Origin of the sequence: Rhodococcus sp. DK176 (assembly GCF_038447315.2) — a bacterium.
GTDB classification, from domain to species: domain Bacteria; phylum Actinomycetota; class Actinomycetes; order Mycobacteriales; family Mycobacteriaceae; genus Rhodococcus_F; species Rhodococcus_F jostii_A.
In genome coordinates this window covers 4,913,187-4,969,196 of record NZ_CP118321.2, presented here as the reverse complement: position 1 = coordinate 4,969,196, position 56,010 = coordinate 4,913,187, and the positions used below count along the sequence as shown (strand labels likewise).

Annotated in this window: 58 protein-coding genes (2 of these 58 running past the window's edge); 27 read left to right on the top strand and 31 right to left on the bottom strand. The window is 67.5% G+C overall.

Annotated features, from left to right (window positions below):
* The 4 genes from PSR88_RS23525 to PSR88_RS23510 form a co-directional block, all read left to right on the top strand.
* Window positions 1-270, top strand: partial view of a DUF6390 family protein gene (locus PSR88_RS23525; protein WP_037197687.1) — the final stretch only. It extends 522 nt beyond the left edge of the window; 270 of the gene's 792 nt are visible here — the last part of the coding sequence; the start codon falls outside the window, past its left edge; its stop codon occupies window positions 268-270.
* A 36-nt stretch (window positions 271-306) separates the two neighbouring features.
* Entirely contained in the window at window positions 307-807 is a 501-nt protein-coding gene (locus PSR88_RS23520) for a hypothetical protein (RefSeq protein ID WP_016884045.1), read from the top strand.
* Between the two features lie 27 nt (window positions 808-834).
* Window positions 835-1,407, top strand: a complete 573-nt coding sequence (locus PSR88_RS23515) for a hemerythrin domain-containing protein (protein ID WP_029539618.1) — start codon at window positions 835-837, stop codon at window positions 1,405-1,407.
* A 96-nt stretch (window positions 1,408-1,503) separates the two neighbouring features.
* Window positions 1,504-2,451 carry a ScbA/BarX family gamma-butyrolactone biosynthesis protein gene (locus PSR88_RS23510; protein WP_016884047.1) on the top strand — a complete coding sequence of 316 codons (948 nt, stop codon included), beginning with the start codon at window positions 1,504-1,506 and terminating at the stop codon, window positions 2,449-2,451.
* Here the strand turns inward: PSR88_RS23510 and PSR88_RS23505 are convergent.
* Window positions 2,448-3,095 (bottom strand): ScbR family autoregulator-binding transcription factor, encoded by a 648-nt coding sequence (locus PSR88_RS23505; RefSeq protein ID WP_029539619.1) that lies wholly within the window; start codon window positions 3,093-3,095, stop codon window positions 2,448-2,450. The genes PSR88_RS23510 and PSR88_RS23505 overlap by 4 nt on opposite strands.
* 35 nt (window positions 3,096-3,130) lie before the next feature.
* Between PSR88_RS23505 and PSR88_RS23500 the strand changes: the two genes are divergently transcribed.
* The gene (locus PSR88_RS23500; RefSeq protein ID WP_016884049.1) at window positions 3,131-4,108 is read left to right on the top strand and encodes an NAD-dependent epimerase/dehydratase family protein; all 978 of its coding nucleotides are present in this window, start codon (window positions 3,131-3,133) and stop codon (window positions 4,106-4,108) included.
* 136 nt (window positions 4,109-4,244) lie between these two features.
* Window positions 4,245-5,036: a hypothetical protein gene (locus tag PSR88_RS23495; RefSeq protein ID WP_016884050.1), complete on the top strand. Its 792-nt coding sequence runs from the start codon at window positions 4,245-4,247 to the stop codon at window positions 5,034-5,036.
* 9 nt (window positions 5,037-5,045) lie between these two features.
* On the opposite strand, the gene PSR88_RS23490 is transcribed toward PSR88_RS23495, so the two are convergent.
* The 11 genes from PSR88_RS23490 to PSR88_RS23440 form a co-directional block, all read right to left on the bottom strand.
* The gene (locus PSR88_RS23490; protein WP_007300869.1) at window positions 5,046-5,300 is read right to left on the bottom strand and encodes a HypC/HybG/HupF family hydrogenase formation chaperone; all 255 of its coding nucleotides are present in this window, start codon (window positions 5,298-5,300) and stop codon (window positions 5,046-5,048) included.
* Window positions 5,301-5,303: 3 nt separating this feature from the next.
* A complete protein-coding gene (locus tag PSR88_RS23485) occupies window positions 5,304-5,816 on the bottom strand; it encodes a hydrogenase maturation protease (RefSeq protein WP_011596973.1) in 513 nt (170 codons plus the stop codon).
* A gap of 7 nt (window positions 5,817-5,823) precedes the next feature.
* Window positions 5,824-5,943, bottom strand: coding sequence for a DUF6893 family small protein (locus PSR88_RS23480; RefSeq protein WP_016884051.1), 120 nt, complete (start codon window positions 5,941-5,943; stop codon window positions 5,824-5,826).
* Window positions 5,940-7,367 carry a hypothetical protein gene (locus tag PSR88_RS23475; protein WP_016884052.1) on the bottom strand — a complete coding sequence of 476 codons (1,428 nt, stop codon included), beginning with the start codon at window positions 7,365-7,367 and terminating at the stop codon, window positions 5,940-5,942. The genes PSR88_RS23480 and PSR88_RS23475 overlap by 4 nt, the downstream gene beginning before the upstream one ends.
* Window positions 7,364-8,011, bottom strand: coding sequence for a DUF6084 family protein (locus PSR88_RS23470; RefSeq protein ID WP_016884053.1), 648 nt, complete (start codon window positions 8,009-8,011; stop codon window positions 7,364-7,366). The genes PSR88_RS23475 and PSR88_RS23470 overlap by 4 nt, the downstream gene beginning before the upstream one ends.
* Window positions 8,008-8,646 carry a DUF5947 family protein gene (locus tag PSR88_RS23465; protein ID WP_011596970.1) on the bottom strand — a complete coding sequence of 213 codons (639 nt, stop codon included), beginning with the start codon at window positions 8,644-8,646 and terminating at the stop codon, window positions 8,008-8,010. Before PSR88_RS23465 ends, PSR88_RS23470 begins: the two co-directional genes overlap by 4 nt.
* Window positions 8,646-9,602 carry a NifU family protein gene (locus PSR88_RS23460; protein WP_011596969.1) on the bottom strand — a complete coding sequence of 319 codons (957 nt, stop codon included), beginning with the start codon at window positions 9,600-9,602 and terminating at the stop codon, window positions 8,646-8,648. The genes PSR88_RS23465 and PSR88_RS23460 overlap by 1 nt, the downstream gene beginning before the upstream one ends.
* A 10-nt stretch (window positions 9,603-9,612) precedes the next feature.
* Complete coding sequence (locus tag PSR88_RS23455; protein ID WP_009477678.1) at window positions 9,613-11,406, bottom strand: nickel-dependent hydrogenase large subunit; 1,794 nt, start codon at window positions 11,404-11,406, stop codon at window positions 9,613-9,615.
* 57 nt (window positions 11,407-11,463) lie between these two features.
* Window positions 11,464-12,519: a hydrogenase expression protein HypE gene (locus tag PSR88_RS23450; RefSeq protein WP_005258614.1), complete on the bottom strand. Its 1,056-nt coding sequence runs from the start codon at window positions 12,517-12,519 to the stop codon at window positions 11,464-11,466.
* Between the two features lie 160 nt (window positions 12,520-12,679).
* A complete protein-coding gene (gene hypB, locus PSR88_RS23445; protein ID WP_016884054.1) occupies window positions 12,680-13,477 on the bottom strand; it encodes a hydrogenase nickel incorporation protein HypB in 798 nt (265 codons plus the stop codon).
* Window positions 13,478-13,483: 6 nt separating this feature from the next.
* Window positions 13,484-13,813 carry a hydrogenase maturation nickel metallochaperone HypA gene (locus PSR88_RS23440; RefSeq protein ID WP_007300861.1) on the bottom strand — a complete coding sequence of 110 codons (330 nt, stop codon included), beginning with the start codon at window positions 13,811-13,813 and terminating at the stop codon, window positions 13,484-13,486.
* Between the two features lie 140 nt (window positions 13,814-13,953).
* Here PSR88_RS23440 and PSR88_RS23435 point away from each other — a divergent pair, with 140 nt between their 5' ends.
* Complete coding sequence (locus tag PSR88_RS23435; protein ID WP_011596966.1) at window positions 13,954-15,216, top strand: ATP-binding protein; 1,263 nt, start codon at window positions 13,954-13,956, stop codon at window positions 15,214-15,216.
* A gap of 39 nt (window positions 15,217-15,255) precedes the next feature.
* Here PSR88_RS23435 and PSR88_RS23430 read toward each other — a convergent pair whose 3' ends face one another.
* The 4 genes from PSR88_RS23430 to PSR88_RS23415 form a co-directional block, all read right to left on the bottom strand.
* Window positions 15,256-16,404: an acetyl-CoA C-acetyltransferase gene (locus PSR88_RS23430; RefSeq protein ID WP_011596965.1), complete on the bottom strand. Its 1,149-nt coding sequence runs from the start codon at window positions 16,402-16,404 to the stop codon at window positions 15,256-15,258.
* 13 nt (window positions 16,405-16,417) lie between these two features.
* The gene (locus tag PSR88_RS23425) at window positions 16,418-17,032 is read right to left on the bottom strand and encodes a TetR/AcrR family transcriptional regulator (RefSeq protein ID WP_009477673.1); all 615 of its coding nucleotides are present in this window, start codon (window positions 17,030-17,032) and stop codon (window positions 16,418-16,420) included.
* A gap of 91 nt (window positions 17,033-17,123) precedes the next feature.
* Window positions 17,124-17,927, bottom strand: coding sequence for an SDR family oxidoreductase (locus PSR88_RS23420; RefSeq protein ID WP_342338479.1), 804 nt, complete (start codon window positions 17,925-17,927; stop codon window positions 17,124-17,126).
* Window positions 17,924-19,144 (bottom strand): acyl-CoA dehydrogenase family protein, encoded by a 1,221-nt coding sequence (locus PSR88_RS23415; RefSeq protein ID WP_009477671.1) that lies wholly within the window; start codon window positions 19,142-19,144, stop codon window positions 17,924-17,926. Before PSR88_RS23415 ends, PSR88_RS23420 begins: the two co-directional genes overlap by 4 nt.
* A 48-nt stretch (window positions 19,145-19,192) precedes the next feature.
* Here PSR88_RS23415 and fadD3 point away from each other — a divergent pair, with 48 nt between their 5' ends.
* From fadD3 to PSR88_RS23390, 5 genes are read left to right on the top strand one after another with little or no spacing between them, the layout of a single operon-like run.
* On the top strand, window positions 19,193-20,740 hold the full coding sequence (gene fadD3 / locus PSR88_RS23410) for a 3-[(3aS,4S,7aS)-7a-methyl-1,5-dioxo-octahydro-1H-inden-4-yl]propanoyl:CoA ligase (RefSeq protein WP_011596962.1): 1,548 nt from the start codon (window positions 19,193-19,195) through the stop codon (window positions 20,738-20,740).
* Window positions 20,737-21,609, top strand: coding sequence for an enoyl-CoA hydratase (locus tag PSR88_RS23405; RefSeq protein ID WP_005254492.1), 873 nt, complete (start codon window positions 20,737-20,739; stop codon window positions 21,607-21,609). Before fadD3 ends, PSR88_RS23405 begins: the two co-directional genes overlap by 4 nt.
* Window positions 21,610-22,770 (top strand): acyl-CoA dehydrogenase family protein, encoded by a 1,161-nt coding sequence (locus PSR88_RS23400; protein ID WP_342338478.1) that lies wholly within the window; start codon window positions 21,610-21,612, stop codon window positions 22,768-22,770.
* Window positions 22,767-23,735 (top strand): acyl-CoA dehydrogenase, encoded by a 969-nt coding sequence (locus PSR88_RS23395; protein ID WP_342338476.1) that lies wholly within the window; start codon window positions 22,767-22,769, stop codon window positions 23,733-23,735. Before PSR88_RS23400 ends, PSR88_RS23395 begins: the two co-directional genes overlap by 4 nt.
* Window positions 23,732-24,781, top strand: coding sequence for an acyl-CoA dehydrogenase family protein (locus PSR88_RS23390; RefSeq protein ID WP_342338474.1), 1,050 nt, complete (start codon window positions 23,732-23,734; stop codon window positions 24,779-24,781). Before PSR88_RS23395 ends, PSR88_RS23390 begins: the two co-directional genes overlap by 4 nt.
* A 51-nt stretch (window positions 24,782-24,832) precedes the next feature.
* Here the strand turns inward: PSR88_RS23390 and PSR88_RS23385 are convergent, their stop codons facing one another.
* The gene (locus PSR88_RS23385; RefSeq protein WP_342338473.1) at window positions 24,833-25,648 is read right to left on the bottom strand and encodes an HAD family hydrolase; all 816 of its coding nucleotides are present in this window, start codon (window positions 25,646-25,648) and stop codon (window positions 24,833-24,835) included.
* Window positions 25,649-25,712: 64 nt separating this feature from the next.
* On the opposite strand from PSR88_RS23385, the gene PSR88_RS23380 reads away from it, so the two are divergent.
* Window positions 25,713-26,594: an aldo/keto reductase gene (locus PSR88_RS23380; protein ID WP_011596957.1), complete on the top strand. Its 882-nt coding sequence runs from the start codon at window positions 25,713-25,715 to the stop codon at window positions 26,592-26,594.
* 68 nt (window positions 26,595-26,662) lie between these two features.
* Here the strand turns inward: PSR88_RS23380 and PSR88_RS23375 are convergent, their stop codons facing one another.
* The gene (locus PSR88_RS23375) at window positions 26,663-27,838 is read right to left on the bottom strand and encodes a cytochrome P450 (RefSeq protein ID WP_342338472.1); all 1,176 of its coding nucleotides are present in this window, start codon (window positions 27,836-27,838) and stop codon (window positions 26,663-26,665) included.
* 141 nt (window positions 27,839-27,979) lie between these two features.
* Here PSR88_RS23375 and PSR88_RS23370 point away from each other — a divergent pair, with 141 nt between their 5' ends.
* The 5 genes from PSR88_RS23370 to PSR88_RS23350 all read left to right on the top strand — a co-directional run bounded on the left by PSR88_RS23370 (window position 27,980) and on the right by PSR88_RS23350 (window position 33,765).
* Window positions 27,980-28,831, top strand: coding sequence for an SDR family oxidoreductase (locus PSR88_RS23370; RefSeq protein WP_050787511.1), 852 nt, complete (start codon window positions 27,980-27,982; stop codon window positions 28,829-28,831).
* On the top strand, window positions 28,828-29,556 hold the full coding sequence (locus tag PSR88_RS23365) for an acetoacetate decarboxylase family protein (RefSeq protein WP_342338471.1): 729 nt from the start codon (window positions 28,828-28,830) through the stop codon (window positions 29,554-29,556). The genes PSR88_RS23370 and PSR88_RS23365 overlap by 4 nt, the downstream gene beginning before the upstream one ends.
* A 158-nt stretch (window positions 29,557-29,714) precedes the next feature.
* Window positions 29,715-31,745 carry a neutral/alkaline ceramidase gene (locus PSR88_RS23360; protein WP_016884056.1) on the top strand — a complete coding sequence of 677 codons (2,031 nt, stop codon included), beginning with the start codon at window positions 29,715-29,717 and terminating at the stop codon, window positions 31,743-31,745.
* A 147-nt stretch (window positions 31,746-31,892) separates the two neighbouring features.
* Window positions 31,893-32,741 carry an amino acid-binding protein gene (locus PSR88_RS23355; protein ID WP_016884057.1) on the top strand — a complete coding sequence of 283 codons (849 nt, stop codon included), beginning with the start codon at window positions 31,893-31,895 and terminating at the stop codon, window positions 32,739-32,741.
* A gap of 52 nt (window positions 32,742-32,793) precedes the next feature.
* Window positions 32,794-33,765, top strand: coding sequence for a beta-propeller fold lactonase family protein (locus tag PSR88_RS23350; protein ID WP_016884058.1), 972 nt, complete (start codon window positions 32,794-32,796; stop codon window positions 33,763-33,765).
* 2 nt (window positions 33,766-33,767) lie between these two features.
* Here the strand turns inward: PSR88_RS23350 and PSR88_RS23345 are convergent, their stop codons facing one another.
* Window positions 33,768-34,967 carry an MFS transporter gene (locus tag PSR88_RS23345; protein WP_011596950.1) on the bottom strand — a complete coding sequence of 400 codons (1,200 nt, stop codon included), beginning with the start codon at window positions 34,965-34,967 and terminating at the stop codon, window positions 33,768-33,770.
* Between the two features lie 155 nt (window positions 34,968-35,122).
* On the opposite strand from PSR88_RS23345, the gene PSR88_RS23340 reads away from it, so the two are divergent.
* Complete coding sequence (locus PSR88_RS23340) at window positions 35,123-35,566, top strand: MarR family winged helix-turn-helix transcriptional regulator (protein WP_009477657.1); 444 nt, start codon at window positions 35,123-35,125, stop codon at window positions 35,564-35,566.
* A gap of 41 nt (window positions 35,567-35,607) precedes the next feature.
* Here the strand turns inward: PSR88_RS23340 and thpD are convergent, their stop codons facing one another.
* The 4 genes from thpD to PSR88_RS23320 are packed head-to-tail and all read right to left on the bottom strand — an operon-like array spanning window position 35,608 to window position 38,741.
* Window positions 35,608-36,522, bottom strand: coding sequence for an ectoine hydroxylase (thpD, locus tag PSR88_RS23335; protein ID WP_011596949.1), 915 nt, complete (start codon window positions 36,520-36,522; stop codon window positions 35,608-35,610).
* Between the two features lie 36 nt (window positions 36,523-36,558).
* Window positions 36,559-37,236, bottom strand: coding sequence for a GntR family transcriptional regulator (locus PSR88_RS23330; RefSeq protein WP_016884059.1), 678 nt, complete (start codon window positions 37,234-37,236; stop codon window positions 36,559-36,561).
* Window positions 37,223-37,963, bottom strand: a complete 741-nt coding sequence (locus PSR88_RS23325) for a maleate cis-trans isomerase (RefSeq protein WP_011596947.1) — start codon at window positions 37,961-37,963, stop codon at window positions 37,223-37,225. The genes PSR88_RS23330 and PSR88_RS23325 overlap by 14 nt, the downstream gene beginning before the upstream one ends.
* 34 nt (window positions 37,964-37,997) lie before the next feature.
* A complete protein-coding gene (locus PSR88_RS23320) occupies window positions 37,998-38,741 on the bottom strand; it encodes a hypothetical protein (RefSeq protein WP_005254469.1) in 744 nt (247 codons plus the stop codon).
* A gap of 80 nt (window positions 38,742-38,821) precedes the next feature.
* Here PSR88_RS23320 and PSR88_RS23315 point away from each other — a divergent pair, with 80 nt between their 5' ends.
* The 4 genes from PSR88_RS23315 (at window position 38,822) to PSR88_RS23300 (ending at window position 43,178) form a co-directional block, all read left to right on the top strand.
* The gene (locus PSR88_RS23315; RefSeq protein ID WP_009477653.1) at window positions 38,822-39,796 is read left to right on the top strand and encodes a D-2-hydroxyacid dehydrogenase; all 975 of its coding nucleotides are present in this window, start codon (window positions 38,822-38,824) and stop codon (window positions 39,794-39,796) included.
* Between the two features lie 36 nt (window positions 39,797-39,832).
* Complete coding sequence (locus PSR88_RS23310; protein WP_009477652.1) at window positions 39,833-41,203, top strand: amidase; 1,371 nt, start codon at window positions 39,833-39,835, stop codon at window positions 41,201-41,203.
* 140 nt (window positions 41,204-41,343) lie between these two features.
* The gene (locus PSR88_RS23305; RefSeq protein WP_016884060.1) at window positions 41,344-42,834 is read left to right on the top strand and encodes a protein kinase family protein; all 1,491 of its coding nucleotides are present in this window, start codon (window positions 41,344-41,346) and stop codon (window positions 42,832-42,834) included.
* Complete coding sequence (locus tag PSR88_RS23300; RefSeq protein ID WP_016884061.1) at window positions 42,831-43,178, top strand: YidH family protein; 348 nt, start codon at window positions 42,831-42,833, stop codon at window positions 43,176-43,178. The genes PSR88_RS23305 and PSR88_RS23300 overlap by 4 nt, the downstream gene beginning before the upstream one ends.
* Here PSR88_RS23300 and PSR88_RS23295 read toward each other — a convergent pair.
* The 6 genes from PSR88_RS23295 to PSR88_RS23270 all read right to left on the bottom strand — a co-directional run bounded on the left by PSR88_RS23295 (window position 43,170) and on the right by PSR88_RS23270 (window position 50,033).
* Complete coding sequence (locus PSR88_RS23295; protein WP_237724168.1) at window positions 43,170-44,054, bottom strand: formylglycine-generating enzyme family protein; 885 nt, start codon at window positions 44,052-44,054, stop codon at window positions 43,170-43,172. The two genes, PSR88_RS23300 and PSR88_RS23295, sit on opposite strands and share 9 nt — an antisense overlap.
* 74 nt (window positions 44,055-44,128) lie before the next feature.
* Window positions 44,129-45,073: an HAD family hydrolase gene (locus PSR88_RS23290; RefSeq protein WP_016884063.1), complete on the bottom strand. Its 945-nt coding sequence runs from the start codon at window positions 45,071-45,073 to the stop codon at window positions 44,129-44,131.
* A gap of 5 nt (window positions 45,074-45,078) precedes the next feature.
* Window positions 45,079-46,617 (bottom strand): arylsulfatase, encoded by a 1,539-nt coding sequence (locus PSR88_RS23285; protein ID WP_009477647.1) that lies wholly within the window; start codon window positions 46,615-46,617, stop codon window positions 45,079-45,081.
* A gap of 107 nt (window positions 46,618-46,724) precedes the next feature.
* Complete coding sequence (locus tag PSR88_RS23280) at window positions 46,725-47,378, bottom strand: hypothetical protein (RefSeq protein ID WP_009477646.1); 654 nt, start codon at window positions 47,376-47,378, stop codon at window positions 46,725-46,727.
* A gap of 60 nt (window positions 47,379-47,438) precedes the next feature.
* On the bottom strand, window positions 47,439-49,640 hold the full coding sequence (gene treS / locus PSR88_RS23275; RefSeq protein WP_029539621.1) for a maltose alpha-D-glucosyltransferase: 2,202 nt from the start codon (window positions 49,638-49,640) through the stop codon (window positions 47,439-47,441).
* A 96-nt stretch (window positions 49,641-49,736) separates the two neighbouring features.
* Complete coding sequence (locus PSR88_RS23270) at window positions 49,737-50,033, bottom strand: DUF1937 family protein (protein ID WP_237724167.1); 297 nt, start codon at window positions 50,031-50,033, stop codon at window positions 49,737-49,739.
* A gap of 4 nt (window positions 50,034-50,037) precedes the next feature.
* Here PSR88_RS23270 and PSR88_RS23265 point away from each other — a divergent pair, with 4 nt between their 5' ends.
* Window positions 50,038-50,352: a dihydrodipicolinate synthase family protein gene (locus tag PSR88_RS23265; RefSeq protein WP_016884066.1), complete on the top strand. Its 315-nt coding sequence runs from the start codon at window positions 50,038-50,040 to the stop codon at window positions 50,350-50,352.
* Between the two features lie 181 nt (window positions 50,353-50,533).
* Window positions 50,534-51,568 (top strand): proline racemase family protein, encoded by a 1,035-nt coding sequence (locus PSR88_RS23260; RefSeq protein ID WP_016884067.1) that lies wholly within the window; start codon window positions 50,534-50,536, stop codon window positions 51,566-51,568.
* Between the two features lie 43 nt (window positions 51,569-51,611).
* Here the strand turns inward: PSR88_RS23260 and PSR88_RS23255 are convergent, their stop codons facing one another.
* Window positions 51,612-52,496 carry an LLM class flavin-dependent oxidoreductase gene (locus PSR88_RS23255; RefSeq protein WP_016884068.1) on the bottom strand — a complete coding sequence of 295 codons (885 nt, stop codon included), beginning with the start codon at window positions 52,494-52,496 and terminating at the stop codon, window positions 51,612-51,614.
* Window positions 52,497-52,542: 46 nt separating this feature from the next.
* Window positions 52,543-53,649, bottom strand: coding sequence for a substrate-binding domain-containing protein (locus PSR88_RS23250; protein WP_016884069.1), 1,107 nt, complete (start codon window positions 53,647-53,649; stop codon window positions 52,543-52,545).
* A gap of 209 nt (window positions 53,650-53,858) precedes the next feature.
* Between PSR88_RS23250 and PSR88_RS23245 the strand changes: the two genes are divergently transcribed.
* Entirely contained in the window at window positions 53,859-54,524 is a 666-nt protein-coding gene (locus tag PSR88_RS23245) for a ThuA domain-containing protein (protein ID WP_009477624.1), read from the top strand.
* Window positions 54,525-54,544: 20 nt separating this feature from the next.
* Window positions 54,545-56,010, top strand: partial view of a thiamine pyrophosphate-binding protein gene (locus PSR88_RS23240; protein ID WP_016884070.1) — the 5' portion only. Its footprint extends 322 nt past the window's final position; 1,466 of the gene's 1,788 nt are visible here — the first part of the coding sequence; its start codon is at window positions 54,545-54,547; its stop codon lies off the right edge, out of view.

Genomic DNA, 56,010 nt, shown 5'->3' with positions numbered 1-56,010 from the left:
TGGGACGGCACCCGGTTGTCCCTCGGCCCCGAGCAGGACGACCCGGCCGACTACCGCGTGCCCGAGGGGGCTTTCGTGAACGACCTCACCGTGGGCGACCGGGTGGCCGTGCACTGGGATTTCGTGTGCGACCGTCTCGATCCGGATCGGGTGGACCGGTTGCGCGAGCAGACGGAATGGCAACTTGCACAGACCAATCAGCGCCTGCTTCGGCAAGCGGTCCCGGCCTCACGGAAACGGACCGGCGACAACGTTTCCCAGTTACCATGACTACAACTCACGGCCTGTGGCCGGATCGGAGCAGACATGAAGAAGATCCTGAACTCACTGTCCGAAGACGAGTTCGTGCTGATCCGCGAGACCAAGAAGGCTCAGATGGCCGACTTGGACGAGGACAAGCTGATCAAACTGCACACCCGCGTTCGCCGTGCCCGCAACAAGCACGTCAAGCTCTATCGCCAGGAAGGCGCAGCGAAGGTCGCGGACAAGGGCGCGCGCGGAGCCGGTAAGGCGGCCAACACACGCAACGCCGACAAGGTGGAAGTCTTCGAGGCAGCGCTGAGCAGGGTGAGCGGCCAATTGGCGACGGCTGCCCGCGCAAGCGCACGCGACCTGAAGGACGCGCGACTCGCCCGCGCCCGGAGCGACGCCCCGTCCTTCAGCGAGCTCGGCGACAGCGACGGCAAGGTCGGGTCGTCCGGCAAGGCGCGCGTCGACGCCACCCGGAAATCCTCCGGCCGCAAGAAGTTCGAAGCATCCACCATCGCCGCAGGTGCACGGCGGCAAGCGAAGAAGGACAAGCGATAAGTCCGATGTGCGACGATGGATCGCATCATGCCTGACATCATCGAGTTGATCTTCGCCGACCATGAGTGGTTCCGACGACAGTTCGCCGCACTGGACGAATTGAAGGCGCACCGCCGGGTGGATATCACTGCCGTCGAGGCGGTGTGGACGCCGTTGGCGAAACGCCTGGATCTGCATGCGGCAGCCGAAGAGGAAATCTTCTATCCCCAGCTTCTTCGCGTCGGCGAGGAGGACGCCGAGGCGGAAACCCTCGACGCGATCGGGGACCACAACGACATCCGCGACGGCGTCCGAGCCGCGGCGGGATACCCCATCCTCTCCGAGGAGTGGTGGGCGGAAGTCGACCGAACGCGCCGGGCCAACGACGAGCACATGGCCGAGGAGGAACGCGAGGGCCTCGCTGACTTCCGGGGCGCATCGGGGGATCTTCGCGAGTCGCTCGGGCGGCGCTTCGCCGAATACTTCCTCGTTCACCGTTCCACCAGGGATGTGGACACCTCGGACAAAGATCCGCAGGAGTACGTCCGGGAGGTCGAGGAGGAACTCGACGAGGGCAGCAGCGCGGGGTCACTTCGGATCGGAAGCTTGAAGGGCCGGTAGCGACGCACTCCCCACATCACAGACCGCGCGGTCTGTGTTCTATAGTTCGGCGGGTCCGCGGCATCGGGCCGACCGGTTCTGTGGGGAGATGGGGTTGTGGCGCGAGTTTCCCGTCCGATGCCCGATGCGCTTCCCCCGATGTCGTTCGAGCGGACCGTGCCGCGCAGGTACGTCCATCGCCAATCCGTGGCCGAGGTCTTCCTCACCGACTGTGTGTCGCTACCGGGGCCGGATCGGTTCGTGGTCGCCGCGCAGTGGCCCCGCCTGCACGGCTTCTACCGCGCCCGGGATGGGCGCTACGACACGATGCTGCTGGCGGAAACGCTCCGGCAGACCGCGATCTACCTGGGACACACCCGCTTCTCCGTCCCGCTGCCGAACCGGTTCGTCATGCAGCATCTCCGGGTGCAGGCGGTGCCCGGCGCGCTCGCAGTGGGCACGGCGGCCGCCGACGTGATCGTCGAGGTCGCCGTGTCCGAGCATGTGTACCGCGGCGGGGCGCTGTCCGCCTTCCGCGTGGACCTGCGGTTCCGGCTCGGCGGACAGAACGTGGGCACCGCGACGGGTCATGCGTCAGTGTTTCCGCCGGCCGCGTACTCGCGGGCCCGGTGGGGTGAGCGCGGGCCGCGGTCGATCGGGGCGCCGTGGTGTCCCGCACCCGGCCCGGCGGGGCTGGTCGGTCACGTCGACGACGCACACGTCGTCCTGGGTCCCCGGTGTTCCGAGAACGAGTGGGAGTTGCGAATCGACGACGCGCACCCCGTGCTGTTCGACCACCCGTGTGATCACATTCCCGGGATGCTGATGCTGGAGGCATTCCGGCAGGCCGCCTACGCCCGGCTCGGCGTGCCGGAAGCGCACCTCGTTTCCCTGGGCGCCACGTTCCACCGTTTCGCCGAAGTCGACGAGCGAGCCACGATCCGGCTGGACGTCGTCGACGACGGCGCGCTGTCGATCCGCGGATCGTTGGTGCAGGGCGGACTGGCGGTCGTGCGAGGGACCGCGGCGCTGGCCCCTACCGCGGTGAGCGCATGCGCTCGCTAGTCGGCGTCGTCGGGTGTCCAGCGGGCCCGGCGGATCCGGGTGATGTCCTGATGCCGGGCCGCGGGCATGATCCCGGGGAGCAGGAACCCCCACATGTCGTCGACACGTTGCTCGAGGTCGGTGCGCTGCGTCAGCACCTGGGAGACGGTCTGGACACCGGTGAAGGCGCCGATGACGAACCGCGCCAGCCTCGGCGGGTCGATGTCCGCGAGGAGATCCCCCTGGTCGACGGCCCGCGTGGCGAGCATCTCGCAACTGTTGATCCAGTCGAGATAGGGGTCGGCGGGGCCCTGGTCGTCGGCGCTGAGTTCGAGGGTGATCCGGATACCGGCCCGCACGATCGGGTCGTTCACGATCTGCCGGGCCATCTCGTGACAGAGCATCACGATCTGCTCGATCGCCGAAACCTGCTCGCGGCCGATCGCCTCGACCGACGCGATGGAGATCCGGTGTTGCTCACCGATGATGAACCGCGCCAGGTCCTCTTTCGAGCGGAAATGGAAGTACAAGGCCCCCTTCGTGATTCCGGCGTTCTCGACGATGTTGCCGAGTCTGGCTCCTTCGAACCCCGACTTCTCGAACATCTCCGCCGCCCCGCGGACGATCTGCTGTCGTGTCGCCGCAGCACGCGCCTGCTGAACCACGTTCACACCTTTCCCTGCCGCACGAGAGAAGAACGATGACGATGAAAGCACGGACTACGCGCCCATTGCCCGGAGAGACGGTACCAGCGTCGACCGCGACCGACGATGGTCGAACACCCTCCACGCCGGTCCGTGTCGCGGTGGTGGGAGCCACCGGCTTCGTCGGATCGGCCACCGTGACGGCACTGGCGTCGGCCGGAATCCACTGCACCGCGGTGGCGCGCACACCTTCACAGTCCGAGATTCCGGGCGTCGTGTCGGCCCGGGCGGATCTCACCGATCCGGCGAGCCTCGAAACGGCGCTCACCGGCGCCGATGTCGTGATCCATGCCGCCTCCCACACCGGGAACGACCCGGCGCACTGCGTCACCGTCAACGTCGCGGGCACCGAGAATCTGCTTGCCGCGGCGGCCCGGAACGGCATGAACCGGGTGATCTATGTCAGCACCATCGGCGTGTACGGGTCCGGGCCGCACACCGGAATCGGTGAGTTCGAGGCCACGCCCGCACCCGTCTCGGCGCTGAGCGCGAGCAGGCTGACCGCCGAACACCGCGTCCTCGAACGGGGTGGTTGCGTCGTCCGGCCCGGCTTCGTCCACGGCCCCGGCGACCGCTGGTTCGTCCCCGGCTTCATCCAGATAATCGAGGCGTTGGGGGCCTGGGTCGACGAGGGACGATCCCGGATCTCGATCATCGCGGTGAACGATCTCGCCCGGCTCCTCGCCGCCCTCGCCGCGCAGTTCCCCGCACGCCCCGGCGACGTGTTCCACGCCTGCCACCCCGACTCGGTGACCGTCCGCGAACTCGGGCACGCACTCGCGGACTCGGGCCGCCTCCGGTTGCCTGCCACGAGCCTCACCTTCGACGACGCGTTGACCGCCGGCGCCCGGCACGGCCTCACCGAACGACACCTCGACCTGATCGGCCGCGACCACTGGTACGACCCCAGCCGCCTGTGGACCGTCACGGGTGCGAGCGTCGACCACGGTCCCCTGGACCGCTTCCGGGCGTGACGTCCGTCGACGAGCCCGGGGACGGCCACGGGCTCGGACTCTCCGTCGAGCGGAACATCCCGTCTTCGTCCGCCGTCCGCGAGCGGGGTGTATACCCGGATAGAGGATGATTTCCCCCACCTGACGGAGTGTCGAGATGGCCCTTCTCGCCGAGATCGTCGTGGACACCGAAGGCGACAGCCGGGTAGTGGTCCTGTTTCCCATGATGTGGTTGTTCTTCGCTGTCCTGGTCACTTTCGTCGTCACCCGGACCATCACCCGCCGTATCCGGTCGCGGTCGGGAGCGGCGCCAACGGACGACGGCGCGGAGCCGGGGGGCGGTCTGATCAACGACATCACCGTCGGCGGCGTGCACCTGCACCATCAGGTTTTCGGGATCCTGTTCATGACGCTGGCCGGGCTGGCGCTGATCGCGACCACCCCGGAGGGCACCGCACTCAACGTGTTCGCCGCCCTCTTCGGAGTGGGCCTCGCGCTCACCTTCGACGAGTTCGCGCTGTGGGTGCACCTCGACGACGTGTATTGGAGCACGTCCGGCCGGAAGTCGGTGGACGCGATCTTCTGCGCGCTCATGATCACCGGTCTGATGATCGGCGGCGCCGAACTCGTGACCGGCCGGATCGGCACCCCGGAGTGGTGGTCGTCGATCGGCTATCTGGCCATCTCCCTCGCCATCTCGGTGATCTGCATGCTCAAGGGCAAGTTTGTCACCGGGATCGTGGGGATCGTGTTCCAGCCGGTGGCGATCATCGGCGCCATCCGCCTCGCCAAACCCGACTCCTGGTGGGCGATGCGCCGCTACCCGAACAAACCGCGCCGGATGGCCCGTGCCCGGTCACGATTCGGCGAGCGCTACCACGCCCGCTGGAACCGGGCACGCGACTTCGTCGCCGGACCACCCGACGTCCGTGAGGCCGGGATGCGGTGATCTGCGCCGTCAGTCGTCGTCGGCCGTCCGCGACCGCCCCATCATCTCCAGCCCGGCCATCGCCTTCTCGGCGCCCGCCTCGTCCACCTTCTCCATGGCGAAACCCATGTGGATGACGATCCAGTCGCCCGGTTCCAGGCTGACGTCCTCGGGCAGCATACCGACGTTCACCTTGCGCTGTTCGCCGACGACGTCGACGAGCGCGAGTTGGTTGCCGTAGCCTTCCAACATGCGCACCACCTGACCGGGAATACCGAGACACATGATTCAGCCCTCCGTCCCGTCCGGTTGCAGCGTTGCCGCGGAGTCGGACTCCAGCAGTTGATCCACGATGTCGAACACCAAGTCGACGGCCTGTCCGACGGCGGCCTCGACCCGCGGTGAGAGCCCGATTCCCTCGCCGGTGTTCGCCACCTGGCAGCCGAGGACCACGGTCCGCGGCAGGGTTCCGCCGAGCGCGCGCAGACTCCCGAACACCGCCCCCGGATCCATGCTGTGCGCGTCCAGCGGCGCCGCCGGGACGGAATCGGGCCCCACCTCGAATGCCCTCAGCGCGCCGGGCTCACCACGGCCGGGCACCGCGTCCACCAGCAGCAGGGCGCCCCAACCGTCGAGCAGCTCGTAGGCCAGATGCGTTCCACGAATGCCGAAATCGACGGCGCGGACTCCCGGCGGCAGCGTCCTCGTCGCGACCCCGCGCAGCACCTCGGGTCCGAAACCGTCGTCGCCGAAGAAGATGTTGCCCACACCGGCAACCAGAACCCGCCTGCCCACCGTCACGTGCGTCTCACATTTTCCGGATACGCAGATATCGCCTGATGTCGGGGATCGCGATGACGGCGACCGCTACGCCCGCGACCGCAACCAACGCCAGAGCCGCGGTGGTCATCTCTCCGAGAATCTTCATGACTGTCCATCCTTTCCGGTGTCTGCCGAGACCGGCTCCACCTCGTCCGGGGCGAAGTACAGATACCGTCCGTACCACTCGTGCAACTCCGACGCAGGGTCGTCCTCCAGCACGACGCCGACGTGGGTGCCACCGTCGACGTCGGCGTGCACGGTCACCACGCGAGCCAGCTGTCCCGCGAAGAACAGGTCCTGGGCGTCGGCGCGCCGCGACGGGTGGATCCGCACGACAGTGCCCTTCGCCACCCGGACGCCGTTCACGATCACGCCGTCGACGTCGGGGCGAACGGCTGTGTCGGCGTCCGGATCCCACCACGGCGTATCGTCGGTCAGTTCCGGGACGAGCCCCATGTCGGGGAGGCCCGTATCCGGGAGGTGCGGGTCCGGGAAATCCGGGTCCGGGAGGTGCGGATCTCGGAGGATGCCGTGCATCTGGGCGAGCGTCGCGGGCGACATCTGGTCGCACCGGTCGATGATTTGGGCGGCGAGCGGGTCGGTGGCGCGGGCCTGCCGCTTCTCCTCCTCGGTGAGGGTCATGACGCGCAGTGTGAGGATCTCGTCGATCTCGGTGGCGTCGAACAGTGCCCCGTCGCTCTGCTCGGCCACCTCGGGGTGGTCGTACAGGATGATCGGCGACACCAGGACGAGATCCGTCTCCCCCGGCAGCCCGGCCAGTACCGGGTAGCACCGTTCGTGCGCGCACGTTCCCGCGAGTTGCTCCGCCTCCGCGGGAGGTTCGAGGAGTGAGACGAACTCGGTGTTCTCCGCCGCCAGGATCAGATGGGCGCCGATCAGCGACTGCCGGATCGCCGAGTCCTTGTCCCAGCCGGCGGCGTCCTGCGCGGTGGTCGCGTTCTCGACCGACACCCGCACGCGGTTCAGCCTGTCGACGCCGTCGCTGCCCACCGTCACGACCGCGTGCGCGGGCCACCGGGTGCGCACCACCCGGCCGGCGAGGGATCCGTCCTCGTCCCGCAGTTCCTCCACCTCCGTGCCGCCGTCGATGTGGACGTCGAGACGACGTTCGCCCGGCCACTCCGCGGGGCGCAGGATGCCGAGATCGAATTCGCGCTCCACCGCCTCGTCCCAGCTGAGCCAGCTCGCGCCCGCGACCGTCAGTTCGTCGACGGGAACGAACTCCGCCGAGTCTGCGTCCACGCGTTCGATGCTGCGCACCTGAAGCTGCAGGAAGCGGAGGGTGACGTTGACCCCCGCTCCGTCGCCTGCCTGCATCAGGGTCTGACAGGACATGCGCGGTTCCTCGCCGACCCCCGACTCCGCCGCACCCGACGGTCCGAGGACTCCGAACTGCCACCGCGACTGATTCTTCGACGAACTCGCACGATACGGATACAGCAGGTAGCCCTCGTACAGGACCGCGTCAGCCACGGCACGTACTCGCTGCAGGGACGCCGGGGAGATCATGCGATCACCTCCCCGGCTCCCTGCAGCAGGTCCGAAATGGCGACGTCCAGTCCGATCAGACCGTGCGCCGCCTTGTAGCGCGCCAGCGCGGCGAGCGTGTCGTGGTGGAGGCGCACCCACCCCGTGTTCGGGTAGTGCGCCTGAACCAGTTCGCGCCACACGCCGACCGGCAGGTCGTAGGTCGACTCGCGGTCCCACGGGATCCGTTCCACCCCGAAACCGGCGACCCCGCGAGTGAAGACCGTTCCGCTGAACAGGAACACGAGCGGCACCGTCGACCCGGCCTCGTCCAGGGCGTGCAGATACTTCGAGGCCGTCACCTCGAAGTCGTACGTGCACGGCAGCGGCAACTCCACCACACTCGACCCGGTGAACCCCTGGGCCACGGTGCTGGTCTGCATCCATTGGAAGGGTTTGAGAGTGGCCGTCCACCGCTCGCGGGGCCCGAACAGATCGAGGAGGCCCTCCGCCTCGCCGTCCGTGTAGCGGCGGCGTTGCGGGTCGATGCGGACCTGGCAGCGGACGGCCATCGCGTGTACGGTGGCACCGCTGGACTCCGTCACCTCTACTCGCGCAGTGAGATTCGGCGCAACCGCGAACGGCTCCGGGAACACGTCCTCCACGCGGAACGACAATTCGGTCACGTCGGCTCCTTCGCGACGCGACTGCGCGCACGCACCGTCTCGAAGAACGTGTCGATGACCCGGCGGGCGTCCTGGCCGCCGTCGAACCCCCGCCACACCTGCCGCAATTCGCCCACCAGCTGGTAGCAGGCGTCGATGGGGACGAGGTAGCACTCGGGGTCGCCGTGCTCGGGGACCCGCAGGAGCAACGCCTCCGTGTCTGCGGACAGCCGGCCGAGGGCCGGGTTGGCCGCGAGGACGCTGTCCCAGGCGTCGAGCGGCAGCTCCGATTCGGTGGCACCTGCCGGTCCGGGATAGAAGGCGACGGTCTTGGCCAGCAGCGAGTTCCGGAACACGAAGGCGAGCCCGACAGGGATCTCCAGTTCGTCCCAGCGGCCCGGTGCGAGTTCGAAGTCGGGGAACGACAGGTAGCGGTCCGGGACGGCCCGGAAGCGCAGTTCGGCGCTCTCGTCGGTGAACAGCAGGTAGCACCCACGGCACACGCACATCAGTTGCCGGTCCTGAACGTTCACGACGTGCTGATGGGCGTCGGCGATCGGCACGGCGCACATGTCGCACCGTTCCCCGATCACCGGTGCGGGCCGTTCGGACGCGATGCGCTGCAGGATGCGCAGTCCGTTCCCCGACGGGCTCATCACGCCACCTCCGCGGCGGGCACCGCGACGGAGACGACGCCGTCACGGACGAGGACCGGCAGCGGCGACAGCGTGTCGGCATCGGCGTCGCCGTCGAGACGGAGGCCTGCTCGGCGCGGGTCGAAGTGCGCCCGGCACGACGGACAGCGCAGCACCGCGTCACCCACCTGCCCGCCCGCTTTCCGTTGCAGCGTGGCCCCGGCCAGCGAGTTGGTGCAGGCGGCGCAGCGGTCGCGGTAGGCGAACAACTGCTCCCCGATCCGGCACACCAGAATCGGGAGCCCGGCCACGGAGAATCCGGCCACCTCCCCGGGCGTGAGGTCCTCGAGTTCGGGCACCGACACCCACGTCCCGGTACCGCTCGACCCGTCCGATCCGTCCGGATGAACGTGGGAGAACAGCGATTCCGCGGAGATCAGCCCCGAACCGGCCGCGGGGGTGGCACCCACCACCTCGATGTCCACGGTCTCCGGTGCGGCGGCCAGCACGGCGTCCTTGACGGCGAGTTCCAACGTCACCGCCGAGGACGGGCAGCTCTGGCAACTGCCGGTCAGCCGAAGCCGCACCACACCCTCCACCACGCCGAGCAGTTCGACGTCACCGCCGTGTGAGCCCAGGTAGGGGCGCACACTGTCGAGCGCGGTGGCGACCCTCGTCTCGACGTCGTGCGGATGAAGTCCGTTCACCAGCAGCAGGCTGGCCACCAGTTCGTCGGCGGCCAGTCGTTCGACGAGGTCGTCGTCGCGCTCGCCGATGATCTCGAGGACACGCTGCAGCCCGGCGCCGTAGAGTTCGACCACCTCGCGGACCAGTTGCTCGGCGCGCTCACGTGCCACCGAGCCACCTGTCGAACTCGCGTCCAACAGGCTGTCGATCCTCTCGCCGGCTGTCCGCCACCGATCGGGGTCGTCTCCTACTTCGTCACTCCCCCACGTCTCCGATCCGCCACGCTCCATGCGTACCTCGTCACTCGCCGGTCACGGACTGGGTGGGCGAATGCAGCTTCTCCAGCGTCTTTCCCTCACCGAGATACATGTGCACACCGCAGGGCAGGCAGGGATCGAAACTGCGGACGGTCCGCATGATGTCGATGCCCTTGAAGTGCTCCCGATCGTTCTCCTCGAAGATCGGCTGACCCTGCACCGCGTCCTCGTACGGCCCCGGCGTACCGAAGCTGTCGCGGGGATTGGCGTTCCACGGGGTCGGCGGATACGGGTGGTAGTTCGCGATCTTGCCGTCGCGAATCACCATGTGGTGCGACAGAACTCCGCGCACCGCTTCCGTGAAGCCGCAGCCGATGCCCTCGTCGGGGACCTCGAACTTCTCCCACGTCTTCGTGTGCCCGGCCCGGATCTCGGCGAGCGCCTTCTCCGCGAAATGCAGCGCACACGCCGCCGCGTAGGCCTGGAAGTACGTCCGCGCCCGGTCACGCTCGATCGTGTTGCTGCCGTACCGCGGGATCTTCCATTCCAGCTCGACCGGGCCCTTCAGCGCGGTCTTCGGCAGGTTGATCTTCACGCTGTGACCGGTCGACTGCACGTACCCGATGTCGACGAGACCCGCGAGGGCGGTACTCCAGAGCCGGGCCAGCGGCCCGCCGCCGGTGTCCAGCGCGAGATGGTCCGTGCCGTCGAACCACCGCGGCGACATCACCCAGCTGTACTTGTCCTCCATGTCGCGTTTCTGCGGGTGCGGGTTGGTGTGCTGGTTCCACGGATGCCTGCGGTCGACCGGGTTCCCGAGCGGATCGTTCTTCACGAACATTTCCTGGTCGGTCCAGTCGTCGTAATAGGAACTGCCCAGCAGGATTCGGATGCCCAGATTGATGTCGACGAGGGACGTGGTGATCAGTTTGCCGTCGACCACGATGCCGGGCGTGACGAACATGGCCCGTCCCCACTTCTCCATGTCCTTGTAGGAGAAGTTGCACACCGCGGGATCCTGGAAGGATCCCCAGCAGCCGAGGAGCGTCCGGCGCAGGCCGACCTTCTCGTAGCCGGGCATGGCCTCGTAGAAGAAGTCGAACAGGTCGTCGTGCATGGGGACGACCTTCTTCATGAACTCCACGTAGCGCATCAGACGCGTCGTGTAATCGGTCATCAACTGGATCGTCGCGACCGTGCCCACGCCACCCGGATACAGGGTGGACGGATGGACGTGCCGACCTTCCATGAGGCAGAACATCTCTCGCGTCCACCTGCTGACCTGCAACGCCTCCCGATAGAATTCACCGGTGAACGGGTTGAGCGAACGCATGATGTCGGCGATGGTCTTGTAGCCGTGCTCGCCGGCGTGCGGCGCCTCGGTCTTCTCGGCCTGCGCGAGCACCCCCGGATTGGTCTCGGACACCATCTTCTCGCAGAAGTCCACACCGACGAGGTTCTCCTGAAAGATGTTGTGGTCGAACATGTATTCCGCGGCCTCGCCGAGGTTGACGATCCACTCGCCGATGTGCGGGGGCTGCACACCGTAGGCCATGTTCTGGGTGTAGCACGAACACGTCGCATGGTTGTCACCACAGATACCGCAGATGCGGCTGGTGATGAAGTGGGCGTCGCGGGGATCCTTACCCTTCATGAAGATCGAATAGCCGCGGAAGATCGACGAGGTGCTGTGGCACTCCACGACTTCCTTCTGTTTGAAATCGATCTTCGTGTAGATGCCCAGGCTGCCCACGATGCGCGTGATCGGATCCCACGCCATCTCGACCAGGCCGTCGGATTCCGACTTGTGCGAAGGTTCCGGAATGATCGTTGTCATCGACGTACCTCTCAGTGTTCGAGGCCGTCGGACTACCGCCCGAGACCCCGAGCGGGACTACCAGGTGCGTGTGGCGCCCGTGGTCAGTTTCGTACCGCGACTGCGCCAGTGCGGCTCTTTGTCCAAAGTGGTCTTGGTGATCTTGCGGAGGCTCCGAATGGCGGATCCGTACAGTCCGGACGCCGCGGCGGAGATCTTGCCGCCCGGCGGTTCGTCCATGAACGGCATGAACTTGTCCGGGAAGCCCGGCATCGTGCACCCGATGCAGATACCGCCCACATTCGGGCACCCACCGACACCGTTGATCCAGCCCCGCTTCGGGACGTTGCACTTGACGACCGGACCCCAGCACCCCAGCTTCACGATGCACTTGGGCGAGCCGTACTCGGTGGCGAAATCACCCTGCTCGTAGTAGCCGGCGCGGTCGCAGCCCTCATGCACCGTGGCCCCGAACAGCCACTGCGGACGCAGAGCGTCGTCGAGCGGAATCATGGGCGCCTGCTCGGTGGCCATGTAGAGGAGATACGTCAGCGTCTCCGACAGGTTGTCCGGTTGGATCGGGCAGCCGGGAACGCAGACGATCGGGATGCCCGCCTTCGACTTCCAATCCCAGCCGAGATAGTCGGGAACGCCCATCGCACCGGTCGGGTTACCCGCCATCGCGTGGATACCGCCATACGTGGCGCACGTGCCCGCCGCGACGATCGCCGTCGCCTTCGGAGCCAGACGATCGAGCCATTCACTCGTCGTCACCGGCTGGCCCGTCTCGGGATTGTTGCCGAACCCGCACCAGTAACCCTCGTCGTGAAGTTGCTCGTTCGGGATGGAACCCTCCACCACCAGGACGAAGGGTTCGAGCTCGCCGCGATCCGCCTTCCAGAACCACTCCAGGAAGTCGTCGGCGCCGCCCTCGGGGCCGTTCTCGAAGTCGATCAGCGGCCAGTGAACGGCCACTTTGGGTAGGCCCGGCAGGGCTCCCAGAGCAATCTCCTCGACACTGGGCTGCGTCGCAGCCGTCAAGGCCACCGAATCGCCGTCGCAACTGAGTCCCGCATTGATCCACAGCACGTGAATCAGGGTGTCCTCGGCGTTGATTGCTTCCTGTGTCGGCATATCAGGTCGCTTTCCGGAGTGAACACAACTCCTGTCGCCACCGGAGTCGACCGTCGGCCCACCTGTGTGGCGCTGATATTTATTTAGCTCCGCCGTCGAGCGGATGTCAACGGTCCTCGGCGCGTCGCACCGCGCAGTTCGACCCCGTCGTGTATGGGCGTCATTGCTTCGCAATCCAGTCGTACCACTGCGCAATGCCCTGACCCGTCGTCGCCGACAGCGTGATCATCTGCAGGTCGGGGTTCACCGACCGTGCGTACTTCGTGCAGAGATCGACGTCGAAGTCCACGTACGGCAACAGGTCCGCCTTGTTCACGATCACCAGGTTCGCCGCCGCGAACATGTGCGGATACTTGAGCGGCTTGTCCGTCCCCTCGGTCACCGAGATCACCACCACCCTGCTCTTCTCACCGAGATCGAACAGTGCCGGACAGACCAGGTTCCCCACGTTCTCGATGAACAGCAGCGAGTTGGGCTCGGGGTCGAGGGCGGTCAGCGCGTCCCGCATCATCTCGGCGTCGAGGTGACACCCGGCTCCCGTGTTCACCTGCACCACAGCACATCCCGTCGCCTTGATGCGGTTGGCGTCGAGCATCGTCTCCTGGTCACCCTCCACCACCGAGACGCGTCGCTGCCCACCGATGTCGGCGATGGTGCGTTCGAGGAGAGTCGTCTTCCCAGACCCCGGCGAACTCATCACGTTCAGGGCGAGCACCCCGCGCCCCGCCAGCCAGCCCCGGTTGCGCTCCGCGGTGAGGTCGTTCTTCGCCAGCACCTTCTGCTCGAGGGTCACCGTCTCGGTCGCAGGCTCGTGCGGGTGTTCGTGGGTGTGCTCGTGGTCGTGGTCGTGCGGATGCTCGTGATCGTGCGGATGCTCGTGGTCGTGGTCGTGGGGGTGCTCGTGGGGCACCGTGATCCTGGTTCCGGTCTCGTCTCCGCATCCACAGGTGGCACACATTTTGCGTCAGCTCACTTCCATCGAGAGGATTCGTAGTTCCCGACCCGACGTGACCTCAACGTCCGCACTTCCGCACGGGCACAGCAACACCAGGTCCGTGAGCGCGAAGTCCGCGCCGCACTCACGGCAGTGCGCACCGCCCGGGGTGTGGTCGATGTCGAGACGGGCACCGTGCGCGACGGTCCCTTCGGTGACCAGTTCGAAACAGAACTGCATCGAATCGGCGACCACGGCCGTCAACGCCCCCACCTGCACGCGCACACTGTGGACCGTCCGTCCCGCGGCGGTCTCGCAGACGGCGTCGACGACGCTCTGGGTGATTGCCAACTCGTGCATCACGGCCCCGTTCAGGACTCGTCACCTGTGGATTCGAGCGTAGCGCTTCGCGCCCGTGAGTACTTATCAACCGCGGGCGGTTAATAAGTACTCACAGCAGACGTAGTCTGAGGATCCGCCATCCACATCAGGGAGGGCGCATGGACGCCTGGAGCATCCGAGACTTCGAACCGGAGGATCTCGAGTCCGTCGTGCGCATGGACAGCAGTTCCACCACCACAGACCAACCGCCCCTGTTCGCGCTGTCGGACGTGGTCGGAAGTCTGCTGAACCGTCACCCGGCGGTCGTCGCGACGAAGGACGGTCTCATCATCGGGACGGCGGTCGCTCGCGTCGATGAGGACCGCGCCTGGGTCATGCGCCTCTCCCTCGATCCCGAATGGCGTGCCCAAGGGCTCGGCAGCGCCCTGCTGTCGCAGCTCGAGCACCAGCTCCTCGCCAGAGGAGTGCGGCGGGTGAGCGCGCTCCTCCCCGAAGGTGAGACCGGTGCCACCGCGCTGAGCAATTCCGGATTCACCGCCCGCAGCGGAGTCACGTACTACGAGAAGCTCGGGACGGTGTCGCCCCGTACGGCCGGGGTCCTGGCGACGCTCGGCGGCGCGGTACCGCCCGCCGGACTGTGGAAACAGGTCGCCGGCATGTCCCGGGAGAAGTCGCTGATCGAACGCAAGATCGTGCTCCCCCTGTCGCGGCCCGCGCTGGCCGCCGACCACGGCGTGGCACCGCCGCGCGCCGTGGTCCTGTTCGGACCACCGGGAACCGGGAAGACGACGTTCGCGCGTGCCATCGCCAGCCGGCTCGGCTGGCCGTTCGTCGAACTGTTCCCGTCGCGGCTCGCGGCCGGCGAGAACGGTCTCGCTGCCGGTCTCGGAGAGGCGTTCACGTCGATGGGCGAACTCGAGCACGTCGTCGTCTTCATCGACGAGGTGGAGGAGGTGGCGGCGCGGCGCAGGCCCGGATCGCAGTCAGTCGGGGTGGTGAACGAACTGCTGAAATCGATCGTCCACTTCCGTGAACGCGGCGGACGGTTGCTGGTGTGCGCCACCAATTCCGTTCGCGCACTGGATGATGCGTTCCTACGTCACGGACGTTTCGACTATGTGCTGCCGATCGGCGCGCCGGACGCGGAGGCCCGGCACGCACTGTGGGAGCGGTACCTCGGCAACGAGCAGGTCGACGTGTCCGCCCTCGTCGCCGCGACCGAGGGTTACACGCCCGCCGACGTCGCGCACGCGGCACGGACCGTTGCGCAGGCGACGTTCGAGTGCAGCGTCGACTCGGGGGGACGCTGCCATGCCGGTACCCAGGACTACCTGGACGTGATCGGCACGGTGCGTCCCACCCTCACCGCCGAGATGATGCAGGCGTTCACGGAGGACATCGCCGGTCACGCCCGCACCTGACCTGTGAGTACTTGTTAACCGCCCGCGGTTAACAAGTACTCACAGGCGTTCGATGATGGTGGCGTTGGCTGTGCCGCCGCCTTCGCAGATGGTCTGCAGACCGTAGCGGCCGCCGGTGCGCTCGAGCTCGTTGAGGAGGGTGGCCATCAGCTTCGTGCCGGTCGCGCCGAGGGGGTGTCCGAGGGCGATCGCGCCGCCGTTGACGTTGACCTTCGCCGGGTCGGCGCCGATCTCCTTGATCCATGCGAGGACGACCGGCGCGAAGGCCTCGTTGATCTCGATCAGGTCGATGTCGTCGATGCTCAGGCCCGTCTTCTCCAGCGCGTAACGCGTGGCGGGGATCGGGGCGCTGAGCATGAAGATCGGGTCGGCGCCGCGGGCGCTGAGGTGGTGGATGCGGGCACGGGGAGTCAGGCCGTACCTCTCGACCGCTTCCGGTGAGGCCAGCAGCACCGCGCTCGCACCGTCGGAGATCTGGCTCGCGACCGCGGCCGTGAGACGTCCCCCTTCGGTGAGGGTCTTCAGCGCCGCCATCTTCTCGAGGCTGGTCTCGCGCGGACCCTCGTCCGTCGTCACGTCACCGAACGGAACGATCTCGCGGTCGAAGCGCCCCTCGGCGATGGCCGTCCGCGCCCGTTCGTGGCTCTGCAACGCCCAGCGCTCGAGTTCCTCGCGGCTGATGTCCCACTTGTCCGCGATCAGTTCGGCGCCGTTGAACTGCGACACCTCCTGGTCGCCGTAGCGTTCCGTCCAGCCCGTCGATCCGCCGAACGGGGTGTCGAATCCGTACTGCTGACCGACCACCATTGCCGAGGCGATCGGGATCTGGCTCATGTTCTGCACACCGCCGGCGACGATCAGGTCGGCGGTGCCGCTCAGGATCGCCTGCGCACCGAAGTGCACGGCCTGCTGACTCGACCCGCACTGCCGGTCCACCGTGACCCCCGGGACCTCCTCCGGGTAGCCGGCGGCCAGCCACGCGGTGCGGGCGATGTTGCCCGCCTGCCCGCCGATCGCGTCGACGCAACCGAAGACGACGTCGTCGACACCCGCCGGGTCGAAGCCCGTGCGCTCGACGAGGGCCTTGATGACGTGCGCGCCCAGGTCGGCGGGGTGCACGCCGGACAGGCCACCGTTCTTCTTGCCGATCGGTGTGCGAACGGCGTCGACGATGTAGGCCTCGGTCATGTGAAACTCCTAGTCAGTTATGGGGACTCGCAAGTCCGTCGAGGACGATCGAGAGGTATTGCTTGGCGACGGTGTCGACCGTGACCGAGCCGCCGGGCCGGTACCAGCGGACGGCGACCCAGGCAGTGTCGCGGAGGAATCGGAAGGCGAGCTCGACGTCGATGTCGGATCGGAAGCTGCCGTCCTTCACACCCGCCTCGAGCACACCCATCCACAGCTCGCGGAATTCGGTGTTCAGTTCGGACAGGTACGTGAAGCGCTCGTTCGCGACGAGGTGCTTCACCTCGTCCTGATAGATCGCGACCGCGGAATGCGACGCGTCGATCGCCTCGTAGGACGTGGTGACCAGCGCTTCGAGGGTGGCGCGGCTGTCGAGGCCGGACGCGACGATCTCGCGGTACTTGCCGAACAGGTCGTCGAGGAAGCCCCGTAGGATCTCGTCGACCATCGACTCCTTCGAGTCGAAGTGGTGGTACAGGCTGCCCGACAGGATGCCCGCGGCGTCGGCGATGTCGCGCACGGTGGTGGCCCGCAGGCCCCGTTCGGCGAACAGGGTGGCCGCGATGTCGAGGAGTTCGGTCCGGCGTCCGGACTTGCCGGACGTGTCGTCGGCGGGGGGTGGCGTCATCGTCACATCCTATCAACCAAGCGCTTGTTAGGGGCCTCGGCCCCGTGCGTGGTTAAGGAGTCCAGACACTCGTTAACCACGCACGGGGCGGCTACGCCCTCTGCGACGAGATCGACACGACCTCGCCGGTGAGGTACGTGGTGTAGTCGCTGGCGAGCATGGCGATGGTGGCGGCGATTTCCCACACCTCGGCGGCGCGGCCGAACGCCTCGCCGGACGCCAGCTTGTCGAGGAGTTCTTCGCTGGTGACCTTCGCGAGGAACGCGTGCCGCGCGATGGACGGCGCGACGGCGTTGATCCGGACGCCGTACTCGGCGGCCTCGATCGCGCTGCAGCGGGTCAGGGCCATGACGCCGGCCTTCGCGGCCGCGTAGTGCGCCTGCGAGTGCTGGGCCCGCCACCCGAGGACCGACGCATTGTTGACCAGTACACCGTTGTGCGGGACCTCCTTGAAGTAGCGCAGCGCGGCGCGGGTGGCGCGGAACGTTCCGTTGAGCGTGATGTCGAGGACGCGGTCCCACTCCTCGTCCGTCATGTCGACGAGCGGTGTCTCGCCACCGAGTCCGGCGTTGTTGACGAGGACATCGATCCGGCCGAGTCGTTCGGCGGCGCCAGCGATCAGCGCATTCACCTGCTCCGTGCTGGACACGTCACACGTCAGCGCCTCGACCACCTGGCCCGGGAATTCGGCGGCGAGCTTTTCCTGCGTCTCGCCGAGCCGTCGTTCGTGCCAGTCGGACACCAGCACGTCGGCGCCCTCGAGCAGGGCGCGTCGCGCGGACGCGTAGCCGATGCCGGTGCCCGCCGCGGCGGTGACGACGACCTTCTTGCCTGTCAGCAGGTCGTGTCCCGGAGTCTCGGCGGGCGCGGTGGCGAGTGGGGATGTCTGTGTCACGGTCGTGCCTCTCGGGGGAGTCCGAGCACGCGCTCGGAGATGATGTTGCGCTGGATCTCGTTGGATCCGCCGTAGATCGTGTCGGCGCGGGTGAAGAGGAAGAGCCGCTGCCAGTCGCCGAGTTCGAGATGTTCGGGGTCCGTGACGTCGGACGCCGGATCGGCCGGGGCGAGCAGCGACGCCGCGCCCTGCACTTCCATGGCCAGCTGTCCGAGGTCGCGGTGCCAGTTGGCCCAGAGCAGCTTCGCGACGGACGCCTCCGCGCCGGAGGTCCCGGCGTCGACCGCCTCCAGGGTGCGCAGTGCGTGCGCTCGCATCACCCGCAGCCCGACCCACGCGCGGGCGATCTTCTCGCGGATGTTGGGGTCGGTCGCCGCACCGTTGGCTTTCGCGAGGTCGACGACGCCCTGCAGTTCGCGGGCGAATCCGATCTGCTGCCCGAGCGTGGACACGCCGCGCTCGAAGGTGAGCAGACCCATCGCGACGCGCCAGCCGTCACCCGGCTCCCCGACCACCAGATCCGCGTCCGTGACGGCGTCGTCGAAGAACACCTCGTTGAACTCGGACGTGCCGGTCAACTGCTGGATGGGCCGGACCGTGACGCCGGGCTGGTCGAGCGGGACGAGCAGGAAGCTCAGGCCCTGGTGCCGCTTGGATCCCGGTTCGGTGCGGCAGAGGACGAACGCCCACTGGGCGACGTGCGCGAGGGACGTCCACACCTTTTGCCCGTTGATCACCCACTTGTCGCCGTCGAGGCGCGCGGTGGTGGATACGTTCGCGAGGTCGGAACCGGCGCCCGGCTCGGAATAGCCCTGCGCCCACAGTTCGGTCACGGTGTTGATGCCGGGGAGGAAGCGACGCTTCTGTTCCTCGGTGCCGAACGCGATGAGCGTCGGGCCGAGCAGTTCCTCGCCGACGTGGCTGACCCGCGCCGGCGCCCCCGACTTCGCGTACTCCTGATGGAACACCACCTGCTGGGCCAACGTGGCTCCGCGCCCGCCGTGCTCCTTCGGCCAGCCGAGGCAGGTCCATCCCGCCGCGGCGAGATGACGGTCCCACGCGAGCCGTTCCTCGAAGAACTCGTGCTCGCTGCCGGGGCCGCCCTTGCCTTTCAGCCGGGCGAAGTCGCCGGTGAGGTTGTCGTTCAGCCACGTCCTGACGGTCTGCGCAAAGTCGTCGTCGGTGATCAGCCCGTCCGGGCTCTCGCTCTGGTCCACGTCTGTAAGATAACCTACCAAGCACTTGCTAGGTAGGTAGGGAGCCCAGTGACCGAACAACCGACAACCACCCCGTCCGCCCTGAAACGGGCCGCACGCGAATTCGGCGAGCTCACAGCCGTGGCGGACGGCGACGTCCGTCTGACCTTCACACAACTGCACGACCGTGTCCGCGATTTCGCCGCCGCACTCAGCTCACAGGACGTGCGGCCCGGCGATCACGTCGCGGTGTGGTCGCCCAACACGTATCACTGGGTGGTCGCGGCGCTCGGCATCCACTACGCCGGTGCGACTCTCGTCCCGATCAACACCCGGTACACGGCCACGGAGGCCCTCGACATTCTCGAGCGCACCAAGACCACCGCACTGGTGGTCGCGGGCAACTTCCTCGGCACCGACCGGTACGCGTCGCTGCGCGACGAGTCGAGCACCTTCGACCTGCCGACCGTCGTCCGGGTTCCGGTCGACGGCGGCGACGCCGAGTTGCCCGGCGTCTTCGACTTCGACGACTTCCTCGCCCTCGCCGACGAGGACACGCGTGCCGAGGCCGATGCCCGCGCGGCCGCCGTCTCCCCCGACGACGTCTCCGACGTCATGTTCACGTCGGGCACGACGGGCCGCAGCAAGGGCGTGATGAGTGCGCACCGGCAGTCGGTGGGCATCGCGCAGGCGTGGGGTGAGTGCGCCGAGGTGACCTCCGACGACAACTACCTGATCATCAACCCGTTCTTCCACACCTTCGGATACAAGGCGGGGTTCCTGGTGTGCCTGCTGAACGGGGCGACGGTGGTACCGATGGCGGTGTTCGACGTGCCGAAGGTGATGGCGACCGTGCACGACGAGCAGATCACCGTGCTGCCCGGCGCCCCCACGATCTTCCAGTCGATCCTCGACCACCCCGACCGGCCGAAGTACGACCTGTCCAGCCTGCGGGTCGCGATCACGGGCGCGGCCGCGGTGCCGGTCGCCCTGGTGGAACGGATGCAGTCGGAGCTGAGCTTCGACGCCGTCCTCACCGCCTACGGCCAGACGGAGGCGGTGGTGGTCACGATGTGCCGGACCGACGACGACCCGGTGACCGTCTCGACCACGTCGGGTCGCGCCATCCCCGGGATGGAGGTCCGGATCGGCGACCAGGGCGAGATCCTGGTGCGCGGCGAGAACGTGATGCTCGGTTACCTCGACGACCCCGAATCGACTGCCAAGACCATCGATGCGGACGGCTGGCTGCATACCGGCGACGTCGGCACCCTGGACGACCGCGGTTACGTCGACATCACCGACCGCCTCAAGGACATGTACATCTCCGGCGGTTTCAACGTGTATCCCGCTGAGGTGGAGAACGCCCTTGCCCGACTCGACGGCGTCGCGGAGTCTGCCGTCATCGGTGTTCCCGACGAGCGGATGGGCGAGGTCGGGCGGGCCTACGTGGTCGCCAAGCCGGGCGTCACGCTCGCCGAGGACGACGTGGTCGCGTTCTGCAAGGAGCGACTCGCCAACTTCAAGGTGCCCCGATCGGTGCGCTTCGTCGACTCCCTCCCCCGGAACCCCTCCGGGAAGGTCATGAAAAACGTTCTGCGTGAGGAGAAGAAATGACGGTTCCGGACGAGGGTGACGTCGTCACCTACGAGGTGCGTGACGGTGTCGCATTCGTGACGCTCAACCGCCCCGACTACCGCAACGCCCAGAACTCGGTGATGACGTACGCCCTCGACGCCGCGTTCGAGCGGGCCGTCGAGGACGACGACGTGAAGGTGATCGTCCTCGCCGGCAACGGGAAGCACTTCAGCGCCGGGCACGACATCGGGACCCCGGGCCGGGACCATCACGTGCACTACGACAACAAGGCCGTCATGTGGTGGGACCACGTCGACAAGCCGGGTGGCGACCAGCGGTTCGCGCGCGAGATGGAGGTCTATCTCGGGATGTGCCGTCGCTGGCGCGAGATCCCGAAGCCGACCATCGCGATGATTCAGGGCGCCTGCATCGCCGGCGGGCTGATGCTGGCGTGGGTGTGCGACCTCATCGTGGCGTCGGACGACGCGTTCTTCTCCGACCCGGTCGTACGTATGGGCATTCCGGGGGTCGAGTACTTCGCGCATCCGTGGATGCTCGGACCGCGGTTCGCGAAGGAAATCCTCTTCACCGGCGACCGGTTCACCGCGCAGCGCGCGTACGAGGTGGGCATGGTCAACCGCGTCGTGCCCCGCGAGGACCTGGAGCAGGAGACGCTCGCGATCGCCGGGCGCATCGCCGCCATGCCCCGGTTCGGGCTCGCGCTCACCAAGAAGGCCGTCAACCAGTGCGAGGACCAGATGGGCATGCGGAACGGCATGGACTCCGTCTTCGGCCTCCACCACTTCGCGCACGCGCACAACGCCGAGATCGACACCGATCCGCTCGGCGGCATGGATGCCAAGTCGATGGCGGCCAGTGCACGCAACTCGAACGAAGGGGCGAAGTAAGTGGATCTCGAGTTCGGCGCCGCCACCGTCGCCTTCCGCGAGGAGGTGCGAACCTTCCTGCGCGACAACGTTCCCGCCGAGCCGCTGCCGTCGATGGACACCGCCGAGGGTTTCGAGGCGCACCGCGAGTGGGAACGCACACTCGCCGACGCCCGGCTGTCGGTGGTGTCGTGGCCGGAGGAGCTGGGTGGACGGGACGCGTCGCTGCTGGAATGGGTGGTGTTCGAGGAGGAGTACTACCGTTCGGGTGCGCCCGGACGCGTCAGCCAGAACGGCATCTTCCTGCTCGCCCCGACGCTGTTCGAGCACGCGAACGCCGAGCAGTTGGCCCGCATCATGCCGCGGATGGCCCGCGCCGACGACATCTGGGCGCAGGCCTGGTCGGAGCCGGAGTCGGGTAGCGACCTCGCGTCGCTCCGTTCCACCGCGCGGCGCGTCGACGGTGGCTGGGTGCTGAACGGGCAGAAGACGTGGAGTTCGCGGGCGAGCTTCGCGGACTGGGGCTTCGGACTGTTCCGGTCCGACCCGGATGCCCAGCGGCACAAGGGCATCACATACTTCATGTTCGACCTGCGCTCGAAGGGCGTGACCGTGCGCCCGATCGATCAGCTGGACGGCGAACCCGGTTTCGCGGAGATCTTCCTCGAGGACGTCTTCGTCCCGGACGACCCCGCGAACCCCGGCGAGTCCGGGGTGATCGGCGGCGTGAACCAGGGCTGGCGTGTGGCGATGAGCACCGCGTCCAACGAACGCGGACTGTCGCTGCGCAGCCCGGGCCGTTTCCTCGCGACCGTCGATCGGCTGGTGGAGCTGTTCCGGAACAGCGGACGCACCGACGACACGGACCTGCGAAACCAGGTCGCCGACGCCTGGATCGGCGCCCGCGCGTACCAGCTGAACACGTTCGGCACCGTCACCCGACTGGCCGACGGCGGGCAACTGGGCGCCGAATCGTCGATCAACAAGGTGTTCTGGTCGGAGTGGGACATCGCCACGCACGAGACCGCACTCGAATTGCAGGGCGCCTCGGCGGAGCTCGCGGACAACTGGATGGACGGCTACCTGTTCTCCCTGTCCGGGCCGATCTACGCCGGCACCAACGAGATTCAGAAGAACGTGATCGCCGAGCGGCTGCTCGGCCTACCGAAGGCGGATCGATGAGATTCACACTCGACTCCTCCCATCAGGACTTCGCTTCCAGCATCGACGCGTTGCTGTCGAAGGCGGACATGCCGGCGGTGATCCGGTCGTGGAACACAGGCGACACGGGTCCGGGCCTGAAGGTGTGGCAGCGCCTCGCCGAGACCGGCGTCAACGGACTGCTCGTCGCGGACGAGCACGACGGGCTGGGCGCCGACGCCGTCGACCTCGTCGTGGCCGTCGAGCAACTCGGACGCCATGCCGTTCCCGGTCCGGTGGCCGAAACCGTGGCCGTCGCGCCCGCCCTGCTCGCGCAGGTGGGCCCGGACCGGTTGGCGGCGTTGGCTTCCGGTTCACTCGCCACGGTCGCGGCCGCGCCGCACGTGCCGTTCGCCGTCGATGCCGACTCGGCCGACCTCGTCCTGCTCGTCGACGGCGCCACCGTGAGCCTCGGACAGGCCGGGGCGGTGCAGAACTCGGTGGATCAGTCGCGACGGCTGTATCCACTGACCGCCGGGGACGCATTCGGCGACGCCGACTTCGCGCCCGCATTCGATCTCGGCGCCCTGGCCACCGCCGCCCAACTGCAGGGACTCGGGCAGACCCTGCTGGACGTGACCACCGACTATGCCAAGCAGCGCAAGCAGTTCGGCAAGGTGATCGGACAGTTCCAGGCCATCAAACATCACCTGGCCGAGGTCGCGGTCGGGCTGGAGATGTCGCGGCCGCTGCTGCACGGTGCAGCACTGTCCGTGCGGGACGGGTCCGTCGACAGTTCCCGGGACGTCTCCGCGGCGAAGGTCGCGTGCGGGGATGCCGCGGACCGGGCGGCGCGGGTGGCGCTGCAGGTGCACGGCGCCATCGGCTACACCCAGGAGCACGACCTGTCGCTTTGGCTCACCAAGGTCCGGGCGCTGGTCACCGCCTGGGGCACGCCGGCGTACCACCGCGGCCGCGTCGTCGACTCGCTCGTGGAGGCGTCATGAGTTTCGACAACGAGGAGCGGGCCGCGCTCCGGTCGTCGGTCCGGGATCTGCTGGGTAAGCATTCCGACTCGGCCGCCGTCCGCCGGGCGATCACCACCGAGCACGGCTACGACGACACCCTGTGGTCGAAGCTGTGCGAGCAGATCGGCGTCGCCGCGCTGGCCGTGCCGGAGAAATACGACGGCGTGGGGGCGTCGCTGCTGGAAGTGCATGTGGTGCAGGAAGAACTGGGCCGCACGCTGACGCCGTCGCCGATGCTGGGCAGCGCCGTGCTGGCCGCGCAGGCGCTGGTGCTGTCGGGGGACGACGACGCGTGCGCCCGACTGCTGCCCGGCATCGCGGCCGGAACTGTCGCCGCGCTGTGCTGGGCAGGTGCGGACGGCTGGTCCGGATTCGGGGTCACCGCATCGGGCGAGACGCTGTCGGGGACGGCGTCGTACGTGCTCGGCGGTGACGTCGCGGACGTGCTCCTGGTTCCCACGTCCGCCGGATTGTTCGAGGTCGACCCGGCGGTGGACGGCGTCACGCGTCGCCGCGTCCCGGCGATGGACCCGACGCGTCCGCTGTCGGAGGTCGTGTTCGACGGAGTCGCGGCGCGCAGGCTCGTCTCCCCCACCGACCTCGTCGACCAGTTGCGCACGGTCGCACTGGTCGCGTTGTCGGCGGAACAGGTGGGTGCGGCGTCCGCGGCGCTGGAGCAGACGGTCGAGTACGCGAAGTCGCGCAAGCAGTTCGGCCGGGCGATCGGGTCGTTCCAGGCACTCAAGCACCGCATGGCCGACATGTACGCCCTCGTCGAGACGGCCAGGTCCATGTCGTACGCCGCGGCGCTGTCGGGGACGCACGAGGACGCCGTCATCGCGAAGGTGTACTGCTCGGAGGCACTGCAGCACGTCGCGTCCGAGGCCGTCCAGCTGCACGGCGGCATCGCGATCACGTGGGAACACGACGCGCAGCTGCACTTCAAACGTGCGCACGGGAGCGCACAGCTGTTCGGGCAGCCGCGGGAGTACCTGCCGCAACTGGCCACCGCCGCCGGACTGTAGGCGGCTCCGCCGCCCGTGCGTGGTTAAAGAGTCTCTGTGCTCGTTAACCACTCACGGGCGGCGGAGCAGCTCCAAGTAGCTGGCGACCCCGTCTTCGTCGTTGCTGGGCAGGATGTGGTCGGCGAGGGCGAGGACTTCCGGCAGCGCGTTGGACGGGCAGAGAGCCGTGCCCGCCCACGTCAGCATCGGGACGTCGTTGATGGCGTCCCCGGCGACGGCGACCTCCTCCGTCGAGATCCCGTCGACCGCGCAGAGCTCGGCGAGCGCGCTCGCCTTGGACACGCCGGACGCCGCCATTTCGACGTACGGTGCCCCGGAGTGCGTCAGTTCGACGCCGTCGACGCCGGCCGCCACCGCCGCCCGGTACAGCTCCGCGCTGGGAACCTCGGGGTGCCGGGCGACGATCTTCACCATCGGCTCGTCGATGTCGGGCAGCAGTTCCGACAGCGCCATCTCGTGCGGGTGCCGGTGGTGGTCGGCGAACTCGCACAACGCCGCGTACGCCGGTTCGGCGACGAAGCGCGTCGGACCGATGTTCGCGAACACGACACCGGGCATCAGGGTCCGCACCCGGTCCATGGCCGCTGCGGCCGACGCCATCGCGATGGTCGTCGTCGCCGTGATCACCGGGGTTCCGTCGGCCAGGTCGAGTACCACCGCGCCGTTCGCGCAGATCGCCTTGCCGCGGAATCCGCACGACTGCGCCAGCTCGTGGACCGAGTGCCGGGCGCGGGCCGTTGCCCACACCACCTCCACCCCCGACAGTCGCGCGTCCTCCATGGCCTGCGCGGTGCGAGGGGAAATCGTGCGGTCCGACCGCAGCAGGGTGCCGTCGAGGTCCGTCGCCAACAGCCGAATTTGCGTCACCTCCGCATGATGCCAGGGCGCATGTACCCCTCACGACCCCACCACAGTCGATAGCCTGGACAGCATGAGTCCTCGAGTACCCAGCATCGTGCTGAATTCCGGAACCATCATCCCGCAGCTCGGCTTGGGCGTCTGGCAGGCGGACAACGACGAGACCGAACACGCCGTGGGGTTCGCCCTGGACGAGGCGGGCTACCGGCACATCGACACCGCCGCCGCATACGGCAACGAGGAAGGGGTCGGCCGCGGCATCGCGAACTCGGGAGTCGCCCGCGAAGACATCTTTCTCACCACCAAGTTGTGGAACGCCGATCAGGGCTACGAGCCGGCGTTGAAGGCGTTCGACGCCAGCCTCGGACGTCTCGGCGTCGATTATGTCGACCTGTACCTGATCCATTGGCCGCTGCAGGACGACGACCGCATCCTCCGCACGTGGGATGCGCTGGAGAAGATCGCCGAGTCGGGTCGCGCGAAGGCGATCGGTGTGTGCAATTTCGAACCGCGTCACCTGCAGTTGCTGATCGACCGGGGCGGCGTCGTTCCGGCGGTCGACCAGGTGGAGTTGCATCCGCATCTGGCGCAGCAGGAGATCCGGACGTTCGCCGTCGAGCACGGTATCGCCGTCGAATCGTGGAGCCCGCTCGGCGGCACCAGCAACTCGGGGTGGGGCGACGACTCGAAGCCGAACACGCTGCTCACCGACCCGATCATCACCCGCATCGGCGACCGGCACAGCAAGAGCCCGGCCCAGGTGCTGATCCGCTGGCACCTGCAGAGTGGGCTGATCGTCATCCCCAAGTCGGTGCACGAGTCGCGGATCCGCGAGAACATCGACGTGTTCGATTTCGAGCTCAGCGAGCAGGACCTCAGCGAGATCGAGACGATGGACGACGGCGTCCGCGTCGGAGCCCACCCGGACGAGTTGAACATCGACGCACCGGAGTAGGCGGCTTCGCCGCCCGTGAGTGGTTAACGAGTCCAGAGACTCGTCAACCGCGCACGGGCGCGGAGCGCCTAGAGCTTCACCGGCATCTCCTCGAGCCCGGACACGAAGTTGGCGGGACGACGCCGCAGTGGGCCGTCGTCGACGAGCACCATGTCCGGCAGCCGCGACAGCAGTTGCTCGAACATGATCTTCGCTTCGAGGCGAGCGAGTTGGTTGCCCAGGCAGAAGTGGGTGCCGAAACCGAATGCGACGTGCGGGTTCGGGGACCGTTCGATGTCGAACACCTCGGGACTGTCGAACACGGCCTCGTCGAAGTTGGCGGATTCGAAGAGCAGCATCATCTTCTCGCCCTGGCGCAGGTCGGTTCCGAAGAATTCGACGTCGCGGGTGACGGTGCGGCACATGTTCTTGATCGGCGAAGACCAGCGCAGCATCTCCTCGACCGCCGCCGGGATCCCGTCGGGGTCGTTCACGAGCCGCTGATGCTGGTCGGGGTGACGCATCAGTTGTTCCATGCCGCCGCTGAGGACGTGCCGGGTGGTCTCGTCGCCGCCGATCAGGATCAGCAGGGTTTCGCCGACGATGTCCGGGTCGCTGAGCCGGTGCCCGTCGATCTCGCTGTGCACGAGGATGCTGGTGAGGTCGTCCGTCGGATTCTGCCGCCGCTCCTCGATGGTCCGGAGCGTGAATTCGTTGAATGCCAGGTACGCGGTGGCCTGGGCCTGGAGTTCTTCCGGGGTGGCGTTGCTGCCGAGTGCGTTCATCAGGTCGTCGGACCATTGCAGGAACGTGTCGCGTTCCTCGGGCCGCACGCCGAGCATGTCGCCGACGACGGCCATGGGGAGCGGCGCGGCCAGGTCGCGCACGAAGTCCACTTCGTCCTTGTCGCACGCGGCGTCGATGAGGTGATCGCAGATCTCCCGGATCCGGCCGATCTTCGCTTCCACCTGTTTGCGGGTGAAGCCGGCGTTGACGAGGCGACGGTGTTGCAGGTGCTGTGGATCGTCCATGTCGATCATCTGCGGCAACGGGCCCACCCCGGGGCGGATGCCGCCCGCGTTCGAGAACAACTCCGGGTCGCGTTCGGCCGCCAGGACGGCCTCGTACGACGCGGCGCCGAGAATCCCGTCCGCCCGATACACGGGTTCGTGGGCGCGCATCCATGCGTAGGCCTGCCGAGGGTCGCCGAGTTCGCCCGAGTAGAACCGTCCCTCGATCAGATCGAAATCCGGCCTGTTCGTCATCGAGGCACTCCTCCGCATTGAATCCCGCCGATCGTGCCCCGATAATAGAACGTGTTCCTATTATGACGCAGTGGTATAGCGGCAAGTTTCACAGATCCTCGGCTCGATAATTGACACGAGTTCTATTACCTGGAGGTGTACGTGGTTACCAACGACGGCAGCAGCGGGCTCGCGAAGACGTCCGTACTCGTCACCGGTGGCGGCAGTGGCATCGGACTGGGTGTCGCCACCGCCCTCGCGGCCGACGGCGTCCACGTCACGATCTGCGGTCGCAACGAGGAGAAACTGGCACGCGCAGCGGAGCAGATCACCACCGGCGATCCCGCGGGGACGGTCGACACGGTCACCGCCGACGTCACGAACGAGGACGACGTCATCCGCGCTGTCGCAACAGCGGCCGAGCGCACCGGGCAGCTCCACGGCGTCGTCACCTGCGCAGGCGGGAACGAAACGGTGGGACCCGTGACCCAACTCGACGTGGACGCGTGGCGGCGGACCGTGGACCTGAACGTCACCGGCACCATGCTGACGATCAAGCATTCCGCGCGGGCGCTCGTCGCCGGAGGCGGCGGTTCCATCGTCACCATCTCCTCGATCGCGAGCAGCAACACGCACCGCTGGTTCGGCGCATACGGTCCGTCCAAGGCGGGTGTCGACAACCTGACGCAACTCGCCGCCGACGAACTCGGGGCCAGCAACGTCCGCGTCAACTGCATCCGCCCCGGACTGACCCGCACCGACCTCGTCGCGCTCATCACCGACGGCGGGCCCGTCCTGGACGACTACCTGGCCAACACCCCGATCGCACGGGTCGGCGAGGTCACCGACATCGCCGCGCTCGCCAAGTTCCTCCTCGGCCCCGACTCCACCTGGATCACGGGGCAGATCATCAACGTCGACGGCGGCCAGATGTTGCGTCGTGGACCCGACTTCACGTCGATGTTCGAGCCCATGTTCGGCGCCGACGGTCTGCGCGGGGTGGTCGGGCCGTGACGTCGCACCAGGTTCTCGGCAAGCAGGTCGACATGCCCGTGGAGATCCGGGCCGCGTCCGCGTTCATGGCGATGTATTCGGTGCCGACCCGCGCCGCCCAGTCGCTGATCGACTACACCGGCCTCGAGATCCTGCAGTTCCGGCCGGGACGCGGCATCTGCGTCCTCGTGTTCGTCGACTACGTGGACGGCGACCTCGGCCCGTACAACGAATTCGGGGTTGCTTTCCTCGTCCGCGACCACCGGGCCGCCAGCACCTCGGTCCCCCGGGACCTGAAGGCGCTGGCCCGGGGCCGGGCGGGTGCGCTGATTCATCACCTGCCCGTCGACGGCGACTTCACTCTGGCCGCCGGCCGCGGCATCTGGGGCTTCCCGAAGGTCCTGGCCGATTTCGACGTCGACCACACCGGTTCCGTCAGGCGCGGTTCGGTGAGCCGGGACGGCCGGCTGATCGCACAGTTGAGTGTCAAGCCGGGTATTGCGGTGCCGGGTTCGGGGGCAGGCACGTCGCTCGCCGCCTATTCGCACCTCCACGGGCTCACCCGATTCACCACCTGGGACATGCACCCGACCGGGATCCGCTCCCGGCCCGGAGGGGCGGAGCTCAAACTGGGCAGCCACCCGATCGCGGACGAACTACGGTCGCTGGGACTTCCGAAACGGGCACTCGTCACGTCCTCGATCCCCGAATTGACGATGACGTTCGGGGACGCGCAGCCCGTCTGACCGCACGTGAGTGGCGAAGCGTGCCCGCGCACGCTTCGCCACTCACGTGGGGGGGTTGCGCCGATTACCGAACTGGGGTCCAATACCGGCTACGGTTCTGGACGCTTGACCAATTCGTGGCACCCCTGGGGGGACGACCGCCGAAAGGACGATCGGTAGTGCAGATCAGACGACGCAGCGTGCTCGCGGGGGCGGCCCTGACTCCGGCGTTCACCACGCTCGGTTCCGGGACGGCGGCCGCAAATCCCGACCCCGACTCCGAATTCCTCATCGGGGTCGGCATTTCCGACGCCACCGGGCCGGTCGCCGACGTCGGGATGATGGGGTACTCCAGCTTCGAGCAGCGCGCCGAGGGACTGCATCAGCGGACCCGTGCGCGGGCGTTCGTGTTCGCCGAGCCCGGTCGGCAGCGCGTGGTCTACGTGTGCGTCGACGTGTGCATGATCTTTCAGTCCGTGCACGACGCCGTGCTGGCCCGGCTCGCGGAACTCCACGGCGGCCTGTACACGGAGCGGAACGTCATGCTCACGGCGGTGCACTCCCACGCGGCGTGCGGCGGGGCGTCCCACGACTACGCCTACAACCTCGCCGTGCTCGGCCACAATCGTCAAGTGTTCGACGCCGAGGTCTGCGGCATCGTCGAGGCGATCACCGCAGCGCACGATTCCCTCGCTCCAGGTTCGGTGTCGTACGGGCGCAGCGAACTCACCGATGCCAGTGTCAACCGTTCGCGGATCGCCTTCGACCGCAACCCCTCCGAGGACCGGGATTACTACCCCCTGGGCATCGACACGTCGATGCGGGTCCTGCGAATCACGCAGGGCGGCAGAGACGTCGGGGCGATCAACTGGTTCCCCACCCACGGCGCTTCGCTCACCAACACGAACCATCTGATATCCGGCGACAACAAGGGTGCGGCCGCCTACTTCTGGGAGCACGACCACGAGGGTGTCCGCTACCTCGACGACGACAAGCCTCGTTTCGTCGCCGCGTTCCCGCAGACGAACACCGGCGACATGTCCCCCAACCTCGACCTCCGGCCCGGCCACGGACCCACCGACGACGAATTCGAGAACACCCGCATCATCGGGCGACGGCAGGTCGCGGCCGCACGCACGGCGTGGGAATCGGCGTCAGACATTCTCACCGGCGGTGTGGACAGCCGAATCATGTACCTCGACATGGCGAATCAGGAGGTCGGCGGCGAATTCACCCCCGACGGCCGCACCTATCGCACGTCCCCCGCGTGTGTCGGGGCCGCCATGAGCGCGGGCAGCACCGAGGACGGTCCGGCCATCCCGATCTTCCCGGAAGGCACCACCAACCCGCTCGTCGACGCGCTCGGCGGGATGGACGCTCCGATCCCGCAGTGGCTGCAGGACGCGCAGGCCCCGAAACTCGTGCTCGTGGCCGTCGGTCTGCTGCCACCCGACGGGTGGGTTCCGCACGTGCTGAAGATTCAGATCATCCGCATCGGCGGCGTGTACGTGGTGGGCGGCCCGGCGGAATTCACGATCGTGTCCGGGCTGCGGATCCGCCGCACCGTCGCCGACAGACTCGGTGTGCCGCTGGAGAACGTGATCTTCCAGGGCTACGCCAACTCGTACGCGAGTTACTGCACCACCCCGCAGGAGTACGACGCGCAGCAGTACGAGGGCGGCTCGACCCTCTTCGGCCGCTACACGCTGCCCGCGTACCAGCAGGGATTCGCGGCGCTCGCGGACGCGATGCGCACCGGCCGCGACGTTCCCCGCGGCCCAGCGCCCCGCGACCTGTCGCAGTTCCAGCCGTACGCCGGTCCGGGCGTCGACCACGACGAACCACCGGCAGGCCGCGTCTTCGGCGACGTACTGACCGAGCCCGCCGCGAAAGTGTCGGCGGGCGAACAGGTCACGGTCGAGTTCGTCACCGGCCACCCCCGGAACGACCCGCGCCGGCGTGGCACGTTCCTCGAGATCCAGCGCCGGGGCGGCGACGGCTGGGTGCGTCACGCCGACGACGGCGACTGGTCGACCAAGTACCGCTGGACGCGCACCGGGTCGAACCGGTCGGTCGCGCGGATCACGTGGGACGTCCCCGCCGGAACTCCCGCCGGGCGCTACCGTGTGCAGTACTTCGGCAACAGCCGCGACGCGGCAGGCGCGATCACCTCGTTCACCGGGACGTCGAACGAATTCGAGGTCGGATAGCCGTCCACGTGCCCCCGATCACACGCGGTGACGCGGTGTCTGTCCCACCACATCGGCGTTGCACCCCAACGCATTTCGAAATCATCCGTCACACCACCGACCGTGGGATGAAACTACCCGGCAATACTTCCGGACGACAGTGGGCGCATGAACGATGCCGAGAGAGAACCCGGGGTTCATGTCAACGCGTGTGAGGTGTGCGGCCGGCTTCCGCACCCCCGTCGCGTCCGCCTGGCGCTCGCGAAACTGTGCGCCGTCTTTCCCGTCGAACTATTGCTCCATGCCCTGGTCATTCACTTCCACGTCTCCTATCTGATGACCGTCGCGGTCCTGACCGTCAGCACCACGGTGCTGGTGATCTGGGTGGTGGAGCCGTCGGCGATGAGACTGCTCGGCGGCTGGCTGCACGGTCCGCCCGACGGCAAGCACGGCCCTCTCCCGACGGGGCAGTCGCTCTGGCGCATCCGTGTCCGGGTGAGCGACCAACCGGGACAGCTCGAATCGCTGGCCCACAATCTCGCGAAGCTGGAGGCGAACATCCTGACGGTGCACGTCCATCACCTGGACGGCGGTTCGCTCGACGAGTTGATCGTCGGCGCGTGCCGCGAGACGTCGCCGGAGGCGCTCGCGCATGCCGTCCGGGCCGGAGGCGGACGCAGTGTGGGAATCTGGCCGGCGTCGGCGCTCGCGCTGATCGACGGCCAGACCAAGGCACTGACGTTGGCGGCGCGGGTGGCGGCCGATCCGTCCGAACTGCCCCTGTCGATCGCGGAGCTTCTCGGCGCCCAGTACGTCGATTCGCGGGTGAGCGACCATCCGCCCACGGGGGCGTCCGTCGAGATCCCGTCGGGTGAGGGTGAGCCGCTCGTCTTCGTGCGGCCGGCGGACGAGCCGTTCACTCCGGCCGAGATCGCCCGCGCCCGTCGCCTGAGCGAGCTGGCGCAGCGAACCCGCGAGACCGCGAACTCGGGGGGACTCGCCGGGCTTGCCACGTGATCTTGCGGACATCCCGGACGACGGCCGCGGTGCGAGAGACACTACGACGGTGATGTTCGCCCGCACTTCGACTGTCCTGACGATCGGCGTCGCCACGCTGGGCCTCCTGGCCACCACCGCCGGTGCGGCGCCGACGTATGCCGTGACCTCCACCGTTCCCGTCGGGCAGACGCCGATGCAGGTGGCGGTCGCACCAGGCGGCGCCGTCACGTACGCCACGAACTCCGGGGCCAACAGCGTCGCCGTCATCGACACCGCCACGAACGCCGTCACCGCCACCGTCCCGGTGGGCGGCGGACCCACCGGAATCGCCGTCACCCCGAACGGTGCGAGGGCGTTCGTCGTGAACACCGCCGACCGGAGCGTGTCCGTGATCGACACCGCCACCAACACCGTGGCGGCCACGATTGCGGTCGGCGAATTCGCCTTGGCGGTCGCGGTATCCGCAGACGGGGCCCACGCCTACGTCACCAACGGCGTCGAGAGCACCGTCTCCGTGATCGACACCGCCACGAATACGGTGACCGCCACGGTTCCGGTCGGCGCCTTCCCCATCCAGCTCGCGGCCAACGGCACGCACGTGTACGTCACCAACTCCTCCGACAACACGGTGACGGTGATCGACACGGCGACGACGACCGTCGTCGACACGATTCCCGTCGCCTCCCACCCCAGTGCCGTGACGGCCACGAACGACCGGGCCTACGTGCGGAGCGGCGCGGAGATGTCGGTGATCGACGCGGCCACCAACACGGTGACCGCCACATTCGGTGTCGACGGGACGATGGGCGGTGCCGCGGTGACCGCGGACGGACACACCCTGTACGTCGTCGACTCCGAGGGTGGGGCCGTCACCGTGTTCGATCCGGGCACCAACACCGAGGTGACGTCGCTCGCCGTCGGCGGCAGCGCCGGTGGCGTCGCGGCCTCCGCCGACGGCGCGAGGGCCTACGCCACCAGTCAGAACGAGAACACGATCGCCACCATCTCGCGCGCACCGGGCGACGCGACGCTGCCGCGCTGACGTCAGACCGACACCACCGCCGGATCCTCCTCCACCGACTGACCTTTCGGCCGACGGTCGAGTGCGGTGGCGAGGACGAGAACGGCGAGCGCACCCACGGTCAGTGCGGCACCCATCCAGATCGGGGACGTGAAGCCGAGTCCCGCGGCGATGGTGATGCCGCCGAGCCAGGCCCCGAGTGCGTTGCCCACGTTGAACGCGGCGATGTTCGCGCCGGACGCCATGGTCGGCGCCTGCGCCGCGTAGTTCATGATCCGCATCTGCAGTCCGGGGACGGTCGCGAAACCGAAGGCGCCCATGAAGAACAGGGCCACGATAGTCATCGGCTTGCTCCCCGCGGTGAGGGCGAACACGACGAGCACGACGGTGAGCACGGCGAGGATCGTGATCAGCGTGCGGGTGAGTGCCTTGTCGGCGGCACGTCCACCGAGGACGTTGCCGACGAACAGACCGCCGCCGAAGAGCACGAGGAGCCAGGGGACACTGGTCGAGGCGAATCCGCCGACCTCGGTGAGGGTGAACGCGATGTACGTGAACGCGCCGAACATACCGCCGAATCCGAGGATGGTGACGGCGATCGAGAACCACACCTGCGGAGATCGGAAGGCCCGCAGTTCGCTACGCAGACCGGCGGATTCCGGTGCGTCCGCCGGACGGGACACGGACGGCACCAGCGTTGCGATGCCGATCAGCGCCACGACACCGATGACGGTGATGGCCCAGAACGTGGAGCGCCAGCCGAACTGCTGACCGAGGAACGTGCCGAACGGGACACCGAGAACGTTGGCGATGGTCAGACCCGCGAACATCGTCGCGATCGCGCCTGCCCGCTTGCTTGCGGGCACGAGGTCGGCGGCGAGGACCGAGCCGATGCCGAAGAACGCGCCGTGGCACAGGGCCGCGAGGACGCGTCCGCCCATCATGACGTCGTACGTCGGGGCCAGTGCCGACAGCAGGTTGCCGCCGATGAACAGCACCATCAGCGCCTGGAGCACACGTTTGCGGTCGAAGTGGGTGACGGCTGCGGTGATGACGATCGCTCCGATGGCGACGGAGAGGGCGTAGCCGGAAATGAGGTAGCCGGCCACCGACTCGCTCACCTGGAAATCGGCCGACACCTCCGGCAGCAATCCCATGATGACGAATTCGGTGAGACCGATCCCGAAGCCGCCCATTGCGAGGGCGAGCAGACCCAGTGGCATCGCAGCCACTCCTTTCGTACAGACTGGGAGATAAGAGCGCTAGCTCGAATACCGCGTCTGCATTAGTTGCAGACGCGGTATAAATAGTTGCACACGCCTTCTATGTGCGCAAGCTGGTATTCTGATCTGGCAGTCGTATCCGCAGGAGGTGGGCCATGGCAGTCGCTGACGACGCCGTCGAGATCCGGTCGCAGGGATGGCGCACGCTCGCGGCCCTGCACGGGCTACTCGAGGCGGAGCTCGAACGCGCCCTGCAGCGTGGGCACGATCTCTCGGTGGTCGAGTACACGGTGCTCGACGCCCTCAGCCGCCAGGACGGCTGGCACATGCGCATGGCGCAACTCGCCCGCGCGGCGGCGTTGAGCAGCAGCGCTACGACCAGGCTCGTGAACCGTCTGGAGAACCGCGGACTGCTCACCCGCATTCTGTGCGACGACGACCGCCGCGGCATCTACACCGAGCTCACACCGGCCGGCCGGGCCGCACTGGACGAGGCTCGTCCCACTCACGACGCCACGCTGGAGGCGGCGCTCGATCGGGCCGCCGACATTCCCGAGCTCGCCCATCTCGCCCGAGCCCTGCACGAAGTCCCCGCATAGGTGAGTGGCACAGCGTGCCGGAGCACGCTGTGCCACTCACGTCAGGACAGCGGCGTGAAGTCGCGTGACGCGATGTACTCGGGCCGCGGACGCGCCGCGGCGAACGGCTCGACGAGGGTGTTCTCGACACTGTTGAACACGAGGAACAGGTTGGACCGGGGGTAGGGCGTGATGTTGTTCCCCGACCCGTGCATGACGTTCGAGTCGAACCACAGCGCGGTGCCTGCGGCACCGGTGAACTGGTCGATCCCGAACTCCCCCGCCATCCGGGTCACGTCTTCACGACGCGGAACCCCGACCTCCTGGGCGACGAGAGACGACGTGTAGTTCTCGTCGGGGGTGGCGCCGACGCACTGGACGAATCGCTTGTGCGAACCGGGCATCACCATCAGCGACCCGTTGAACGGGTAGTTCTCGGTGAGCGTGATCGAGCAGCTGACGGCCCGCGGGACGGGGAGACCGTCCTCGGCGTGCCAGGTCTCGAAGTCCGAGTGCCAGTAGAAGCCGGTGCCCTTGAACCCGGGCATCGAGTTGATCCGGCTCTGGTGGATGTAGACGTCGGAGCCGAGGAGTTGCCGTGCGCGGTCGAGAATTCTGCCGTCGCGGATCAGCTCGGCGACCACGTCGCTGCGCCGGTGCACGTCGAAGACGGAACGGACCTCGTCGGTGCCGCGTTCGCAGATGACGCGCCCGCTGTCACGCATCGCGGGGTCCCGGGACAGCCGGTCGAGTTCCTCCCGGCACGACTTCACTTCGCCGGCGTTCAGGATGTTGTCGATGATGGTGAAGCCGCGTGACTCGTGTCCGGCGAGGGCCGACGAATCGAACGGCCCGTCGGCGGGTGTGCCCCACACGGCGGGTTCGGCCCGTTGGAGCATCGACGGCTCGGCGGCGATCCGAGTGGGGTAGCGATCGTGGTGGTTGGTGTATCCCTGAACCTCAGCTACCTGAGTCATTGTCCCTCCTCGGCACTTACCTCTATTTCTCTGTCGCTACGACGACAGAGTCTTCTGGTCGGCGCGGAGCCGCTGGACGGCGTCGTCCAGGTGTTCGGCGAGCAGTTTCTGCACCTCTCCAGCTGTACCCGTCCGGATCGCCTCGCGCAGGGTGGCATGTTCCTGCGCCTGCTCGCGGATGTCGTCGTAGGTGGTCTGCAACGCACCCAGGCACATCCGGGTCTCGATCAGCAGCGTCCTCGCCGCGCGAATGAGCCGCGGGCTCTCCGAACTCTCCACCAGGATCTGATGGAACTGCTGGTCGGCGTCCGAGACGGCGGCGGCGTCGCCGCGTTCGGCCGCGGCCTCCATCACGAGCACGGCGGGTTCGAGCGCCAGGTAGGTGGATTCCCGGCGGCCGTCGTCGAGAATCATCTCGAGCGCCCCGCGCTCGATGACAGAGCGGCTGCGGTACACGTCGACGACGTCGTCGAGGGTCAGCTCCGTCACGAAGATCCCGCGATGACGGATGCTGTGCAGTATGCCCTCGGACACCAGTCTCTGCATGGCTTCGCGCAGCGGCCCGCGCGAGACCTGGAAATGCGCGGCCAGTTCCGCCTCGCCCAGCTGCGCACCCGGTTCGAGTGCACCCTTCATGATGGCGACCCGCAAGCGGTCCGCGATGAATTCGGCAGTCGATTGACGACTGACGGGTTCCAGGTCAGTCAGAGCCATGACTGTGGCCTTTCTCGAACAAGGTTCCTAACGACGGGTGCACCGCCGTGTGGCCCGCAAGACGCAGGCCTTCCCAGATGGTCACCTGGTTTGCCGTGAGGACCGGCTTGCCGAGGCGCTGCTCGAGAGTACTCAGCGCACCCAGCGTCCTCATGGCCGTGTCGGGGATGAGCAGGGCTTCGGCGTCCGGGTGGTCGTTCTCCACCGCGAGTTCCACCACGGATTCCGGACTGAGGAGACCGACCTCGGCCGCGGTGTCGATTCCCGCACTCGACATCGACAGCACCTCGATACCGGCGGCGGCGAGGAACTCGACGAACAGTTTCGCGACGTCCTCCGGGTAGCTGGCGGCCACCGCGACGCGGGTGATCCCCAGCGCGTGCAGGGCGTGGACGAACGCGAAACTGGTGCTGGACGTGGGTACACCGGTGGCCGCGGCGAGCGTCTCGGCCTGCTGCTTCGCCCCGTCGGGACCGTAGACGAAGCTGCCCGAGGTGCAGGCCCACACGACGGCGTCCGGCTTCTCCTCGGCGAGGAGTGCGGCCCCGCCTGCGAGCTTCTCAGGGCTCCCGAGGTCGAGTAGTTCGGGCACGGCGTGCAGGTCGGTGCCGTAGATGTGCACGACCGGCAGATCCACTCCGAGCATCTCCGCGGCGAAGGGGTAGTCGTCCTCGGCGGCGTGATCGGGGTAGATGAATCCCACAGTGGGGGTCGGCGTGCTCGTCATACGTTCTCCTCTTTCCGTGTCGTGAGGGGTGATGTCAGAAGACGTTGCGGAGCCACTTGCCGGGGCCCGTCATGGGGAGTTTCATCCGGCCGAGACAGGCCCAGATCGTGAGCTGGTTGGCGGTGAGGACCGGTTTCCCGAGCTCCTGCTCGAGCGGGGCGATGACGTCGTACGTCGGCAGATTCGTGCAGCTCACGAAGATCGCCTCCGACCTGGGGTCGTCCGCGGCGATGATCCGCTCGGCGATTGTGCGGTAGTTGACCTTCCAGATGCCACCGCCGAGCCCGAGATGATCGGAGCGCACCACCTCGGTGCCCGCCTCGTGGAGGAACGCGTGCAGTCGTTCGGTCAGCGGGGCGTCGTACGGCGTGATCACCGACAGCCTGCTCAGCTCGAGGTGTTCGATCGCCTCGACCAGCGCACCGGACGTGGTGATCGCGTGCTGGGCGCCGGCCTCGCAGATCGCGTCGCACAGGGTTCGCTCGTATTCGAGGCCCTTGATGAAACTTCCCGACGTGCACAGGTAGGCCACGACCTCGGGTTCGACGTGCAGGACGTCGCGCGTCGCCGCCATGAGGTGTCTTCGCTCGGACACGAGTTCGGCCATCTCCAGGCTGACGGGCACGGGTTCGTACGGCGTGCGCGCCAGATGCAGGCTCACCTCGAGGGGAGCCCATCGCCACAGTTCTCGTTCGAGCGCCAGGTCGAACGGGGCGATGATGCCGATTCCCCGTTGCGCGATAGGCCCCTCGAATTCGGGAATGTTCAGTTCCAACACCAGGCCTCACCTTCGTTTCGGCCACGCCCGAGCATTATCAGATTGTTGACAATCATACGAGTTACTCATACGGTGTCAACGTGAGTCGGAACCCGATCGTCGCGGTGCTACATGCCCACGTCCTGCCGAGCGACGAACTCATGGCACCCGTCGCGTCCCGTGCCGAAGTTCGCTACACCGGCAAGGCGGGGCTGAGCGACGCCCTCGACGGCGCAGACGTGCTGTTCCTCTACGACTTCCTCACCGACGCGGTGCCGGGAGCCTGGCACGCCGCCGGCTCGCTGCAGTGGCTGCACATCGCCGCGGCAGGCGTCGATCCCGTGATGTTCCCCGAGGCCCGCGACAGCGACGTCACGATCACCAACTCACGGGGCGTGTTCGACGGGGCGATCGCCGAGTACGTGCTCGCCCAGATCCTCTCGTTCGCGAAGGATCTGCCGGGCTCGCTGCGCCTGCAGCAGTCCCACACGTGGCAGCACCGCGAATCCGAACGGATCGCGGGCCGCACCGCCCTGATCGTCGGCACCGGTCCCATCGGCCGCGCGATCGCACGGCTTCTCCGCGCGGCGGGTATGAAGGTCAGCGGGTCGGGCCGCACCGCACGCAACGCCGACCCCGACTTCGGGACGGTCACCGCAACGGAAGATCTCCCGGAGCAGCTCGCCGCCGCCGACTACGTGATCGCGGTGGCACCGCTCACCGACCAGACCCGCCACTTGTTCCGCGACTCGACGTTCGCCGCGATGAAGCCGGGAGCCCGGTTCGTGAACGTCGGACGCGGTGAGCTCGTCCGCACCGACGACCTCGTCGCAGCGCTCCGGGCGGGGACGATCGCGGGCGCCGCGCTCGACGTGTTCGACACGGAACCGCTCCCCGCCGGCCATCCACTCTGGGACATGCCGAACGTCTCGATCACGCCCCACAATTCGGGCGACTTCGCCGGCTGGCGAGATGACCTCGTAACCGTGTTCACCGACAATTTCGAACGCTGGGTTGCGGGGTACCCGCTCGAGAACGTAGTTGACAAGCACCTCGGGTACGTACCGAGCCGATGAAGACAGGGCCCGAACGTCCAGGCTGAAGGAGTTCTCATGAATCCCACCGACATGACCGCCGTCGAACTGGTCACGGCCTTCTCGTCCGGAGAACTTTCGCCGGTGGAAGCGACGCAGGCGATGCTCGACGCCATCACCGAGCGTGACCGCACCATCAATTCCTACTGCCTTGTCGACGAGGAGCGAGCCCTCGCGCAGGCCCGGAAATCCGAGGAGCGCTGGACCACCGGCTACTCCAAGGGGCTGCTCGACGGCGTGCCGATCTCGATCAAGGACATCTTCCTCACCGACGGCTGGCCGACGCTGCGGGGATCACAGGCCGTCGACGAGGACCAGCCGTGGGACGTCGACAGTCCCGTGGCCGCCCGGCTTCGCGAGGACGGCATGGTGTTCCTCGGCAAGACCACGACCCCCGAGATCGCCTGGAAGGCCGTGACCGACAGCGCCCTGTGCGGGATCACCCGCAACCCGGCCGACCCGACCAAGACGGCCGGCGGATCCTCGGGCGGCAGTGCCGCGGCAGTCGCGGCCGGTCTCGGTCCCTGCTCCGTCGGCACCGACGGCGGCGGCAGCGTGCGCATCCCCGCCTCGTTCTGCGGCGTCGTCGGTTTCAAACCCACCCACGGTCGGATCCCCCTGTTCCCGGCGAGCCCGTTCGGGCCGCTGGCGCACGCCGGCCCCCTCACCCGCACGGTCGAGGATGCGGCACTGCTGATGGACATCCTGTCGCTGCCCGACCCGCGCGACCCGACGTCGCTCGCGCCGTTCGCGACCACCTTCCGCGGCGAGATCGGCCGCGACGTGGTCGGACTCGGAGTCGCGTACTCCCCCACGCTCGGCTACGTGACCGTCGATCCGGAGGTCCGGGCGATCGTCGACCGAGCGGTGCAGGCCCTCGACGCGGCCGGTCTGCCGGTCACCGCCGCCGACCCCGGCTTCAGCGATCCGATCGAGGCCTTCGAGTTGCTGTGGGCGGCCGGCGCCGCGGCCATGCTGAAGAACTTCCCGGAGGGTGCGCGCGACAAGGTCGACCCGGGGCTCGGCAAGGTCTGGGAACGGGGCGAGAAGTTCAGCGCGGTCGACTATCTCGACGCTCGCGCGGTCGCCGCGGACATCGGCATCAGGATGGGCAAATTCCATCTGACGCACAACGTCCTGCTCACGCCCACGGTCCCGATTCCGGCCTTCGAGGCCGGTTACGACGTGCCGCCGGGCAGCGATCTCACGAGCTGGCCGCAGTGGACTCCGTTCACCTACCCGTTCAACCTGACGCAGCAGCCGGCGATCAGCATCCCCGTCGGCCGCACCGCAGCGGGTCTGCCGGTGGGTCTGCAGATCATCGGCCCCCGGCACTCGGACGATCTGGTGCTCGCGGTCGCGCGATACGCGGAGCACGTCCTCGGCTAGGTCGGCCGAAAAGCACACGGTTCGCTCGGCATCCGAGGATGATCAGCAGTAGGCCCGGTGCCGTGCGAATATCTGCTCTGCTGCCGGGTGACAGTTGCCTGACAGGGATTTTCGGGGTCGGGGAGAGCCCGGGAGAGTAGATGACAGCGACGCCGGTGTCCGGGGGCCTGCCGCATTCGCCGCAGGGCCCGGATCCGCTCGCCCCGGGCATGCTCGTCGCCACCCGATACCGGCTTCTGGGCCGGTTCGCCGGACCCGACTGGGTGCAGTGGTGGCACGCGCACGACACCGAACTGTGCCGGGACGTCGCGCTCAGCCTCGTCGACTCGGCGCACGTCCGCGCCACCGACACACGTCCGGATCCGGTGGCGCGCTTCTGCCGGAACACCACCGGAACCAGCTTCAGCCACGAGGGCCGGATCGCACAGGTCTACGACATCGCGGCGGTCGGCGACCGGATCGCCGTGGTCGCGGAATGGACGCCGGGGTGGCGTGTCGCGGATGTCGCGCACACGGTCCCACGGCCGTTGGATGCCGCTCGCACCGTGCGGCACCTGGCCGCCGCGACCGCAGACGCGCACCATTTCGGTGCCCGCATCTCACTCGATCATCCCAACCGGGTGCGGATCTCCCACGACGGACTCGCGGTCCTCGCCTTCCCCGCCACACTTGCCGACGGCAGCGCAGCCGACGACGTCGCGGGGCTCGGTGCGCTGCTGTACGCCCTGCTGCTCGGCACGTGGCCGTTGTCCTCGTCCGGCGCGACCCGCGCAGCCGGGCTGCCCCCGGCCGGCAGGCGTGGTGACGGTTCGGTCGTCCCGCCGCATCGTGTGCGGCCCGCGATTCCACGACGTCTGTCCGACGTGGCCATGAACGCGCTTGCCCGGCGACCCGGGATGGCCACCGCGCAGGCGATCGTCGACGCCCTCGACCGCATCTTGGCGGACGCGCGGGCCCGCTCGGCATCCGCATTCGCCACGACTACGAAGAGAGCCCGCCCGGCACCCACCAACCTGTCACCCCGGCCGAACGCGCCGCTTCCCGCGTTGAGCGGTGCACTCGCCCTGATCGTCGCGCTCGGCGCCGCCGGGTGGGCGGCGGGCGCCACATTCAGCTCGTCGGACGCTCCCCCGGCCGCCGTCGCAGACAGCATGCTCAGCCAGATCGCGCCGGTTCCGGACCCCCGTCAGGCGCCGCTCACCCCGTCGTCCGCGGCCGCCTACTCCCCTCTGCGCTTCCCCGACAACGGTGCCACTGCCTCCCTCGCCGTCGACGCGAACCCCGCGACATCCTGGGCGACCGACCGTTACCCACAGCAACTGTCGGCGGCGAAGCAAGGAATGGGTCTGATCGTGTCGTTTCCCGGGCCCGTCGATCTGCGGACCGTCTGGATCGACTCCCCGACACCGGGCACCACGGTCGAGATCCGGACCGCGCCCGTCGCGTGGGCGAGCATCGATCGCACCCAGCTGATCGGCAGCGCCACCCTCGGTGACGGGGTCACCCAGATCGTGGCCCGAACGCCCGCACCCACCGACCGGGTCCTGATCTGGATCTCGGGACTGTCCGGCGGCGAGTCCGGGTTCCAGTCGCGCCTGTCGGAGATCGGCTTCCTGGGTAGCGGCGCATGAGCCCCAACATCTTCGGACCCACCCAGCCGAACACGGGTAGCACCGCGCGCGACCATCTCGCCAACGAGCGGACCTACCTCGCCTGGCATCGCACCGGCATCAGCGTCGCCGCGCTCGGTGTGGCGGTCGCCAAGTTCGCACCGAATCGCGGCGGTCATGCCGTGGCAGCCGGACTGATCCTGATCGGCGCGGGACTACTGGTGTCCGCGTACGGCACCATCCGCTATCGGGTCAACAGCAGGCAGATCGAATCCGGGGAATTCGCACCGGCGACGTTCACCGCCGTGGTCACCTCCAGCATCGTCACAGTGCTCGCGCTCCTCGCCGTGGTGGTCCTACTCTGACCCGGGCAGGGCCGTGACGCAGCGGAATCCGATGTGGCTCATCCCGGTGTCGACCATCTGCGGACGCCGTGCCGCGGGCCGATACCGCCGACAGTAACTGTCCGCACACAGGAACGACCCACCCTTGATCACCCGCCGGGGCACCCGGAATTGGGGCTGTCGGGCGTCGAAGCTCTCCGACATTCCGGGCCCACGCGGATTGCGTGGTGCGCAGCACGACTCCGCTGTGTCGGCGTGCCGATCCGAGTACCAGTCCGCGGTCCATTCCCACACGTTTCCCGCCATGTCGAACAGACCGTAGTCGTTGGGCGGATAGCTACCGACGGCGGTCGTGGTGCCGTACCCGGGGTCCGGGCGCCACGGGAACTCCCCGTGCCAGTAATTCGCAAGCGGAGGGGATTCACTCTCGGCGGCGTCGCCCCAGGTGAATTCGGTGTGGTCGAGTCCGCCGCGCGCCGCGGCCTCCCATTGCGCCTCAGTGGGGAGGGACCGCCCGGCCCACTCCGCGTACGCTGCCGCATCCTCGTGGGCGACGTGGACGACGGGATGCGTTTCGCGGCCGGTGATCGTCGAACCCGGTCCCGTGGGGTGCCGCCACGACGCACCGACGGTCCAGGTCCACCACTGACTGAGGTGACGCAGATCGACCGGGCCCCGAGTGGGGGTGAACACCATCGATCCGGGTTGCAGATTCTCGGCGGGAGCACCGGGGAATTCGGCGGGGTCCAGCGGCCGCTCGGCGACCGTCACGTACCCGGTGTCGCCGACGAACCGGGCGAATTGCGCGGTGGTGACCTGGTGGGTCTCGATGGCGAAGGCGTCGACCGCGACCCGATGCGCCGGACCTTCTTCCGGATAGTGCCGATCCGAACCCATCGTGAAGGTCTGAGCAGGGATGTGCCGGACTTCGGAGACGGTCTGGGTATCCACACGCCTGCCCTTCTGCCTGATCAGGTGACGGCCGGCGAGAAGACGCTCGTCCAATCGTTCTTCATGCTTACCACGGTCCAGTTCTTTTCTCGTGCTTGTTCGAGGGCCTGTTCCGCGCCCGCGACATAGTCGAATTCGCGATCGGCGTCGTCGTGCAGGATCAGCACCCGAAGCGACGGGCGGTCGGATAGCCCGGAGAACGCGAGCATCGGCAGGTCGCCGTTGGAGTTGCCGACCGACAGGATCGGCCGTCGCCCGATCCTGCTCCAGATTCGAACCGGTTTCTCCGGCCCGTCGTCGAAGAAGTCCATCGCGGCCTTGTAGAGCAGGTCGCTCGTGTCCGCCCCTTCACGGTACGAGAGGCCGAGGGCACTGCCGATGACGCGTTCCGGCGGAATCCCGTACAGCCGCCCGGCGACCGGGCGCATGAAGTCCCGATCACCACCGGACGCGATGTAGATCGTGAATCCGTTCGCCTCGAGATAGCGCAGCAACTCGACCATCGGCGCGTATCCGCAGCCTGCGTACGGGCGGCCGAGCGTCGGGTGATCCGCGTCGTCGAAGAAGGCCCGCACCCTTGCGTCGTAATTCTCGACGGTGATCGAATCGAATGCTTCGGTGACTGCGCCCATCAACAGTTTCAGGTCGCCGTCGTCGCCCTGATAGTGCTTGACCATCGCCGCGCCGAGCCACTGAAGGTCGTGCTCGTGGGCCGCCCTCCACGGTTGCGTCTGCTGGAGGCCGGGATCCTTCGCGGCCATCTCGGCGAAGCGCCGGATGGTGAAGTCGAGCTGGATGGGCATCGGCTTCTCGCACCAGAGTGTGCCGTCGTTGTCGAACACGGCCACCCGGTCGGCGGGCTCGACGAAGTCCGGTCCGCCCGCCGACGTCACCCGTGCGACGAAGTCCTCGATCGCGGACCGCGTCGATCCGTCCGACCAGGAACCACCGAGCCCGGCGCCCACGTCGGTCAGTCCCTCGACAGGTACGCGTGCAGCTTGGCCACCGCGTGGTCGATGGTGAAACTGGCCGGCTCCTGTCGCGGTGGGAACTCCTTGAACGTCTCGAGGAATTGGGTGGTGATGAATGTTCCATAGATCGTGATGTAGTCGTGGTCGAGGAACCAGTCCCAGTAGGTGTTCGAAGTGATGTCGGCCCGCTCGAAGGGGTCGGTGCGCAGGTTGAACACCTTGGGTACCCGCAGGGCGGTGAACGGCTCCGCCCACAGCCCGAGGGTGCCCTGCGCCCGCTGCTCCATGAACACGATCTTCCAATTGTCGAACCGGATGCCCAGCACGTCGCAGTCGTCGGAGAAGTAGATCATTCCCCGGCGCGGGGATGTCTCGACCTCACCGGTGAGGTACGGGAGCAGGTTGTAGCCGTCGATGTGCACCGTGAAGGTCTTCTCACCGATCTCGTAGCCGGTCTTCAGCTGCTCGACGACATCCGGTGCACCCGCGGCGGCAAGGAAGGTGGGGAGCCAGTCGTGGTGCTGCACGATCTCGTTGGACACGCTGCCCGCGGGGATCCTGCCCGGCCAGCGGATCACCTCCGGGACGCGGAACGCACCCTCCCAGTTGGTGTCCTTCTCACTGCGGAACGGGGTGGTCGCACCGTCCGGCCAGGTGTTCGCGTGGGGACCGTTGTCGGTGCTGTAGATGACGATGGTGTTCTCGGCGAGGCCGAGTTCGTCGACCGCGTCGAGCAGTTGGCCGACATGCTTGTCGTGATCGATCATCGTGTCGTGGTACGGCGACTGCCAGTGCCCGGCCTGGCCGATGCTTTCCGGCTTCGTGTGGGTCCGCAGGTGCATGTGGGTCGTGTTCATCCACACGAAGAACGGTGTGTCCGCTTCCTTCTGCCGCGTCATGAAGTCGATTGCCGCCGTTACCGTCTCGTCGTCGATGGTCTCCATCCGCTTCTTGTTCAGCGGCCCGGTGTCCTCGATGCGCTGCTTCCCGAGCGGCCCGTACCGCGGATCGACCTCACCGGCGTCCTCCTCGGTTGCCCAGCAATGGAGCACACCGCGCGGCTTGACCAACTCGTGCAGTTTGGGATAGTCCAGGGCGCTCGGGAAGTCCGGCAGTTCGGGTTCTTCCTCGGCATTGAGGTGATAGAGGTTGCCGAAGAACTCGTCGAACCCGTGCACGGTCGGCAGATACTTGTTCAGGTCGCCGAGATGGTTCTTCCCGAACTGTCCGGTGGCGTATCCGAGGGGCTTGAGCAGTTCGGCGATGGTGGGGTCTTCGGGCGACAATCCGATGTCGACGCCCGGAATCCCCACCTTGCTCATGCCGGTGCGGTACACGCTCTGACCGGTGATGAACGACGCGCGACCCGCCGTGCAGCTCTGCTCACCGTAGGAGTCGGTGAACTTCATGCCCTCGTCGGCGAGGCGGTCGATGTTCGGCGTCCGGTACCCCATCAGTCCGTCGCTGTAGCAGCTGAGATTGGTAATACCGATGTCGTCGCCCCAGATGACCAGGATGTTGGGTTTCGCGTCCGTCATCTGTCTCTCCTCGCATCATCGGGGGAATCGCAGTCATGACGTTGCTCGCGGCGCCCTCGCGCCACATCACCCGTACCGGGTGAGAACCTCGTGTCCCGGAACGGCGGTCAGTCCGGGGGGATCGAGGGCGGCCGATCCACGGTGAGGATGTACACGCTGATCACCATCACCCAGGCCGGGAAGACCAACGTCACCCAGAGACTGAAACTCACGACCACCAGCAAGGTGAGGGACAGCGCGTAGGTGGCGACAGCCAGCCACCGCGGCATCAATCCGGTGCGCAGCCAGATTGTTCCCAGCGAAATCATGAACACCCCGGCCATGCGCACCCCGTAGACGTTGTTCACATGCAACATCACCTCGCGCCCGAAGAAGACGAGGTCGTTCTGCGGAACGTTGGTCAGCCGGGAGACGGCGAGGAGCCCGCCTGCGATTGCCGTCGACACGAACGTCATGGCGAGAAACAGCAGCCCACTGCCGAGGAAGACGGTCGAGAAGAATCGGTCTTCGAGGTCCCCGAGCCGGTCGCGGATGACACCGATGAACCACAGGAACGCGATGCCCGCGAACGGTGCGAGTATCAGCGCCGTCGTGATCTGCCGTTGGTGGTGTAACCACGGGGTGGCGGCTTCGCCGGGCAGCCCGGTGCGCAGCAGCACGATGCTGGAGGCGAAAAGGACACCGAAGACGACACCGGCGACGGCCGCGGCCCGTGGAGTCCGTAGCTGGTGGAACTCGGCCTCGCTCTGTGTGCCGGCCATGAGTTCAGTCTTCGCCGAGGCCGAGCTCCAGGGCAACAGGGACGCACAAGCGTGACCGGATCAGCCCGCGTCGTCCGCCCTGCCCGGTCGCACGACGACGGGAACCCCCTCGTACGGGGCCAGGGTGATCGGGAAGCTGTGGAGTTCGTCGACGGTGCCGATCTGTTCGTCGGTGAACAGATTGACCGCAGGCGATCCGGCCGGCAGGCACTGGGACTGCACGGTCGCGGCGATCTCCTCGGACGTGAAGTTGAGAACCGTCACTTCGAGACTCGCGTCCGCCAGTTCGTGGACCATGACGAGCAGCCCCTTGTGCGACACCGTGGGCACGTCGAGCTGGACCGCGGTGGCGATGCCGAACCGGTTACGGACGTCGATGATCCGGGCTAGACCGCGAGCGAAGGACGTCGGGTCCTGCAGTTGCACCGGCAGACTCCCGTACAGGCTGGTGCCCCGGGGAATGCCCGACTCCGACCGGGCGGCTTCGGGATTGACCCCCATCAGGTCGTGCGCACCGCGGTTGATCCACCGGGTGTCGCCTTCGGCGAGAAGGTCGGCGACGTCCTCGGACGGCACGGGCAGCAGCCCGCACAGATCCCAGCCCGACAGGGCGAAGACACCGGGCTGGAGTGCGTTGAACATCGCCAGGAGCAGATGTGCCTGCTTGACGGTGTCGATGTCGGCGGCATCCATCCTGTCCAGGTCGCGGATGCCGAGCGCCGCGGTGATGACACTGGCGGTCGTGCAGGCGATCCCGTTGGTCGTGAACGTGCGGTTGTACGGGGCCCACCGTCCGGTGAGCCTCTCGCACAGATCTTTACGGATGCGGTCACCGAGATCCGACCCCTTGATCGACTCGCCGCCATATGCGAACTCGTCGTCCTTGTGCAGCGTCGCGAAGTGGACCAGTTCGAACGTCAGCTCGTCGTGGTTCTGCAGGGCGTGGACGAGCGACGCGGCGTCGACACCGTGATCGCGGGCGAGGTTCATGGTGAGCCGGAGAAATTCGGTGTTCCCCATGACGAGGGCGTGATGGTAGGCGGGACGATTGATGAAGTCGTAGGACAGGTCGGCTCCGGTCGTGCCCATCGCCTTGATGTCGTCGATGGTGAGGTTCAGTTCCTGGAACGTGAATCCCCCCATCTTCCGCACGATGCTGGCGATCAGGTGATTCGCCGCCTCGGACAGTGGATGCCCCTCCGACCACCCGGGCAGTCCTTCGGTTCGGCGTTCGACCCCGAGGAATCCGTTGGCGTCCAGTCGAAGCGCGCCCGCACCGAGGTCCGCGATGGAGTGGCACGCGTCGCCGATGACGAGACGCATGCCCGCAAACGACGGATCCAGCCAGTTGATGGAGGGCTGCCCGGCCTTGAAATAGTGCAGGTACACCCATCTCCGCTCGATGCCGTCCACCCCCTTCACCACGGGGGTGACACTCCAGTTGGTTTCCTTGACACCGAGTTCGTAAAAGATGACGCGCTGGAGTTGGCCGATGATGTACCCGGCCCTGGCGAGTTGCGCCTCCGTGTCGGCGTCGATGTTGACCGAGTCCCGGCCTTCCGGCACACGAGGAAGCAGGTGCCAATCCTGCTGTTCGATCTCCACCATGTGGTAGATGCCGGGGTAGTCGGCGTACGCCATCTCGGCGAGCCGGAAGTCGGCGCCCTTGCCGGTGTGACCGGGGACGATGTCGTCGATGACGATGCCGTCGTACGCGGCGGCGACGACGCAGAGCCTGCGGAACTCCTCCTCGGTCCCGAATGCCGAGTCGATCTGCATGCTGATGCGATCGAAGTGGCCGTCCACCGACGGCGTGGCCCGCCACCCGTTGATCCCGCCCGCCTGCTTCACCGGCCCGGTGTGGACGGCCGTCACCCCGATCTCGGAGAACGCCTGCCACAGGGACTCGTCACCGAGGGAACTCAGGAAACTCGCGCCCGGTGCCGTGATGATCGAAATCGGGTACGCCGTGAACCACACCGATCCGCGTTCCACCGCTGCGCGCGGATTCGGATCGGCATACGGGTTCTGCCACATGCTGCCCTTGCCGGACAACTGCTCCGCGATCAACTTCGCATCGTGCAGGATCGACTGATTGATCAGCCACTCCACATAGTTCGGGTTGTCCGGCACGGGCTCACCCGTCTGCGCATCGACCCTGGTCGCACGGCGGACCGACGGTTTCAACGGCCGAGGGCGCGCCGGGTAGAACTGCTCGTCGTAGCTGATCTCGCTGGGCTCGTGATGGATCTCGGGGTTCATGGTCCTCCGTCGTCATCTCGTCTGCTCGCCGCACGGTCGGCTACCCGTCCACCGTCCCACGGAAACGACCGCCCGGCATGGGGAGTTGGAGGACTGTCAGCGGACCGGGGAACTTTCGGGTGCGACGAACTCGGCGGAGGCCTCGGACCACAGGCTCACCCGCCTGTCCCGGCTCTCGAAGAACTCGATCTCGCGTCTGATGCCGGAACTCTGATCCCATCCGGGGAGGTCGAGGATGATCAGTTCCTCCATCGCGTCCATGAACACCCGGTCGACGGGTCCCCACATCCTGCCGATCGCCGTGTTGTCCTTTCCGGTGAAGGTCAGGTTGACGGGATGAGACATCGACACCTGCCTCGGCGACGCCATCGACACCTTCGTCGGCTGGGACACGATCGTGCTGCCCGCCTTCTCCGCCGGTGCCGCCGGTTCCATCTGGGGTGCGCCCAACTTCGCCCCCAAGGAGTGCGTCGCGATCTACGAACTCGCCAAGGCCGGCAAGTACACCGAGGCCCTCGAAATCTTCAAGCGGCTGTGGAACGTCCTCGACTTCCTCGGCAAGGAGGGCTACGCCGTGGCCACCAAGGCGGCCGCTCAGGCCGTCGGCGTGGACCTCGGAGTGCCCCGCGCACCGTACGGTGAGCTGCCCGCGGACAAGAAGGAAGAGCTCACCAAGCTCATCGCCGAGACCGGCCTCACCTACGCCCGCTAATCACCACCAAGAAGACCGCGCGCGTGCATCACGGAGTGACCCTTCCCCGACACGTGCGCAGAGGCCGGCAGCAATCACCCCCGCTGCCGGCCTCGCCTCTCGCCGGCAGGCGCAGAGAAGTTCAGCCCTGGCAGGGTGGAACCAGGCCACCGCAACGCAGACGAACACACGGAGGAAGATCGTGCGCTGGAGTCGAGTAGTCAACGTAGTGAAGTGTCACGTCGGGGGCGAGATCAACAACGTCGTCACCGGCGGAATCGGCGACGTCCCCGGCGCCACGGTCTTCGACAAGATGAAGCACTTCCGCGAGCATCGCGACGACCTCCGTCAGCTTCTGCTCCACGAGCCGCGGGGCTCGGTGACCCAGTGCGTCAACTTCGTCGTCCCGGCGACGGACCCCGAAGCCCAGATGGGTTACGTCATCGCCGAGTCCACGGAGTACCCGGCCATGTCGGGCAGCAACACCATGCGCGTCGCCACCGCGCTGCTCGAGACCGGCATGATTCCCATGGTCGAACCGGTCACCGACATCGTGCTGGAAGCACCCGCCGGGCTCATCCGCATTCGCTGCACCTGCGAGAACGGCAAGGTGACGAGCGTCGAATTCGAGAACCAGCCCGCGTTCGCCTACGAGATCGGGGTGCCGCTCGAACTCGACGGCTACGGCACCCTGACCGTCGACGTGGCGTGGGGTGGCATGGCCTACGTGCTCGCCGACGCCGACCAACTCGGATTGAAGTTGCAACCCGACGAGGCGCGCGAGATCTGCGACCTCGGACAGAAGCTCAAGACCGCCGCCGCCGAGCAGATCCCCGCGGTGCACCCGACCAATCCCGAGTTCGCCGGAATCACTCAGACCGAGTTCGTCGGCCCGCTCTCACGCACCGACGGGGCGCTGACCGCCCGGAATGCCGTGGTGGTCTCCCCCGGCCGACTCGACCGCTCGCCCTGCGGCACCGGCACGTCCGCCCGCCTGGCGGTGCTGAAGGCGAAGGGCCTCATCGAGGTCGGGGAGAAGTTCGTGCACGAATCGGTGATCGGCAGTCGCTTCGAGAGCCGGATCGACAGACTGACGAAGGTCGGAACGTACGACGCCGTGGTTCCCCGCGTCAGCGGCCAGGCGTACATCACCGAGCTCAGCCAGGTCGGGCTCGACCCCGCCGACCCGTTCCCTACCGGCTACACCCTGTCCGACACCTGGCCGACCGGCAACTGACCCGCACGTGAGTGGGAAAGTGTGCTCGGGCACTCTTTCCCACTCACGTCGGGATAAGGGGCTTGACGGCGCGGCCGAGGAACTCGACGAAGCCCAGCAGGTCCGGTTCATCCTCGGTCGGCGCGAAAGCCACCGACGTCGCGCCCAGGCGGGCAAGCCTTCGCACCTCCTCGGCGACGGTGTTCGCGTCACCCGCGACCCCGATTCCGGTGTCGGCCGGCTTCTCCCACCGCGCCAGTTCCTCGTCCACCCGTTGCCGCGCACCCTCCCCGGTAGCGGCGATCTTCGGGACGACCAGGTGATGCGATGACACCCCGTCGGCTCCGATTTCGTCGAGGATCAGGTCGCGGGTTCTGCGGATGTCGCCGTCGCCGACCGCGGACGCGAGGAGGTTGCCGTAACCCAGACGTGCCGCCAGGCGGACCGATTTGGAACCTTCGCCGCCGAGCATCAGCGGAACCCGTTCAGCGGGAGGCCAGTCGAGTCTCACCCCGTCGAGCCGAACGTACCGCCCCTGCGTGCTCACCGACTCGCCGTCCAGCAGTGCCCGGAGCGCCACCGTGTATTCCTCGAGGAGGGTCATCGGCGACGCCGCCCGCGCACCCACCTGCTCCATCCAGCCCTGCACACCGTGTCCGATACCCGCGATCACTCGACCCGGAAACAACCGAGCGAGCGTGGCGATCTCCATCGCGGTGAGCGCGACATTGCGCAGCGGGACGGGCATCAACCCGACGCCGACGTGGATGCGCTCCGTCCACGCGAGTGCCGCGGCCGCCGTAGCAACGCCGCTCTCCTTGAAACAGTCTTCCCACAACCAGATCTCGTCCAGACCACTGTCCTCGGCCACCCGCGCGAAGTCCTTCAACCTCTCGGGTTCGATCGTCGGGATGAACGTCACGCCCAGTCGCGGCACCGCAGTCGTCATCGATCCATCATGGAGGATGACGCCCGGCCGTCGCGGAGCATCGCCATCATTCGCGCGGCGGCGCGGTGCTGGATTCGCGCGGCGGCGCGGTGCTGGATTCGCGCGGCGGCGCGGTGCTGGCGCGGACGACCAGCGACGTCTTCATCAACGATCGTGTGCGGGTGCCGCCGCCCAGCCGATCGAGCAGGATCGTCGCGGCCGCGCGGCCCTTCTCGACGATCGGCTGATGAATTGTGCTGAGACCGAGAAGCTCTGCAACGGGTGCGTCGTCGAATCCGATGACGGACATGTCGTCGGGCACCGTCAGGCCGCGCTCGCGTAACACCTGCCACGCCGCCACCGCGTGCACATCGGAGGTCGCCACGAGAGCGGTCGGCCGAGCGGCGTCGAGCAGGATCCGGGTGGCCTCGGCACCGGCGGCGCGTTCGATGTTGCCCGCCACGACGATCGACAGTTCCTCCACCGGGAGGTGGTGGTCACGGGCCGCGGCGTAGTAACCGGCAAGCCGCTCTCGCGCGTTGCGTTCGGTCGCCGCGCCGACGTCGTCCGCCGTGACCATCCGGCAGTCGGAGTCCTGGCCGAGTTTGTCGACGATGATCCCGATGCGTCGATGGCCCAGGCTCAGGATGTGGTCCATCTGCAGATAGGCGCCGTGCCGGTCGTCGATGGCCACGAACGGCAGTCCCGCACTTCTGGGCGAATCGACGACGACGGCCGGGATACCGCGCGCGATGATCGCCTCGACCAGGGGATGACCGTCGGGGACGTTGTGGATGACCACACCGTCCACGAGTCCACGGAGAACCAGCGAGTTCGGTGGTGAATCCGGGGAGCCACCACGTGAGGCCGGAAACAGGGTGAGGGCGATGTCGGCCGAGTTCCCGATCTCCGCGATGCCCTTCATCAGCAGGGTCACGGACGGATCCTCGAGCGCTTGCACCGGGGAGTCGGGCACGATCACCCCGACCGCGCCGATTCGCCCCGACCGCAGACTGCTCCCGGCGATGTTCGGCCCGGCGTAACCGAGTTCCGCGGCGACGGAATAGATGCGTTCCCGTTGTGTCGCAGAGACCTTCGACGATTTGCTGAAAGCGTAGGAGACGGTGGCGACCGATACTCCGGCCGCTCGGGCGACGTCCTTCATCGTGACCAAGTGGTGCTCCCTCGTCGGCGATCATCGGCCGCAACCGGCCGTTGCGCACCGGAGCGCACAATTGGCAAAGCCCGATCCTAGTCCGCGTCCGGACGCTCCCCACGTCCCCCTCGGCATCAGCCATTGACAGCTCCCCAGCCGGTGATACGATTCACCACCATAAGTTAATCGTTTCACCATTTGCGGTTTCATCATCCACGGGAGCACTCATGACCAAGGTCCTCTACCTCTACGGCGGCTGGCCCGGCCACCATCCGTACGACATCGCCGCATGGGCACGCGAACTGTTTTCCGAGCTGAACTACCAGGTCGAGGAGTCGCAGGACATCTTCACCCTCGACCGTGACCTGACCGGATACGACCTGATCGTGCTCGGCTGGAACAACGCGCTCACCACCGAAGACCTGAGCGATTCGCAGGAGAAGAACCTGCTCGACGCCGTCGTGGCCGGAACCGGGGTCGCAGCGTGGCACGGCGCCGCCGCCGCGTTCCGGGCGAGCCTGAAGTACCACTTCCTCCTCGGCGGCGACTTCGTCGAACATCCTGCGGGAGAGGCTTTCCCGCAGCCGTACAAGGTGACCATCACCGACCGCGAGCACGAGGTGACCGCTGGTGTCGAGGACTTCGCGGTGGCGTCCGAGCAGTACTACATGCACGTCGACCCGAACAACCGGGTGCTCGCGGAGACCGAGTTCAGCGGCGAGCACCTGCCCTGGCTGGAGGGACTGCGCAGCCCGGTGGCGTGGGTGCGCCAGTGGGGCGCCGGCCGGGTCTTCTACCACTCGATCGGCCACACGCCGGCAGACCTGTCGGAGCCGAACGTGCGCCGACTGACCAAGCAGGGACTGCGCTACGCCGCCCGCGTAGCGAACTGACACAGCAAGGAGAAACGATCATGGCGAAATTGACCGGCGGGCAGGTGGTCGCCCAGGTCCTGAAGCAGTACGGCGTCGAGTACGTCACCGGAATTCCCGGCCACGGGATCTGGTCGCTCACCGATGCGTTCCTGGAGAAGGGGTCCGAGATCCCGTTCATCCAGGTCTACCACGAGCAGAGCGCCACGCACCTCGCGGACGGATACTATCGGGTGTCCGGGAAGCCGATGGCCGCGGTGGCGTCGATCGGGGCGGGTGCGGCGAACACCGTGCTCGGTCTCGCGACCGCGTACAGCGATTCGACGAGTCTGCTGTGCATCACCGGCGGGCCGCCCACCCACATGCGCGGGCGTGGTCTGCTCCAGGAACTGGAGCGGCACACCGACAACGGCTTTCCGCAGGTCACCGACGCAGTGTCGAAGCGCAGCTGGGTCGCCACCCGCGTGGAGGAATTGCCGTTCATCATGCACCGTGCGTTCAGCACGATGCTGACCGGTCGCCCGGGGCCTGCGCACATCGAGGTGCCGATGGACGTGCAGGCCGAGGCCGCCGACGTCTCGCTCCACGACCTCGCACGGCGGCTGCCGGTCGGGCTCCAGCAGCCCGACCCGTTGGCGATCGACAAGGCCGTCGACGTGCTCCGTGACTCTCGACGGCCGGTGATCGTCGTCGGCGGCGGCGCCATCACGTCCGACTCGGCAGACGAGGTGCTCGCCCTCGCCGAGACGTGGCAGATCCCCGTCGTCACCACGTGGAACGGCAAGGGCGCGTTCCCCGAGGACCACGCACTGTTCGCGGGCAGCGTCGGCCAGACCGGAACGATCGTGGGCAACGCCGTCGCCTCCCGCGCCGACGTGGTGATCTCCATCGGTTGCCGGTTCACCGACTGGTCGTCCTCCAGCTACGCGCAGGGAGTCACGTTCTCGATTCCGCCCGCCAAGCTCATTCACATCGACATCGATCCGCACGAGATCGGCAAGAACTACCCGGCCGAGGTCGGCATCGTCGCCGACGCCAAGCCGACCGTCGCCGCGATCGTCGCCTCCCTCCCCCGCAGTAGCGCCGACCGGTCCGTATACCTCGCCGAACTCGAGCAACTGAAGACGGAGTGGGAGACCAAACTCGCAGGCCGTCGCGATTCCGACCGGTTCCCGTTCACCTCCCAGCGCCCCCTCGGCGGTCTGCGATCGGTGATGGAACGGGACGGCATCATCGTCGCCGGCTCCGGCAACACCCAGGGCGCCGTGAAGCAGACGTTCCCGGTGTATCACCCGCGCACCCACCTGACGTCGGGTGGATTCTCGTCCATGGGCTGGGCCGTGCCCGCCGCGATCGGCGCCAAGCTCGCCGCCCCCGACCGGCAGGTGGCGTGCGTGCTCGGTGACGGCGACTTCCTCATGACGTCGCAGGAGATCGGTGTCTGCGTGCAGCACGACATTCCGGTGGTCTTCGTGGTCCAGGACAACGCGGGCTTCATGTCGATCCG

What these genes read in the sequence shown, in the direction of transcription:
- PSR88_RS23245 (WP_009477624.1), top strand. Translation starts at nt 53,859, where the DNA reads ATGACCAAGGTCCTCTACCTCTACGGCGGCTGGCCCGGCCACCATCCG.
- thpD (WP_011596949.1), bottom strand. Translation starts at nt 36,522, where the DNA reads ATGACTCAGGTAGCTGAGGTTCAGGGATACACCAACCACCACGATCGC.
- PSR88_RS23515 (WP_029539618.1), top strand. Translation starts at nt 835, where the DNA reads ATGCCTGACATCATCGAGTTGATCTTCGCCGACCATGAGTGGTTCCGA.
- PSR88_RS23375 (WP_342338472.1), bottom strand. Translation starts at nt 27,838, where the DNA reads ATGACGAACAGGCCGGATTTCGATCTGATCGAGGGACGGTTCTACTCG.
- PSR88_RS23500 (WP_016884049.1), top strand. Translation starts at nt 3,131, where the DNA reads ATGACGATGAAAGCACGGACTACGCGCCCATTGCCCGGAGAGACGGTA.
- hypB (WP_016884054.1), bottom strand. Translation starts at nt 13,477, where the DNA reads ATGTGTGCCACCTGTGGATGCGGAGACGAGACCGGAACCAGGATCACG.
- PSR88_RS23305 (WP_016884060.1), top strand. Translation starts at nt 41,344, where the DNA reads ATGACAGCGACGCCGGTGTCCGGGGGCCTGCCGCATTCGCCGCAGGGC.
- PSR88_RS23435 (WP_011596966.1), top strand. Translation starts at nt 13,954, where the DNA reads ATGGACGCCTGGAGCATCCGAGACTTCGAACCGGAGGATCTCGAGTCC.
- PSR88_RS23280 (WP_009477646.1), bottom strand. Translation starts at nt 47,378, where the DNA reads ATGGCCGGCACACAGAGCGAGGCCGAGTTCCACCAGCTACGGACTCCA.
- PSR88_RS23465 (WP_011596970.1), bottom strand. Translation starts at nt 8,646, where the DNA reads ATGAGCCCGTCGGGGAACGGACTGCGCATCCTGCAGCGCATCGCGTCC.
- PSR88_RS23330 (WP_016884059.1), bottom strand. Translation starts at nt 37,236, where the DNA reads ATGGCTCTGACTGACCTGGAACCCGTCAGTCGTCAATCGACTGCCGAA.
- PSR88_RS23405 (WP_005254492.1), top strand. Translation starts at nt 20,737, where the DNA reads ATGACGGTTCCGGACGAGGGTGACGTCGTCACCTACGAGGTGCGTGAC.
- PSR88_RS23345 (WP_011596950.1), bottom strand. Translation starts at nt 34,967, where the DNA reads ATGCCACTGGGTCTGCTCGCCCTCGCAATGGGCGGCTTCGGGATCGGT.
- PSR88_RS23490 (WP_007300869.1), bottom strand. Translation starts at nt 5,300, where the DNA reads ATGTGTCTCGGTATTCCCGGTCAGGTGGTGCGCATGTTGGAAGGCTAC.
- treS (WP_029539621.1), bottom strand. Translation starts at nt 49,640, where the DNA reads ATGAACCCCGAGATCCATCACGAGCCCAGCGAGATCAGCTACGACGAG.
- PSR88_RS23455 (WP_009477678.1), bottom strand. Translation starts at nt 11,406, where the DNA reads ATGACAACGATCATTCCGGAACCTTCGCACAAGTCGGAATCCGACGGC.
- PSR88_RS23440 (WP_007300861.1), bottom strand. Translation starts at nt 13,813, where the DNA reads ATGCACGAGTTGGCAATCACCCAGAGCGTCGTCGACGCCGTCTGCGAG.
- PSR88_RS23430 (WP_011596965.1), bottom strand. Translation starts at nt 16,404, where the DNA reads ATGACCGAGGCCTACATCGTCGACGCCGTTCGCACACCGATCGGCAAG.
- PSR88_RS23285 (WP_009477647.1), bottom strand. Translation starts at nt 46,617, where the DNA reads ATGACGGACGCGAAACCCAACATCCTGGTCATCTGGGGCGACGACATC.
- PSR88_RS23480 (WP_016884051.1), bottom strand. Translation starts at nt 5,943, where the DNA reads ATGAAGATTCTCGGAGAGATGACCACCGCGGCTCTGGCGTTGGTTGCG.
- PSR88_RS23450 (WP_005258614.1), bottom strand. Translation starts at nt 12,519, where the DNA reads ATGCCGACACAGGAAGCAATCAACGCCGAGGACACCCTGATTCACGTG.
- PSR88_RS23325 (WP_011596947.1), bottom strand. Translation starts at nt 37,963, where the DNA reads ATGACGAGCACGCCGACCCCCACTGTGGGATTCATCTACCCCGATCAC.
- PSR88_RS23425 (WP_009477673.1), bottom strand. Translation starts at nt 17,032, where the DNA reads ATGACGCCACCCCCCGCCGACGACACGTCCGGCAAGTCCGGACGCCGG.
- PSR88_RS23380 (WP_011596957.1), top strand. Translation starts at nt 25,713, where the DNA reads ATGAGTCCTCGAGTACCCAGCATCGTGCTGAATTCCGGAACCATCATC.
- PSR88_RS23300 (WP_016884061.1), top strand. Translation starts at nt 42,831, where the DNA reads ATGAGCCCCAACATCTTCGGACCCACCCAGCCGAACACGGGTAGCACC.
- PSR88_RS23520 (WP_016884045.1), top strand. Translation starts at nt 307, where the DNA reads ATGAAGAAGATCCTGAACTCACTGTCCGAAGACGAGTTCGTGCTGATC.
- PSR88_RS23255 (WP_016884068.1), bottom strand. Translation starts at nt 52,496, where the DNA reads ATGACGACTGCGGTGCCGCGACTGGGCGTGACGTTCATCCCGACGATC.
- PSR88_RS23355 (WP_016884057.1), top strand. Translation starts at nt 31,893, where the DNA reads ATGAACGATGCCGAGAGAGAACCCGGGGTTCATGTCAACGCGTGTGAG.
- PSR88_RS23475 (WP_016884052.1), bottom strand. Translation starts at nt 7,367, where the DNA reads ATGATCTCCCCGGCGTCCCTGCAGCGAGTACGTGCCGTGGCTGACGCG.
- PSR88_RS23390 (WP_342338474.1), top strand. Translation starts at nt 23,732, where the DNA reads ATGAGTTTCGACAACGAGGAGCGGGCCGCGCTCCGGTCGTCGGTCCGG.
- PSR88_RS23350 (WP_016884058.1), top strand. Translation starts at nt 32,794, where the DNA reads ATGTTCGCCCGCACTTCGACTGTCCTGACGATCGGCGTCGCCACGCTG.
- PSR88_RS23340 (WP_009477657.1), top strand. Translation starts at nt 35,123, where the DNA reads ATGGCAGTCGCTGACGACGCCGTCGAGATCCGGTCGCAGGGATGGCGC.
- PSR88_RS23395 (WP_342338476.1), top strand. Translation starts at nt 22,767, where the DNA reads ATGAGATTCACACTCGACTCCTCCCATCAGGACTTCGCTTCCAGCATC.
- PSR88_RS23495 (WP_016884050.1), top strand. Translation starts at nt 4,245, where the DNA reads ATGGCCCTTCTCGCCGAGATCGTCGTGGACACCGAAGGCGACAGCCGG.
- PSR88_RS23295 (WP_237724168.1), bottom strand. Translation starts at nt 44,054, where the DNA reads ATGGGTTCGGATCGGCACTATCCGGAAGAAGGTCCGGCGCATCGGGTC.
- PSR88_RS23460 (WP_011596969.1), bottom strand. Translation starts at nt 9,602, where the DNA reads ATGGAGCGTGGCGGATCGGAGACGTGGGGGAGTGACGAAGTAGGAGAC.
- PSR88_RS23310 (WP_009477652.1), top strand. Translation starts at nt 39,833, where the DNA reads ATGAATCCCACCGACATGACCGCCGTCGAACTGGTCACGGCCTTCTCG.